Genomic DNA, 57,363 nt, shown 5'->3' with positions numbered 1-57,363 from the left:
ATTTGCCTCTTTTATAGCAGCTCCAATTCCAGCAATTCCACCTATCACAATCCCAGCTAAAGCTACAGGCCATGCATTAATAGCGCCTGACATTCCGCCTGCTAAGCCAATACCAGCATTAGCTACTTTAAAGATTGCCAAAGCAGTTACAATTCCGGTTATACCGCCTTTTACCTCCTCCGAATGGTTCTTGAACCATTTACCTGTATCCAGAACTGATCCAAAAGACTCTCTTAGCCCATTAGCAAACTGTTTTATAATCCTGAGGGCGGTGGGAATGCCTTCTTCAAGGCTTTCTGCAAAACCTGAGATCCATTTTGTAGCTTCCTGTACAATTTCCCTAAGTTCTTCTGAAATGCCACTGTATACTTGAAGTTTAATATTGTCATAAGCCCCTTTAAAAAGAGAGAGATCCCCTGCCAAATTATCCATTCGGATAGCTGATAACCTTTCAGCGGCTCCGGTACTATGGTCTATGGCTTCTTTCAGTCTTAAAAACTCCTCATCTGATCCATTCATGATGGCAAGCAAACCTGCCATACCATCTTTTCCTGCAATCCCTTCTGCATACTCTTCCTTTTGCGCCTCGGATAGTCCCGAAAAGCCGGACCGTAATTTCTCCAATAATTCACCGAGAGGCTTTATTTCACCTGCGCTGTCCTTTAATGATACAGAAAACTTTTGCATATATTGCTCCATGGATTTTGTTGGCTCCGACAGATTGGTTAAAATCGTTTTTATAGATTCGCCGGCCGCCTCCCCCTGAATACCGGCATTGGCCATAAGCCCGGCGGCTATCGCTACATCTTCCATACTGTAGCCAAACGCGGCGGCGGCAGGAGCAGCTCCATGGAACGTTTTTCCCATCATATCCAAACTAGTGTTAGAGCTTATAGAGGCCTGTGCCAGAACATCAACCAAGCGTGCAGACTCTCCTGCCTGAATACCAAAGGAATCCATAGTACTTGTTACAATTACGGAAACACTTTCTAAATCTTCTCCAAAGGCCGCAGCCAGGTTCATAACTCCAGGCAGGCCTTTTAACATGTCCTCTGTTTTCCATCCCATTCCTGTTACCGTAAAGGTTTTTTATCCCTTACTTCTTGCAGTTTCCTGCAAGTTCAGCATATATCTTCACCCTCGTTGTACGTTAGGTTTGATAGCGGTATACTATCTCAGAATGCCCTATAGGCAATCGTGCCGGAGACTCTTGGGAGTATTTTTGCTCTCCTTAGCGCTCAACTCCTATGCGTTACAAAAACTGCCTGATTCGCAGCTCTCTCGGTATTGGCATGACTGTCATTGTTTTCACCTTTAACAGTTTTAGCTTTCACCGATTTTCCCCGGTATGCGCTGTATATTTCTATACAGCCGGCCCGATGTCAAGCCTTTGCCATGCGCTCCAACTCCTGGCCTGCCGCTTCGGCGGAAAAACCCGTGGTTTCTCCCACTTTTCTGGCCAGTGAATAGAGGCGCTCCATTCCATAGGAAGAAGACATTGTTATTGTCTGGATTGAATTCATCTTAGATTCTAATTCCATACCGGCTGAGACTGAGTCTTCTATAAAATCAGTAGTTTTATCAACTGCCAATTTTCCGCCTTTTGCTGCTGTTTTAAAAAACTTATCCGAAGCCTGACTAAGGACTTTAATCCCTTTATCCATGCCATTACTATTTGACATATTTTATCACCTCGTCTTTCTTTCCCTGTTTTCTTCCCTGGCTGTTTCCGCTACATCCCTGATCAGCCTGGCTGCTTGTCCTAAGGGAAGGGAAAAGTAGAATTCCGGGCCGGCTTTGGTATACCGGCCCGCAAATATAAATGCCTTGTTCACCTTCCGGATATCCTCTGCGCAGCCTATCCCTCGAGGAAGAAAAAACGGTATACCCGGTTTTTAAGTTTCACGGAATCTCCTGCCTTCATGGCATAGAACAGTTCCAGAGGAAATCCGGTTACCTTAGAGGCAATCAGCTGGGCAAACAAAAGGGTTGCCTCCTGCATAATAATCCCGCTTCCCCCCATATTGGCATAAAGATCATAAATAGCATTTAGATCCCGACCAGTCAGGGTTTCCATACCGGACATATCAAGACTTTCCACCTGGATTCCCTGATACTCTACCGGAGTTTTCAATTTAATCTTCAGCCATTCCTGTTTAATATCTGTTTCTACTGATTCCATCACTTTTTTCTCTTTTTCCATTTTACCTTCTCCTTAACACATGTCCCTTACTTGACTGAGGACATCATTTCCATTGACCACATAAACGCCGTTTAACTTATCAATTTCAAGCACTGTCTTTCCATCCAGTACAATCTTATAGTAGCTGAGTCCGAGGGTCACACTGGAGCCCATCTTAGCTCCGGATTTCATGGATCCCGGTGCAAACTTTTTGACAACTCCACGTACAGTAATAGAAACCGGCTTGTAGCCCACACTTCCATTCCCCCCATCCATTCCCTGCAGGGCTCCATTTAAGGTAATATCTGCGGTCTGGGTCGGGTCCATGAGAGAAAAAATATCATTGCAAAGTGACATGAACGGAATTTCCATTTCCATATCATCTACCAGCCCGATTACCGGCACTGCCATGGTTCCGCCTACACCGGCGCCTTCCAGGCTGTCTGTTAAATTAGTAATTTCCGGGAGTTTCACTTCTTCGGCAGTACCGATTAATTCCTTCCCACCTCTGTATACAGTATATCTGTTGATTAAATGAAGTTTTAACATATTATTCCTCCTTCGCTGCCATTGCGTATTCAAATGCTGTTACATCAAATTCTTCTATTGCCTGAATATATTCTGCCGGTGTATAAGGTGCAAAATGTATTCTCACCTTCATATGCCCAGCCAGAATATCTGCTATTGTATTCTCATCCTTACGGTATTCAGCGTAAAGTCCTGCACACATACCTGATGCCATCAGGCTGTTTCCCCAAATATTAAAGCTGTTGATGATGTCATCCACCATCCTTTTATTCATACCCTCATCAAGCTTTGCGCGATATACGGTAATAAAATAGTTAGCCACAAAATCAAACATTCTACGGCAGCCTATCCAACGGTCCTTAGGATCCGTGTTGTTCGGATAACAGCCGGTATTATTTCCAAATGATTTCCAACCATTGTCGTGAAAGGCGGTCACAATACCGCTGCCGTTCAATTCTCCTGCCTGGACCTGATCAAGAAGTATTTCTGTACTGTCAGCGAGTACGGCACCATCCACATTTAACAGCTTATTGGATGGATACACATACGGAACATCACCGTTAATGACTGTATAGTAGCTCATCATTGCCCCATAAATGGCTGAATAGCTGTATTGTTTTCCGTCCTTAATAACCTTTGGCCACAGTACAATGGAATGTTCCTCGTCATACCCCATTTCTTTTTTCACCATAAGGCAATCCGTATATTTTTTAGCCCTTTTCGTATCTAAATCAAGCAGACACATGGTTCTGAAAATCCCGCTGATTCCTTCACATTTTGCCTGAAGAGCCGCTCCAATGCTGGGCTTTACCGTCCAGCCCGGAGCTAAAAGAGCCCCTGGAACGAGTCCATATTTCGGATAGATCTGGCGCAATACTTCCATACCGGTTTCTTCTCCAGTTTCGACATTGTAGAAACCGATTAAGTCTTCCTCTTTTACCATATCTGGTGCAATAACTTTGAAAGATGCTTTTACTTCACTGGCCTCATAGGCACTTCCTGTACTCAATAACGTGATAACCAGGTATCCGGTATCATTAAAATCCATAATAAAATCCTTGTTTTCAGAAAGTGTCTTCTCCTCTCCTCCCGGTAAAGCAGAGATTTTAACTGTGTCTTTTAAAATACCTGAGTTCTTAAGAGTTAACTGATGACTGGATACCTGATAACTGGCCTCCTGTACATCCTTACTGTGTTTTTTCGCATCCAGAACATTGATAAAGATAACCGGTGATACCTGAAATACTTTAAAGCTGGCGTACATACTTTCACAAAGTGTAAAATTGTTCCAGTCTTCACTATATCCCAAAAGCTTTGCCGCCTCTTCAAAGCTTGCTGCTTTCACAGGCTTATTAGTCATCCCATAAGGATTTTCAGCCAGGTTTACAGGCGCAGTTCCTAATACAACCTGTACCCCATATCGGGTAGAAAGCGGATTGGGAAACGATGTTTTATTTTCAATTACTTCAATACCATGTTTGTATGTCATATTATTCTTTCCTCCTGATTTTTTCTGCTTTCCGGTACAACATTCTCATGCTACTCTCTGGATTCCGGATCGCTTTTTTTGTTTCAGCCAGCAAATCGACTGGCACCAATAATTCCTCCAGAAATGGTTGCTCCTTCATTAACTCCTTCAGTTTCTGAGGATACCCATTCCGAAATACACTTCCTTCCCGGACAATATGTTCCAGAGAAGGACCCACATATATTACAGAACTTTTATTTTTCATGAAACATCTCCTATTTCAATATCCGGAAGATTCCAGAACATTTCAAGCTCTCCCCTGCAATACGGAAACTCATCCTCCTTATGAAAGATTGCCGCCATCGCGCGCTCACACCAGAAAGGTCCCAATAGCGAATCATTCTGAAAACGCCCTATGACCTTTTCCAGAACAGCCGACAGCGTATAAAAGCCTTTTCTGTCAGAATTAGAGTTGCAGATACTGAATTCAACAAAAATGTGTGCCTGGTTTGCATTCTCTGCTTCTTTTTTTCTGTATTCCACCTTGTCCAGCCTGACCACGAAGTAAGGAAAGTACTTTTCCCCTGGCTGTTCCATTCCTTCATCAGCATCGGCTGCTCCTCTTCCAGATAGAGCTTTTGCATCTGCTGACTGGAGATATCCTTTAAGTTCTGTAAACTCCCCTTGTGAATCAGTTATGTACATATCCTTTGTCAGGTTTTTAATTTCTTTCATCAAATGATCCTGCAGTTCATTGATTGTCATTCCATCCTCCTAACATATTCTTTATTTCTTCTCTCATTAGTGGGACTCCTCACCTTTCCCAAGCCCTTCATTCTCATCAACCTTTCCTTTCCCATCTGCCCAATGTAGTCATTCAGTCTACATTATCAACAAAAAAAATTTCATCCTTCTTCTTCCGTGATGTAATTTTAAGCAGCCTGCACAGCTCCTTGATCTCCCCTGCCTTAAACTGGTTTTCATTGTTTATTTTTCGTCGAAAACCATAGCTTGACAGGCTCAGTTCTGCTGCGATCCACCCTTTTTTCAGTCCGGAGTTTTTAATTTCATCATTTAGCCGAACCGTATCTGTCATACCTCTCCCCCCTTTTTCTTGTAGTCATTTCGTCTACATTTGTTATGATACTCCTATGTATCACATTTGTCAACAGCATTTCGATATTTTGTTGAATATTCTTCTACACCGTGATATAATGCTCCTATGGAGGTGATCCTATGGAAATAGGACAGATCATTAAAAGAAGGCGGGAAGAGCTGGGAATCTCCCAGGAAGAACTGGCTTTGAAGGCAGGCTATAAATCACGTTCTTCTATAAACAAGATCGAGGTAGACGGAAGAGGACTTCCCCAATCAAAGATCATAGCCATCGCCAGCGCATTGAAAACAACCCCGGCTTATCTTATGGGCTGGGAGAGCGATAACGCTTCCGCTTTCAGCTACGTAAGCGGCTGTTTCGGAGAATATGCAGGAGAGATGCTTGAGAACTTTCAACGTTTAAATGAAAAAGGTCAAAAAGAAGCCTTAAAACGGGTAAAGGAGATGGTCCATATCCCCGAATACAGCAAAGACAGCAGCATTGTAAAACTTTCTGATGGAAATAACAGAGCTTACCTAGAGCCGGTTGCTGCCCATGAAAGAACTGACATCAAGGTAACCGAGGAAATGAAACAGCATGATGATGCCTTTTTTGATGAATAAGATAACTCATTGAGGTGATTTATTTGAACTATGAATCTTTATTAGAAGAAGCGGATTCCCAGGGAATTATCATCAAGGAACGGCCGCTGTTAGCCAATGACGGCAGGATCAGAGGGACTCAGATTCTGATCCGCCAGGATATGCCGGACTGCCAGAAGGCCTGTGTCCTGGCGGAGGAGCTGGGGCATTATCATACCACCACCGGGGACATCCTGGACCAGTCTGAAGCATCCAACCAGAAACAGGAACGCACCGCCAGGCTATGGGCCTACCATAAGATGATAACTCTGGAAAGGCTGGTGGCTGCAAAGGAGGCCGGCTGCAGAAACAGGTACGAGGTTGCGGAACACCTGAATGTGACGGAAGAGTTTTTGCAGGAAGCAATTCACTGCTATCAGGCCAAATACGGAAAAGGATTGCAGAAAGACGATTATCTCATACTATTCGAACCCTTTAACATCTATAAACTAGTATGAGTTTTTTCTGTCTTGCCGCCTCTCTGCCACATATACTATCCAGAGGTGATATTTATGCAGTCCTGCGAACTTGTAATGTTTGTATCTTCCCTGGCCTGCTGCATCGCAGAAGGCCGGTCTTCCGATGAAATTGCTCTGTTAAGCACCATATTTTCCCAGCTAGGTGACACGCTGAGTACCATTACAGCCCATCGGGACCTTTGCTGTGATAGCGGGGATGATAAAGATACCAACTGATGGTAATGACTGTTGTAATAAGGGGATTTCATGAAATCCGATCCATAAAGAATGGAGCATTGCTAAACAGATGACAATCATCTTAAAAAGCAGCGCTCCATTCTTACATTTCAAACGGAAAAGCAGGTTACCAGGAATCTGCTTTTCTTAACATTTTATTAGTCATACCGGAAAACCTGATACCAAATAAAAGCTTAATACTTTTGTGTCAGCAGCAATTCCACCGCCATTCTGTCATTGAGTCTTCCAGTCTTCACAGCTTCCTCCGCTTCCACACATAGATTTACATAAGACAGGATCTGTTCCCTGGAAAAGGTTCTTGCCTGGGGCATAATCTTCCCCGCCGCAAAGGGGGGGATTTTAAGCTTTGAGGAAATACCGCCCTTATCCATTCCTTTTCCCATCAGCTCCTTTACCTGTAATAGCTGGTTGAACTGCCTGGCAATAAGAAACAGGATCCTCATGGGTGGTTCCTTTAAGGTGAGCAGGTCTTCATAAAGGTCCATGGCCTTCTTTGTCTGCCGGTTCACGATTGCCGCTACCATGTCAAAAATCTTATTGGTGGTCCGAACCGTACAGATCGTCTCCACATCCTCATCCGTAATGATTTCCCGACCCAAAGTGTAGCTTATGAGCTTTTCCAGCTCCATGCGGATATTCTCCATATCATCTCCGGTCATGTTGAGAAACAGTTCCATGGTATGGCCTGTAATCTTCTTTCCCTCTCTGGAAAGCAAAGTTCCCGCCCATCTGGAAAGCTGGGCCATGTCCTGGCGCTCCATTTCAGCCGCATACCCCAGTTCCTTTACCTTCTTAAACATTTTGCTCCTTTTATCCACCTCTGATTCCACAAAGATCAGGCAGGTCGTGTCAGGGATCTGGGACAGATAAGAGGCCATTTCCTCCGAAGCTGACTTAAAAAAACCGCTGTTTTCCACAAGGATCAGTCGCTTTTCCGCAAAAAAAGGCATAGTATCCCCAAGACTGATAATTTCACGCACATCGATCCCCTTTCCTTCAAACTGGTTGAAGTTCATGGTATCACCTGCAGTGACAGCCGCTTTCATTTGATTTTTATAGCTGTTCTTTAAAAATGCTTCCTCTCCATAAAGAAGATAGACCGGCTTGAAGCTGTGATTTTTCATATCCTGGGTCAGCGTCTGCATGGTGTTCTTCCTCTCATTTCTAGCTTATATATCCAGCTTTCTGAAAAATGTAAGGCTGATAGATAATCTCCTTCAACCTTACTTCTACTTAATTATACCGGGAGAATCCATCTCCGTCAATGAAACTTGTAAACCGGACCATTTCCCCATCCGTCCACATCTTAACGGCCCCGCTCACTCCGGTTTTTAAAACTTCTGTCTTCTGATTCTCCAGACGTTCCAATACCTCTTCGTGAGGATGGCCATAGGAGTTTCCCTCACCGTAGGATATAACGGCCCATCGGGGCTTTATTGCATTCAGAAATGCCTGACTGGAAGAATATCTGGAGCCGTGATGTGCAGTTTTCAACACATTGACCTCCCCTAACAGTCTGGTTTCCATGGGCCGTTGAAGAAGCCTTTCCTCTCCCGCCTCACCCATATCACCGGTAAACAACATATGACAGTTTCCGTAATCCATCTTAAGCACCTCTGATTCCTCATTGGTGTTCTCCGGCACATCCCATATGTTAGGGTAAAGGCAGGCAATCCCAAGCCTTCCAACCTGGATTCTCTCACCCCCGGCCAAGTACCGCACCTTTGTCCCCCGCTTTTTGGCAAGATCAGCCATCCTGATCAGGGACTTATCCTCTCTCCCATGATAAGGAAGCATGAGGTTTTCTATCCTTATGTCGTCACAGGAGTCCAGAAGATATTCTACCCCGCTTAAATGATCCAGATCCCCGTGGCTGATAAATGCGTAATGGATCACGGAAACTCCCAGGCTCTTTAAGCACGGTTCAAGAGTATATTCACCCAAAGACTTTTTTGAAGAACTTCCCCCATCCACCAGTACCGCATACCTCTCCGTCCGCAGCAAAATGCCATCCCCCTGTCCAACATCAAGGAACAGGGCTTCCAGCCCATGGACCGGATCCGGCCGGAAGAAAAGTATGCATAGGCAATACATTGCGAATAGAATAAGCAATTTACCAAGATAAGAACTCCCCCGTAATCCCTGTTTCTGTTTCTGTCTCTGCTTCTTTTCCTTTTCTTTTTTCTTTTCCCTTTTCGTTCCATTCCCCTCTTCTTTTGCTGTTTCCGCACCCTCTTCCCCATCAGCCTCTCCCTGGTTCTTTCCTGTCAATGTCAAAGACACCAGTCCAACCATCAGCAGCAGGCCATATGCCGTCATCCGCGCCGCCCCCGGCCTTCCAGTCGTCAGGCTATCACCGGGAAGTGCGGCCACCTTCCGGCAAAGGAACTCGTACAAAGCCAGAATATAGTGTCCCGTTCCAGCTGCAAATACTCCCATGACTGGGCTTAAACTACCAAGGATAATCGTACCGAACCCGGAACAGAGCACGCCCCCCATCAGGGGAATCACAAGAAGATTCAGAAAAATACTATAAAGTGGGATTTGGTAAAAATGATAGAGCAGAACCGGCATGGTGACCACCTGTATGGCAAAGGAGGCGGAAACAGCAGCGGCGAGAGGCTTTTCTTTCCCGATCCAGTCTGCAATCACAGGACTCACCCATCCTATGGCAAAAACAGCCCCAAAGGATAGCTGGAACCCGCCCTGGGTAATCAGAAGGGGCGATTGAAAGGCCAAAAAAAGTAGTGCCAGAGAGGCAGAGGACAATAAATCATACGTTCTTCCAAGATAGGAGGCCAAAAATCCCGTACTCATCATCATAGCTGCTCTCATGACCGAAGGACCTCCCCCGGTTAAAAGTCCGTAGAGGAAGATCAGAACCATACCGGCCAGACCGGACCCCCCGTAACCAAGCCCGGCTTTTCTAAGGATCCGGTATAGGAATATCCCTACAAAGGACATGTGAAGGCCGCTGATGGCCAGAAGGTGAGCGATCCCGTTTTTCTGATACAGAGTTTTTATTTCCTTGGAAACCCCCCGTTTATCTCCTAGCACCGCCGCCGTAAAAATTCCGGCATCCTCCTCTTCCCCGTACCGGTAAAGGATCTCTTTTCCCCATTCCCTGATGAGGTGGAGTCTCTGGGCAACAGGAGCCTGATGGGGATCAATCATCACAAGTTCCTCTCCTAAAAGTCTGCAATCCAGTCCCTGAGCCTGATAATAGGCTTTGGAATCAAATTCCCCCGGATTTCTGGCCTGGGAAAAAGGCTGAATTTCTCCTCTGATCCTTACTGTCTGTCCCAGACGCAAAGTTACTTTTTTCATCGGTAGAGAAGTCTTCATTGTCACAAGAAGGCCGGGAAGTTGAATCGGAGAGGCCTCCGTCCTTCCTCCGTTCCCGTATTCCCACACCTGATTTCCCTTTAAGGTGATCCTCAGAGCTCCATGTTCCTCTTCCAGAGCAGCCACCTTTCCCTGAACCTCCACATAGTTTCCTAACATGCGTTCTGTCTTTTCTTCCCGTTCCCTCCATCTTCCTTTGTCATATCCTGCCCAGGCTGCACCCAGGTACAAAAAAAGAAGAGGCAAAAGAACCCAAAGCCGGTTTCTGCCTCTCCAATAACCATAAAGAACAATCCCGGCAGCTAGGAAAGCCGGAATCAAAAGCCAGGATGTCATAACCAGCAAAGCGGCAGCCTCTCCAAGTACAAATCCCCCTGCGATCAGACATAATGGTCGTTTTATTGTTCTGTTCCTCCTATTTCATTGGATGCTTCTTCATTCTCCGCATTGTAATCCAGGTTGCGTTCAAAAAGCTGGTTTAAGGAAATAGAATCCCTAAACATGACTTCCTGGGAACCATTTACCGTGATCTGCACCTTATTGATGGAGGAGGCCGCAGCCAGGGAATTTACAATGGAATAAATGGGAATGTATTCCTTTACCTCCAGGGTGTTGTTAAGAAATGCGGAATCAAAATTAATATAACAAATATTTTCATTGACCGACACATTAAGAAGCTTTGTATCCTTGGGAAGGGTGGGATTCATCCCCGGCCTGCCAGGTCCTGCGATCAGCTGCTCTATAACCAGCTTTTCCAGAGATGTGTTTACGTTATGCACCACTTCCCTGGTTTCCTTGACCAGCTTCTCCCCGGTATCATCGGCAAAATACAAAGGAAGCTCCGTCTTCTCATAAGAGTTGACGTTGCTGATGTTGTCAATAAAGTCTGAGTTGGCCATAGGGCCTACCGGACTTCCTGAGCTGTCCATGAGGGGCTGTTCCGCTGTATATACCGCAACATAATCCACTCCTTTCACCTGGGTCAGCGTTCTTACCAGGGAAGCCCTGCATAAGATCTCCCTGGTTCCGTTCATCATGGCGTAATTGTTATCAAAATAAAGATAAAGAACCGTATCCTCCAGCTTATACCGGTCAAAGCCCACCTTATCCGGAACCGCAGCCTGCCGGTCCAGGTCCTTAGGAACGGTCCGAAGCTGTTCCATAAGATTCCGGATCCTCCAGTCTGTCAGCTCTTCCAAGTCCCCCTCCGGCTTCCTGGGCATTTGATACTCCTGTGGTTCCATCTTCGTCATGGCAGAATTTAAATAATAAATCTGATAAACCTCATCAATGGTTTCTGTTCCCTCTCCTTCTTTTTTACCACAGCCGGCCAGGCATAGGGCACACGCTAAGAGCAGAACAGCCTTCAGCCGCTTCATCAGGCGTTTCATCTAATCGCCTCCTGTTTCTAAGAAATATAAGTGAGAGGAATTCGTACGGTAAATGTGGCTCCCTCCCCCTCCTTGCTTTGAAGCTTCAATGCACCCTGGTGCATCAGCACTATCTTTTTAGTAATAGAAAGACCAAGGCCTGTGCCTCCTGTTTCTCTGGATCTGGCTTTATCCACCCGGTAGAACCGTTCAAATACATGCTCCTGAAACTCTTCCGAAATCCCGATTCCAGAATCAGCTACCTTTACGTAAAAAAACTTATGGTCAGCATCAAGAGTTACCCGGACCCAGCCGCCTTCCACATTGTACTTGATGGCATTCTCCACCAGATTGCTTAATGCCAGGGACAGCTTCATCTCATCCACATCGGCAGTGACCTCCCTGATGCTTTCAAACGTCAGCTCCACATTGCGCTTTCCGGCAATTGGGCGCAGCCTCTTTAAGATCAGCTCCATGAGTCCGTTAATATTTACCTGGGCAATATTTAAATTTCCTCCGGAAATCTTGTCCATGCGGACCAGAGACAGCAGGTCATCAATGATCTTGCTTTCCCGCTCGATTTCATCGGATATGTCACTTAAAAACTCCCGGTAAAGCTCTTCCGGAACATCCTCCATTCCCATAAGGGAATCGGCCAGAACCCGGATGGACGTTATAGGGGTTTTCAGTTCATGGGACACATTGGACACAAACTCCTCCCTGGACTGATCCACCGCCTTTAGCTTCTTTAAGGTCATGTTAATAGTTTCCGTAATCTGCATGGTTTCTTTATAAGCATAGGAACTGACTTCCTCATCCATCTCTCCTTCTGCCGCCCGGTTTAACATCCGCTGCAGTTCCCGGAAGGGCTTTATCAAAAGCTTCACAAGGAGAACCACAAATATGGCCAGAACAGAGAAAATCATTAGCTGAAGAAATGCTCCCTTTTCCGATACAATGGAAATCCGGTTCAGCAGGTCCTCCGTAGATGCCGTCACAATCATGACGCCTGCAATCTCCTTTTCCTGGCTGTTGGAATAAATAGGGATGGTCAGAGCCGAATAATGCTTTTCAGAATTATACTTGCTGCTGTTTTCTCCGTCAAAGCACCGGATGACCTCCTCAGATACGTTAAGCTTGCCCACAGAAAGGGAGAAGGTATCGCTGATAATCCTGAAATTCCGGTTCACTACCACGATCCGTCCATTGAACATGTCTGCCTTGACAGACATTTCATTGTCCAAAAGCGGGTCCCTTGGCTCCATGGTCAAATATCCGATCCTCGTCATCTTGTTGCTTAGGATCCAGCACTGGTTTTGAATTTCCTGCATCCTGTTATCAATGAGATTCTGCCGGTAAGCCCCCAGCATAACTGAATTCTGGATCATTACGGGGATGCATCCCACCAACAGAAAGACAATGATCAGGGTTACCCGCAGGCTCATGGCATGTTTCTGATTAAAAATCTTTATCTGGAACATGACCGCCCACCTCCAACTTTATCCCCGTCATACATCCAGCCTTTTGGTGCATGCGATTGCCAGCGCTCCCGGCCCGATGTGGCAGGATACGCTTAAAGAAAGGTTGTCTACGTAGATTTCTCCTGTCTTTGGAAAAATCTCCTCCAGCTCCTTTTTAAATTCCATGGCAGCCGCTTCATTGTTGGTATGGGCGATGGCAATGCCGGTACGGATTCCTTCCGGATCACCGAAGCGCTCCTCCATATCCTTTTTCGCAGCCGTGATCATCATGGCTTTGGCCTGCTTCATGGTTCTTGCCTTGGCAAAAGCATCCAGCTTCTCCCCCTGAATGGTGAGAACCGGCTTGATTCTTAGAAAGGTCCCTAAAAGTGCTGCTGCCGGCGTGATCCTTCCGCCCCTTTTTAAATATTCCAGGGTATCCAGGGTAATGTAAATAGTAGAATCCATCTTCGTCTCTTCCAGCTTCTCCTTAATGGCAGCAGCAGTCATTCCCGTATCCGCCATTTTCCTGGCCTCCAGAACCGACTGTCTTTGAGTCACTGAAATCCTCTGGTTGTTGACCACATATACCTTTCCCTCATAATCATCTGCCAGCATAAGGGCCGTCTGGCAGGCACTGCTTAAACCACTGGACATGGGAATATGCACAATTTCCTCATATTCCTCCAAAAGCCTGTTCCATAGGTCCAGAAGATCGGCAGGAGACGGCTGAGAAGTGGAAATATCCACACCTTCCTCCAGCTTTTCGTAAAAGTCCTTCTGTGTCAGACTGATATCCTCATAAAATGTTTCCCCAGCCATCATAAAGGGCATGGGCACTACAAAAATCCCGGCTTCCTCTCCCTGCCTCTGAGTGATTCCGCTGTTGCTGTCTGTTACTATCGCTACTTTCATTTCCGTTCTCCTTTATTGCTAGGGCTGTCTGACTTCGAAAGCAATGAGCCAACCCAGGAATGTTTCCGCTCCTGCATCCGGCCATGCTGCAAGGGTCAAATCGCTCAAAGCCTGCTTTGGGACAAATTCCCTTCGGCAAGCTGAGAGCAAATGACTACACTGTCAGGGCAGACGGCTCATCCTCACCTGCAGATGTATAAAGCTGATAATACAATCCCCGCTTTAAAAGCAGTTCCTCATGATTTCCTTCTTCCACAATATTGCTGTCAGAAAGCACCAGTATCCGGTCCGCATTCTGGATGGTAGTAAGGCGGTGGGCAATGGTCAGTGTGGTGCGGCCGACTGCCAGCCGGTCCAGTGACTGGGAAACCAGATGCTCGCTCTCGTTGTCAAGAGCAGAGGTGGCTTCGTCAAGGATCAGCACCTGGGGATTTTTAAGGAATACCCTGGCAATGCTGATTCGCTGCTTTTGTCCTCCTGAAAGCTTTACGCCCCGCTCTCCCACATAGGTGTCATAGCCATCCTTCAGCCCTGTAATGAACTCATGAGCTCCGGCCAGCTTTGCTGCCTGAATCACATCATCTCTGGAAGCACCCGGAAGGCCGTATTCAATGTTTTCAAATACCGTTCCTGAAAACAGGTACACATCCTGCTGCACCACGCCTACAGTGCTTCTTAAGCTCTCCAGGGTTACATTTTTAATGTCCTGGCCGTCTATGAGAATCCCCCCTTCCGTGGGATCATAGAAACGGGGGATTAGGTTGCATAAGGTGGTCTTTCCGCCTCCGGAAGGCCCTACAAGAGCCACCCGTTCTCCCGGTCTGATCGTAAGGTCAATGTTGGTCAGCACAGGATTATGGTCATCCGGGTATTCAAAGGATACCTTTTGAAACCGAATCTCACCTTTAACATCATGAAGCGGCTTTGCCCCTTCTTCGTCAAAGATATCCACGCTGGCATCCATTAACTCCATAAAACGTTCGATTCCGGTCATTCCTCTCTGGAACTGCTCCGCAAATTCGATGATCCTGCGGATAGTAGCAAGCAACGTAGTCACATACAGGGTATACGCCACCAGATCTCCCGGCTCAATCAGTCCCTTTATCATGAATATTCCGCCTGCAACGATGACAACCACATACATCAGGCCGTCAAACATACGAATGGTGTTCTGGAAAGCGGCCATGTATTTATATGTTTTTCTTTTGATCTCCAAAAATTCCAGATTATCCTTGTTGAACTTTTCGATCTCAATCTTTTCATTGGCAAAGGCCCGGACAACCCGGTTTCCTAAAAGACTGTCCTCGATCCTGGCATTCAGCTCCCCGATGTGGTTTCTCTGGTGCTTAAACGCTCTTCTCACCTGCAGGTTAAAGTAGGTACAGGACACTGCCATAACCGGAATCAGCAGGAAGATGATCAGCGTCAGAGGAAGATTGATCCCTGCCAGTATAAGAAATGACACCACTGTCTTTAAGAAGGCAATAAAAAATTCCTCCGGGCAGTGGTGGGCAAATTCCGTCACGTCAAATAAGTCACTGGTGATCCGGGACATGATCTGTCCAACCTTTGTATTGTTAAAATAGTTATCCGACAGCTTCTGCAAATGGGCAAATGCATCCTGCCTCATATCGGTCTCAATGGCGGCGCCCATAACATGGCCTGTGTAAGCCATGTAAAAGCTGGCCATTCCGTCAATGATCCTGAGACCAAAATAAAGTGCGCCGATCGCCATGATCATCTGTACCGTAAGGGACGTCAAATCCTTAAGTCCCTGATTGGTGATATAGCGCAGAATCAAAGGCAATACCATTTCACATATGGTGGTAAGCGACGCACAGAATAAATCCATGGCCATAACTTTGGTATATTTTTTATAGTAGGGCACAAAGCGTCTTAACAATGTGCCCGTTCTCATCTCTTTCTGTTTCATACTATCCTCTACTCTGTAATCTTAATATTTTTAATCAGCCCTAAGGCCCAATCTTTTTCCCCCTGCTTTCTGCTGATTATATTGATGTTCATGCGCTGTTCCTTATAAAGAACCTGTGCCGACATCCCATAAAGAATTTCCCCATCCCGTTCCTCCGGCTCATAGAATGCCGCACGGGCCACGGCCTTTCCTATGTCAAAATCCATAATTTCCGGCCCTTTTCCCTGCTCAAACCACTGGTTTTTAAATTCTGCCTTACGCCCTTCAAATACTGCCGCATAAACGTAATAATCATGGCCCCCATAATCCTCCCCGTCATAGTAGTGATCCATGCTGCCGTTATATGATTCGTCGTAAAGGAAATTTCCCGGTAACCCAAAGCTCATGTTGCCGATCTTCCGGTAAACCAGATGCTTTCTGCAGCCGATCATAACATCCTCCGGCAGGAAAGTCACTCCTTCTAAATCCACAGGAATATGCCCGTCAAGGCTGCACACCTCCAGATACTCTTTCTTGGGAAAGGGCAGCTTCCGGTCCATGGAAAGCGCCCGTTCCAGAAGCTCAATGATCTCCCGGTTTATCTTTTCATCCTGCCCGCTGCGTCCTGACGGCATGTAATAGCAGAACTGGTGTAGCAGGACCATGGCGCTGTTCCTGTAAAACAAAAAAATCCCTGGCAAATGCAACGCCTATACCAGAATGTATCATCCCTTTGATCTCGTTAAAAGAAAATGACCGAATATGGGTGATCAGTTTTCCCACCTGACGATCCGGTACATAATAAACCGAAGGCCAGCAAAACATGTATTCCCCATCTTCGCCCCAACCGGACACCAGCTTCATAAGATCAGAAAACCACAGGTAAAAGTACTTCTGTCTCATGGCAAGAAAATCCCTTTTTATATAATACCCGGTCCTGTCCTCGACCTTGAGCCTTAGCCTTTCTTCTTTAGCCAGCCGCTCCAGAAAACTGATGGCCGCCGCATGGAAGCCGGGACCGGCAATGTTGGTCTGGCTCTCCCCCTGAAGCTTTTTCCTGCTCCATTTAAGCCAAATATAGCCTTCCTGGCATAGCTGAACAAGCAAAAAACCTTCTACCCGGAAACAATGGTATCCCATTTCCTTTGCCAGCTTTTTTGCCATGCTCTCCGCTGACTGGCAATTCCAGCTAATCCCTGAAAAAATTTTTTTCTTTGGCTCCAAAGAAAACCTGATTCGAATGCTCATCTGAAACCCTTCCTAAGATATCTTTCTCTATTCTATCGTATTTTCATAAGAAATGGAAGCATAAAACGAATAAGGATGCATTTAATTTTCTAGTTTACATAAAATTATCATGTCTTTTGTGCAAAGACAACAAAAATAAGAACCTTCCAGTGCTGTCACCGGAAAGCTCTTATTGCTTTGGCATTATTTATTTCACAAGTAACGATCTTCCTGTCATCTCTTCCGGCTGTTTTAATCCCATAAGTTGGATGAGGGTGGGAGCGATATCAGCCAGGCATCCGCCTTCTCTCAGCTGATAGGCTGGATCTGCATTTACCAGGATAAACGGAACCGGGTTGGTGGTATGGGCAGTAAAGGGTTCTCCTGTCTCATAATCCAGTAGCTGCTCCGCATTACCATGATCCGCACAGATAAACAGCATTCCATCGGCTTCCCTGATGGCTTCTACGGTTCTTCCAACACATGCATCCACCGTCTCAATGGCCTTGATGGCTGCAGCCTCAATACCCGTATGGCCAACCATATCCGGATTTGCAAAGTTCACGATGATTACATCATATTTACCGGATTGAATGGCCTCCACCAGCTTATCGCATACCATGGGGGCGCTCATCTCAGGCTGGAGGTCATAAGTGGCTACCTTTGGAGACGGAACCAGGATCCTGTCCTCCCCCTTATTAGGCTCTTCCACGCCGCCGTTAAAGAAAAAGGTTACATGGGCATATTTTTCCGTTTCCGCAATCCTGGCCTGGGTCAGGTCATTCTGAGCCAAAAATTCGCCGAAGGTGTTTGCAATGCTTTCTTTCTTAAAGGCGACCAGTTTGTTATGAATGGTTTCATCGTAATCCGTAAAGCATACATAGGTCAGCTCCAGGCGTTTTTCTCTTCCGAATCCCTTAAACTCATCATCGCAGAAGGCTCGTGTAATCTCTCTTGCCCGGTCAGGACGGAAGTTAAAGAAGATCACGGAGTCGCCGTCCTTTACGGTAGCAACCGGTTTTCCATCCTCCGTCACAACAAAAGGCTCCACAAATTCATCATAAATCTCTTTGTCATAGGAAGCCTGGATTCCGGCTGTAGCCGAATCCCCATGGTTTCCTTCGCCCTTTGTCAGAGCATTATATGCCCGTTCCACACGGTCCCAGCGGTTATCCCGGTCCATGGCATAGTAGCGGCCCATGACAGACGCCACTTTCCCTGTGCCAAGCTCTTTCATCTTTTCTTCCAGCGCTTCCACGAAGTTCTTTCCAGAAGCGGGAGGCGTATCACGTCCGTCCAGGAAGCAATGAACATAAACCTTATCAAGGCCTTTTCTCTTTGCCAGCTCTAAAAGGCCGTAAATATGGGTATTGTGGCTGTGCACCCCGCCGTCTGATACAAGGCCCCACATATGAAGAGCTGACCCGGTTTTCTTGCAGTTTTCCACTGCCTGTAAAAATCCTGCCACCTCAAAAAAATCGCCGTCTTCAATGGACTTTGTAATTCTGGTAAGTTCCTGATATACGATGCGTCCTGCTCCCATATTCAGATGTCCTACCTCTGAGTTGCCCATCTGTCCGTCAGGAAGACCTACTGCCAGTCCGCTGGCGTTTCCCTTGACAAAAGGACACTGGCTCATAAGCTGGTCCATGATAGGGGTCTTGCCTTCACAAACAGCGTTATGGTCGCAGTTATCATTTAATCCATAACCATCAAGTATCATTAATACAACCGGTTTTCTGCTCATAACTAGTTCTCCTTTATCTCTTTTACATTCTATTGTAATGGTAGCATCCTGGAAATTTATCATCATGCCCCAAAGTGTGGGAAATCTTATGGAAATCATTGTCTCACAAATCATATTTTACATGATTTGCACATTTCTTGCAACCGGTGAATGATGAAATAAAAACAGGACTTTTCCCTCGTTTTCTTCCTGTCGGAAAAAGCTGCCGCCCCCTACCGGATAAGAAAAGGAGGCAGCAGCTTTTATCTGCTTATTTGTTGTAGTTTACAATTTTACCAAACTCAGGCTTTAAGGATGCCCCGCCAACCAGGCCGCCGTCAATATCAGGCTGTGCAAACAGCTCCGGAGCGCTTGCAGCAGATACGGAACCGCCGTACTGAATGCGGATGGCTTCGGCGGTAGCTTCGTCATAGATTTCTAAGATGCATGAGCGGATTGCACTGCAAACCTCCTGGGCCTGCTCCGTAGTCGCCACTTTTCCGGTGCCAATGGCCCAGATCGGTTCATAAGCGATAACTGCTTTTGCCGCATTCTCTGCCGGAATACCTAAGAAAGCGATCTTAATCTGCTGGCGGATCCAGTCAAGGGTGATTCCCTGTTCTCTCTGAGTCAGGGATTCTCCGCAGCAAACAATGGGAGTAATGCCGTATTCAAATGCCTTGAGAACTTTTTTGTTCACCGTTTCATCTGTTTCAGCAAAATATTCCCTTCTCTCGGAATGGCCGATCACCACATAGTTTACACCTGCATCCTTTAACATGGCAGGAGAAATCTCTCCGGTATAAGCCCCCTTATCCTCGTAATACATGTTTTCAGCACCGATATGGATATTGGTTCCTTTCGCAGCTTCCATAGCTGGTATGATGTCAATAGCCGGGACACAGAAAACAACGTCTACATCATCATTTGCCACCAAAGGCTTTAAGGTGTTCACCAGCTCCACAGCCTCAGAGGGAGTCATATTCATTTTCCAGTTACCTGCTATAATTTTCTTTCTGGACATAGTATCAACCTTCCTTTATGTTCGTCATTCAAAAGACCGGAATCTCCTGTCTTTCAAGGCCCGGACAGTCTTTCTTTGTCCGGGCCGATATCCTCTCTAACGGATTTACATTATGAAGACTTCCTTTTATTTATTGTCTGCAGCAGCCACACCTGGCAGCTCCTTGCCTTCCAGGAATTCAAGAGAAGCGCCTCCGCCTGTGGAGATATGAGTCATCTTGTCAGCAAAACCAAGTCTCTTTACCGCATTGACAGAGTCGCCGCCTCCGATTACCGTTGTGGCATCAGAAAGCTCTGCAACTGCACGGCAAACTTCCAAAGTACCCTCAGCAAAATTGGAAAATTCAAATACGCCCATCGGTCCGTTCCAAACAACGGTCTTGGCATCCTTTAACGCGGCCTTGAAAAGCTCAATGGTTTTCGGTCCGATATCAAATCCTGACCAGCCTGCGTCTATGACCTCAACGACTTTTCTTTCCGTATCATTGGAAAACTCCAGGCCTTCCACGTTATCTACCGGAAGCAAAAGGTTTACTCCCTTGTCTTTCGCCTTCTTGATCATCTCCAACGCATAATCAAGCTTATCCTCTTCACATAAGGAATTTCCGATTTCCTTGCCCTGAGCCTTTTCAAAGGTATAAGCCATACCGCCGCCGATGATTAAGGTATCAACCTTATCAAGGAGGTTATTGATCACGTTGATCTTATCGGAAACCTTTGCCCCACCCAGGATTGCCACGAAAGGACGTACCGGATTCTCCACTGCCTGACCCAGGAATTTGATTTCTTTTTCCATCAGGTAGCCTACCACATTGGTGGTGGTATATTTGGTAACACCTACATTCGAGCAATGAGCTCTGTGAGCGGTGCCAAAAGCATCGTTTACGAAAATACCGTCACAAAGGGATGCCAGCTCTTTCGCATACTCTTCTGCATTCTCATCCTTGCCGTACTTTGTCTCTTCGGCTCTGTAGCGGGTGTTTTGAAGCAGCAGAACTTCCCCATCCTTTAATTCCCCGGCAACCTTTCTGGTCTCAGAACCTGTTACCTTCGGATCGTTTACAAATTTCACTTCCACCCCAAGTCTTTCGCTTAAAGCGGGAGCTACCGGCTCCAGTGACATCTCGGGAAGAGGTTCGCCCTTTGGTTTTCCAAGGTGGGAGCAGAGGATCACTTTTGCACCCTGATCCAGTAATTTCTTGATCGTAGGAACGGCTCCGTCGATACGGTTAAAGTTCTGAATCACACCTTCTTTTAACGGCACGTTGAAATCACATCTTACTAAAACTTTCTTTCCCTGTAACCCGGATAAATCATCAACTGTTTTCTTATTAAGCATATTTCAATGCTCCTTTCAGGTTTACTGTTCTTTCATACATTTATAGAGATAAAGGGTCCGGTCCATAACGACCGGACCCTTTGTGGATCATTAGCCTAATTCAGCAAAGTACTTAATGGTACGAACCATCTGGCTTGTATAGGAATTCTCATTATCATACCATGAAACAACCTGAACCTGATATAAATCATCGCCGATCTTGGAAACCATGGTCTGAGTAGCATCAAATAAGGAACCGAATCTCATGCCAACAACATCAGAGGAAACGATCTCATCTGTATTGTATCCGAAGGAATCGCTTGATGCTGCCTTCATAGCTGCGTTGATGCCTTCCTTGGTGACGTCTGCACCCTTAACAACTGCGGTTAAGATGGTGGTAGAGCCTGTGGGAACCGGAACACGCTGTGCGGAACCGATTAACTTGCCGTTTAATTCCGGAATAACCAGACCGATTGCCTTTGCCGCACCGGTAGAGTTGGGAACGATGTTGGCTGCGCCTGCTCTTGCTCTTCTTAAGTCGCCTTTTCTGTGAGGTCCGTCAAGAATCATCTGATCTCCTGTGTAAGCATGGATGGTGCTCATGATACCGGACTGGATCGGTGCATAATCGTTAAGAGCTTTTGCCATAGGAGCCAGGCAGTTTGTTGTACAGGAAGCAGCAGAGATGATCTTGTCATCAGCGGTTAAGATATTCTCGTTTACACTGTAAACAACGGTTGGAAGATCATTACCAGCCGGAGCGGAAATAACCACCTTCTTAGCACCTGCATCAATGTGAGCCTGGGCCTTATCCTTGGAGCAATAGAATCCTGTACACTCAAGAACTACATCAACACCGATCTCTCCCCATGGAAGCTCAGCAGCCTTTGCCTGGGCATAAATTCTAATTGTCTTTCCATCTACAGTAATGGAGTCCTCGGAAGCCTCTACGGTGTGAATCCCCTCACCATAGTATCCAGCGTATCCGCCCTGTGCAGTGTCGTATTTTAATAAATGCGCTAACATCTTTGGATCTGTTAAATCGTTAATAGCTACTACTTCATAGCCTTCTGCGCCAAACATCTGTCTGAATGCAAGACGGCCAATACGGCCGAAACCATTAATCGCCACTTTTACTGCCATAATTCAATTCCTCCTAAGAATAAAATTAATTTGATTGTTAAATAATAATCAACTACCCTTTATTTTACCTAATATTCCAGTAAATAGCAAGTCCTTTTTTATTTTATATTATGCCCTTACCCTAAATCTCATTCTTCACATAGCTGGCCAGATTATAGGAATGGTCGGAAATTCGTTCCAGATTACTGATAAGCTCCAGGAACACAACCCCTGACGATGTATTGCATTCCCCTGTGGAAAGCCGTTCAATATGCTTTTCTCTCAGCTCCTCTTCCAAAAGATCCACCTCATCCTCACACTGGTTCACCTTCCGGACCTCCTCCATGTCCCCTTTTCTTCTGGCTTCTATGGAATGGAAAAAGGATTGGTAAGCCGCCTCACAGATGATCTTTAAATCAGAAGCACCTGTATCGGAAAAGCTGATTTCATGCCGGATCATGTATTCCGCCTGCTCCGCAAGGTTTTCCGCATGATCTCCCACCCGTTCGATATCATTGACGCTGTAAAATAAGTTGTTGACTACCAGTTTTTGCTCCTCCGTCAGGGATAAATTGTTGATTTTGACCAGATATTCGATCAGCATCTTTTCCATATTATTGATCGTCTTCTCTGTTTTATACACTTCTCTCGTCTCTTCCTCATTTTTCGTGAGAACCGCATCCATGGCCCGCTTTACATTATCCAGGGTGATCTGTCCCATATGTACGACTTCCATTGCGGCTGTTTCCACCGCAAATGCCGGGGACTCAAAAATTCTCTCATCCAGGTGCTTCATGGTCACAGCTTCTTCCCCTGCCGTTTCTAAATCGCCGGTTTTACTCTCCGGAATCACAAATCCGGAAAAATGAACCAGCTGCTTTGCAAATGGGAACAGCAGACAGGTATTGGTCAGGTTAAAGAATGTATGGAATATGGAAATCTGGACCGCTGTAATGTTATGGGCAGCCAATGCCGGAGCAGCCATAAAAAGGACAATAGAGCCAATGCCGAAAATAAGGGCCCCCATCACATTAAAGGACAAGTGGATCACTGCCGCCCGCTTTGCGGTTCTGGAACCGCCGATGCTGGAAATAAGTGCGGTGACGCAGGAACCGATGTTCTGTCCCAAGGTGATAAAAATAGCGGCATTGGTAGTCACCACTCCGTTCATGGCAAGGGTCTGAAGAATGCCCACCGATGCAGAAGAGCTTTGGAGCAGAGCCGTTACCAGGGCTCCGATGAGCATGCCCAGTAAGGGATTCCTTCCCAAAAGCCGGAATGCCTCGGAAAAAACAGGGGCATCCGTATAGGGGGAGATGGCTCCCGACATAAAATCAAGGCCAACAAACAGCATCCCAAGCCCCACCAGGATCTCCCCTATGGTTTTCGCCCTCTGCTTATTTCCAAATAACAGAAGAACTGCACCGATTCCAATGAAAAGAGGGGCGGAAAAGGAAGGCTGCAATATGGAAAATGCATCACCCAGTTGATTCATGGATACGATCCAGGCTGTAATGGTGGTACCGATGTTGGCTCCCATAATAACGCCCACCGCCTGGGTCAGATTAAGCACTCCCGCACTTACAAAGCCTACCACCATAACCGTGGTCGCTCCGCTGCTCTGGATGATGGCCGTTATAAGTGCCCCCAGGATCACTGCCAGGAAACGGTTGTTTGTGAGCATCCCCAGAAAACGGCTCATCCGGCTTCCTGCGCTCTTTTGCATACCGTCTGCCATGGTATTCATGCCATACAGGAACATTCCCAGTCCACCCATAAAGCCAAACAAACTCGATATGTCATTTATAGACATGTATAACCTCCTTATAACCACTGAACATGGTTTTATTCCGGTACGCCGGACGTTCTGCACAGGCGCACCGTTTAAAATATAGCATAGGCAGAATCTCTTTTTCAACGCTTTTTATAAATTATGTAAAATTTTGGTGAAATTTAGGTAAAACCGCCCCTTCACTGCGTTGCTTTTCTCCCCTCGATTGATTATAATGGATTTAATTTTTGAAAGGAGAACCTCATGCTGCCAGATTATCATTTTCACACAGATTTTTCAGGTGATTCCAACACCCCCATGCGGGCTCAGCTGGAACAGGCCATTAACCTTTCAATGACTTCCCTTTGTGTTACGGACCATCATGATTATGATGTGGACTCTGTCATTGATTTTACCCTTCCGACGGACAAATACTTTAATACGATGTCCGCCCTGAGAGAAGAATACAAGGACCGGATCGACCTCCGGATCGGGATCGAACTGGGACTTCAGCCCCATTTAAAAAAGTATTACCATGAGCTGCTTTCAAGCCATCCCTTTGATTTTGTTATCGGCTCCACCCATTTTATCAATCGAAAAGATCCTGCTTATCCGGAATTTTTTGAGGGCAGAGGGGAACAGGAAGCATATCTTCAGTATTTCCAGGCCACACTGGATAATGTAAAAAATTTAAATACCTACGACGTGGCAGGCCACATCGACTACATTGTCCGTTATGGTCCCAACAAAGCCGCATATTACAGCTATGAAGCGTACCGGGACATACTTGACCAAATTTTAAGAGCGGTCATTGAACGGGGAAAAGGAATTGAATGCAACACAGCCGGTCTTCGAAAAGGGATCGGCCAGCCCAACCCATGTGACAGGATCTTGATGCGCTATAGGGAATTAGGAGGTGAGATCATAACCATCGGTTCTGATGCCCACATACCGGAGGATATAGGCGCAGATTTTCAAGCAGCAAGAGAGCTTTTAAAGCAATGCGGTTTTTCCTATTATACGGAATTTTATAGAAGGAAGCCGGAATTTAAGCCTCTGTAAACGAAGGATCGAACAATACCCGGAATTGGAGAATTGATATGAATGTATTTGATATTATCGGCCCAGTTATGATCGGGCCTTCCAGCTCCCATACGGCAGGAGCCGCCCGTATCGGCAAAACGGCCGCCCTGCTTTTAGGCGCTCCGGTGGCAAAGGCAGAGATCTTATTTCACGGTTCTTTTGCTAAAACCTTTAAGGGGCATGGGACCGACAAGGCCATTGTAGGGGGGATCTTAAAACTGGATCCCTGGGATCCGGGAATCCGCACAAGCCTTGAGACGGCGGAAGAACAAGGGGTATCCGTCTCAATCCGTACCGGTACCATTGAAAATGCCCATCCAAACACAGCCCTGGTCACCCTTACTTCGGCGGATGGAAGCAGCATTACCGTTCAGGGAGCATCTGTGGGAGGCGGCAACATTGTTATAACAAAGGTAAATGATATGGAGGTTTATTTTACGGGCCAGAACACCACCCTGATCGTCATGCATCAGGATCTTCCCGGCATCATCGCCCATGTTACCAACCTGGTTGCTGTCGGCAAGGCCAACATCTGTAATTTCCGCTTAAACCGGCAGGAAAAAGGCGGGCTTGCCATCATGACCATTGAAATGGATTCTGATTTTGACCAGTCCTTAGTCCGTGAGATCAAGGCCATCCCTCATGTATACAATACTATTCTGTTAAAACTGAACTGAACCAGGAGGAACCAATGCAATTAAAATATAAATCCGTGGAAGAACTTGTTTCAGCCGCTTCCTCTTCCAATAAGAAACTATCGGAAATCGTCTTAACGCAGCAGGCCTGGGATATGGAGACCACCGAGGAAGCCCTTTACGCCAATATGAAAAACAGCTTTACGGTTATGAGGGAGTCTGTCTTAAACGGAATGGATGAAAGCCTCCGCTCTTCCAGCGGGCTTTCCGGCGGCGCTGCTGCCAAATTAAAAAAAGCCGTGGAGGAAGGCAAGAACCATTACGGTCATCTCCTTGGAAATGCCATAAGCATGGCACTTGCCGTGACGGAATACAATTCCTGTATGGGACAGATCGTGGCGGCTCCCACGGCAGGCTCATGCGGAGTCATTCCTGCTGCCCTGATTTCCGTAATGGAGGAATTTGACCTTCCGGAACATGACATCATCATGTCCATGTTTACCGCATCGGCCATTGGAATGGTCATTGCCAAGTGCGCCAGCATCGCCGGTGCAGAGGGCGGTTGCCAGGCGGAGGTAGGTTCTGCCTCCGCCATGGCGGCGGCTGCCCTGACGGAAATCTTCGGAGGTACGCCACAGATGGTCTCCGACAGCTGTGCCATTGCCCTCAAAAATACCATGGGCCTGGTATGTGACCCTGTGGCAGGCCTGGTGGAAGTCCCCTGCATCAAGCGGAATGCCATGGGAGTTGCCAATGCATTTACCGCTTCAGAGCTGGCCTGTGCCGGAATTACCAGTGTTATTCCTGCAGACGAAGTGATCCTGGCAATGAAGCAGGTAGGCGACCTTATGTCTTCCTCTTTAAAAGAAACATCCGAGGGAGGCCTTGCCGCAACTCCCACCGGCTGCCGCCTGCGCAGGCAGATCTTTGGTTCTGATCCGGCCTGATCATGGGTCTATTTCTTACCGGCTGCCTTGATTTTTGAGGCAACGTAGTTATAAAACTCATTTTTTTCTTCCTTTAAAACACGGTCTGCCAGTACAAAGCCATGAGTGGAATCGGAAAAAATCAGGATCATATTAGGCTTTCTGGCAATTCTCCTGATTTTTTCCCATCTGATGTCCCAATGATTCTCTCCCTGCTTCACATGGATTCCCCAGTCATCAAAGCCCATATGGGTATCCAGGCTGATGGATTCTGCCTGTTTTCTGGCTTTTTTGTATGCGAATACAGGCTGGATCAATGGAAACAGACAGCAGCCAAGTATAACAAAGGTCTTAAAAAAAGGACCGGATGAATTCCATCTGGAAACCCCAAGGGCAAAAACTGCGATTGTAAAAATCACATTGCACACTCCAACCAGGGAACCATAAATATAATACATGGATAACTGCCAGATATCCGCCGCCGTATTCCGGTATCTGTATTCATATTTCATTGCATTCCTTCCTTTCATCATTCAATTTCTCCAAAGCGCGCTTTATTATGAAAAAAGAATCAGGCATTCATAGAAAAAATGCCTGATTCCATAACCTGTCTTTTGGCAATCCTGCTGCTGTTGGCGGTTGTGCCGGTACAGGATCACTATTTAACCAACAGGGAAGGCAGTCCCATACTGATAGCCGGAACAAAGGTGATCAGCAAGAGGGTGATAATCATACAAATGTAAAAGGGGAGTGTTGCCTTTACTACCTTTTCCATAGGAAGCTTTGCCACAGCAGAGCCAATAAATAACACGGCGCCAACCGGAGGGGTCAAAAGACCGATGCCGCAGTTTAACACGACGATAATACCGAACTGGACCGGATCAATGCCGATGGAGGTTGCAATCGGAAGTAAAATCGGCGTTGCAATCAGGATAATGGGTGACATATCCATAATACAGCCTAATACCAAAAGAATCAGATTCAGAAGCAGTGCCAGGAGGATCGGATTGTCGGTGATACCGGTTATGGCGCTTGCGGCCAGATCCGGAACATGGAGAGTTGTCAGGCAATACCCAAATACATTGGAGGTTGCAATCAGGATCAGAACGATGGCAAGAGTATTGACACAATCATCCATAACCCTCCAGACACCTTTCCAGTCCAGTCCTTTATAAATGAATACGCTGACAATGAGGCTATAGAGAACTGCAATGGCAGCAGATTCCGTTGCCGTGAAAACGCCTCCTACTACACCAAACACAACAATCAGTACTGCTGCAAGTGCCCAGAATGAGATTCCAAGCTGTTTTATAAGATTTTTAATGCTGAATTTATCTCCCTTAGGATAGTTTCTCTTTACTGAGATAATATAAGAACCCACCATAAGAGACAGGGCAAGAAGGGCTCCGGGAATATATCCTGCAAGGAACAGGCTTCCTACAGAGATTCCGCCTGCCGTAGTGGCATAAATAACCATATTGTGGCTGGGAGGGACCAAAAGCCCCTCACAGGAGGAGGTTATGGTTACAGCTGTTGAAAAGTCATCATCATAGCCCTGATCCACCATCATAGGGATCAAAATGGAACCTAAAGAAGCCGTATCAGCAGCGGCGGAACCGGAAATTCCTCCAAAGAAATAAGAAGCAACGATATTAACCATTGCCATTCCGCCCCGCATCCATCCTACGCATGCATTGGCCAAAGCAATGAGTTTCTCCGAAATACCGCCGGACCCCATTAAAACACCCATGGTAATAAAGAACGGTACCGCCATAAGACTGAAGGAGCTGATTCCTTTCACCATCTGCTGACAGATGATTGTGAAGGATTTGCCTTGGGCAAGCAGACAGAACACTGCGGAAAGAGCAACTGCATAAGCAATGGGAAAACGCAGGAGAACCATCAGAAAGAAGCTGCCCAGTAAAATAAGGATTATGATATTTCCGCTCATTACAGATTTTCCTCCTTTGCAAAAAGACTTTTTATATGATTATACAAAGCCTCTGATTCAAAAATGATCATAGCAGCACCTGCCAGCGGAATCGGGAAATACATCCAGAACCTGGAAAGCCACGGCATACTGGTATAAAATCCCTTGGCCCCAATACCGGAAGCATATTTCCAGCCAACGGTAAGCATGATGACCGCCAGCGCAAAAATAGCTATATCCGCCAGGATATCCAGGGCTTTTTTCAGACTTTTCGGCAGATAAGAATCCAAAGCGGTCATACGGATATGGGAGCCATTCCGGATCGCAAGGGCCGCGGAAAGAACTGCCATATAGGCCATGCAGGTCAGAACGACCTCTTCACTCCAGGCGGGATCTGGAATAAAGGAAATGTACCGGCCCGCAACTGACATACTGGTGATCAGAACGTCACCGATCAACAGCAGCTTGCAAATGAGCAGAACAGCTTTATAAGTTATGTCATAAGCAGGCTTTATTTTGTCAATCTTATTAAATATTTCTGGCATAAAGATCCCCTTTCTAATGATTAGGGCACAGAAGGCTTAGGCTTCTGTGCCCTTCTTTCAAAACGAATTATTTCATATCAAGGATCTGCTGATATAAATCTGCGTTTTCCTTCGTATTTTCAGCAATCACATCCTTGCAGGCCTCCTGCCATGGTGTGATGTCGGTAACCTCTACCACATTAACACCGGCGGCCTTCAGCTCATCCAATACCTCATTTTCCGCATCCTGGGAAAGCTTTTTATTAAAGTCAGATGCGTATTCGGCTGCCTCAGCCATAATCTTTTGCTGATTCTCGGTCAGTTTGTCCCAGGCTTCATCCGTAATAATAACCTGAATGGCACCAAGAGTATGTCCGTCCAGTATCAGATTAGGAGCAACCTCCTGGAAAGCATTGCCCTTATAGTTTGCGATGGGCTGCTCAGCGGCATCTACAACGCCGGTCTGAAGAGCAGAATAAAGTTCGTTCATGCTGACTACGGTAGGGTTCGCACCCAAAGCGCTTACCATGCCTGTCATAACAGGATCACTGGAAACACGGATCTTCATTCCCTTTAAGTCTTCCATACTGTTTACCGGATTCTTTGAGAAGAAATGGCGGAAGCCTTCTTCCCCATAAAACAGGCCTCTTACTCCCAATCCAAGATCATTTGGTTCCATTAAGAATTGAGGTGCCAGATCACTGCTTACAAATTTCCAGTAATGATCCCTACCTGCAAAAGTATAAGGAATCGATAACAGCTTGGATTTGGTAGCACCGTAGCTGGTCAGTGCGAAGGCAGAGATTCGGGACATATCAATGGTTCCGCCGCCGCCAAGCATGGTATCAAGAACGTCATTTTCCGCTCCCAGAACACCGCTGGCCTGCAAGTCAATCTTAATGGATCCGCCGGATAATTCCTCTACTTTATCCTTAAATGCCTGATCAGTCTTTCCAACTATGGTATCCAGAGGATTTACTTCTGCATACACCAGTGTGACCTGAGGATCTTCCGATGCAGCCTCCTTGGATTCCTCTCCTTTTGTGGTTTCCCCGGCAGCTGCCGTAGTAGCCGCCTCGGTCGTTGATTCATTTTTATTGGAACCACCGCAGGCAGACAAAGATGCGGCTGCCAGTGCAGCCAACAGTAAAACACTGATTGCTCTTTTTTTCATGTTAATACCCTCCTTTTTTTTCATCCTATCATGGAACAGCATGTGAAACTATCGTAAATTTTTAAGAATCCTAGTATTTTTTTAACATCTTCTTAACTAAAAACCAATATATCTTTACAAAAAATTAGTATATCCCTGTATTAGCCGGATATCCTCCCCTTTTCCAGTAATTAGAAAAATCTGCAAAAAGAGAAACACCGTCCGGTGACTCTCCTGCTGTCATGGACGGTGCTTCTCTTTTTTGTTTATTCGTATGTTATTCAACAAGCTTACGCTTATAAATCTCTATGACCCTTCTCATTGCTTCCTGACCCGGCGCTCCGATTGTCATCCTCTTTTCCACACAGGTCTTTAAGCTGATGGCCTCATAGATATCCTCTTTAAATACCGGGCTGATGGCCTGAAATTCTTCCAGACTCATATCATCTAAGGCAATCCCCTTTCCAATGCAGAACAGAACAAGCTGGCCGACGATCCCATGGGCGTCCCGGAAGGCCACTCCATGATTGACCAGATAATCAGCCGCATCCGTTGCATTGGTAAAGCCGTTCTTAGCACTGGCTTCCATCACATCTTTTCGGAAGGTCATCGTGGAGATCATCCCTGTAAACAAGGCCAGGCATCCCTTTACCGTATCAATGGCGTCAAAGGTCAGCTCCTTATCCTCCTGCATATCCTTATTATAGGCGAGGGGGATCCCCTTCATGGTGGTCAGCAGGGAAACCAGTGCTCCATAGACTCTTCCGGTCTTTCCCCTGATTAATTCCGCAATGTCCGGGTTCTTTTTCTGAGGCATGATGCTGCTTCCGGTGCTGTAGGAATCATCGATCTCCACAAACCGGTATTCGTTGGTATTCCAGATAATGATCTCTTCACAAAATCTGCTTAAATGCATGGCTATGGTGGACAGAGCGCTTAAAAGCTCAATCAAGTAATCCCTGTCAGCCACAGAGTCCATGCTGTTTAACGTTGGTCCGTCAAATCCCAGAAGCCCTGCACTATATTCCCGGTCCAGAGGATAGGTTGTCCCGGCCAGAGCACCGGAGCCAAGAGGGCAGTAGTTCATCCTTTTTTTGATATCAAAAAGGCGGGAGCAATCCCTGTCAAACATTTCATAATAAGCGCCTACGTGATGAGCCAGGGTAATGGGCTGGGCTTTTTGCAAATGGGTGAATCCAGGCATATAGGTATCCAGATTTTCCTCCATAAGCTTTAAAAGTTCCTTAAGAAGCCCTTTTACCAGGGAAGACAGTTCGTCTATTTCATCTCTGGTATACAGCTTCATATCAAGAGCCACCTGGTCATTTCGGCTGCGTCCCGTGTGAAGGCGCTTACCGGCCTCCCCGATCCGTTCCGTAAGAACCGCCTCCACAAAGGAATGAATGTCCTCATGCTCGGCCGTTATTACCAAGTCTCCCCGTTCCAGATCCTGCCGGATCTCCATAAGGCCTTTTACGATTTTATCCTTGTCAGCTTCCTTAAGAATTCCTTGTTTTGCCAGCATCTTCACATGAGCGATGCTGCCCTCAATATCCTGATGATAGAATTTCTGATCAAACGATATGGATGCATTAAAATTGTGTACCAGCTGATTGGTTTCCTTTGTGAAGCGTCCGCCCCATAGTTTCATAATTGAAATCTCCTCTTTCCTAAATTTCTGCAGGCACTGTCCATACCCGTAATGCTGCCATGGGATATTTAACTTATATCATGAACCCGCATGGGCCTGCGCTTTTTCTTTTTTGCAGCGGATAAACCTGTAAGAGCCAGCAAAACAGCCAGACTTCCTGCCGTAATCACACCGCCTGTTTTCAATCCCTGGGGCATATATTCCAGAGAAATATCATGGGTTCCGGCAGTCATATGCACACTTAAAAACGTATCAAATACTTTATAAGGCTCCACCGCTTTCCCGTCAACCTTGATGGTCCAGCCTTTGTCATATGGAATGCTTAAAAACAGCAGACCAGCCTTTTCGGCCGTTACCGTTCCCTGGATCTGGGTATCCGTCCATTTCGTCAGCTTCATGGAATTTTTGTTTAAAATGTTATATACCGACTCCAGTCCTTCCGGCAGAAAGCGGTAGGCAACCGCTACCAGATCCTGATCATTGTCGTCATTTCGCAGGGTATTGGTTTCTCCTGCCTTTAAATAACCCAGTTCCAGCAAATATCCCCGGCTTACATTGTCAAAGTTTTGGGACCGTTCTCCTAATTGGGCGTTTACCTTTTCTACCTTCTTGTTACTGACATAGACATAATAGTCCCCGTCTTTTTCCGGAGTGAAGGTAAAACTGGTACCGTTTATTTCGCTTGGAACCTCTGAAAGCACCGGACTGGCTCCCAATACCACGGAAAGATCATTCTGAACCTCCGCCGGATTTGTTAAGTCCAGCTGCCAGTTGTTTTCAAGATCATAAGGCACCAGAAAACCAAGAGACAGGGCATAGGTATTTTCCTTAAGATACATCTCATCCTTTGAGGAAACCGGCACAGATACGCCGTCATCCGCTGTTTCTTCGGAGTACAGGGCATATTTAACTGCAAAAAGGGAATCCACAAGAGGCGTGCTTCCTGTAATGCTGTAAGCGTTGGTAGAGCTTTCGCAGCCCAGCTTTTTAAAGAAGGCCGTAAGATCCGCATTGGCCGTGGAAGAAAACAGGGATACTGTCGGAAAATTCATCCAGGCTCCGTCATTCTTGGTTTTACGGCTGACCTTTTCGATCCGGTAAAAGGAGGTATTCGGAATCAGGCTGGACGCCAGCTCCGATGAGGCCTGATTGTCCTTTATATAGCCGGTGCGGCTGGTTGTTGTCACGCTGGTGACCGTGGTATTCACTGCAGCCTCCAGGGAAACTACGCCAAGAGCCAATAACACCAGAACATTTCGGCTGATTCCTTTCTGGTAAAGGCCCACAAGGCCCGCATAAATGGAAAGGAATAATATAGCCACATAAAATACAGAAAAATGGTAGGCTTCGTCAGTAATGAGTTTCTGAGCCAGGAGAACAAAGATCACCGAAGCAAAAAAGGCGATCACAACATGCTTCCAGGGAATCTCGTGTATATGGATATAGGCTTCATAGGACGCCAGCAGAATAAGAAAGATATAAATAAAGGATTGTCTGCATGGCAGGCTGTTCGGATAATGAAACCCATGCCAGATAAAGTTCAGTACATTAAAGGAAAAGCTTGCAAAGAAAAACAGCAGCATGGAGCACATAACGATCTTTTCCCTTTGTCTGATCTTCCGGCAGCCCAGATATAGAAGGAAAAACATAAGAACTGCCACACCGCAGTAAATATTCGGCCAGTGATCCAGCCCGATTTCCGGCTCCACCGCAGGAAGATGCCTGGCAATCATGTCAAATATGGAAAAGTAGGAGCTGATGGTCTGGGGAAAATTAAAGTCTCCCGAAGCAGTGGACTGCAGAGCATATATTTCCGGGAGCAATACAACAGCGGAAAGACCTCCGGCCAGCAGAGAAAACAAGGCAAACAGCCCCGAATGGATCAGCACATCCTTCCAGGATTTCCAGCCCTCTAATATAAGAAGAGCAATGAAGTATAACACCATAAAAATACATATCATAATCGATATGTAATAATTTGATAAAATAGATAATCCCAGTGTTACGCAGTAAAGGAGGCACTTTTTTTCCTTAACCAGCCTCTCAAGTCCCAGCATAATAAGAGGAAAGAGAAGGATGCAGTCCAGCCACATGATATTCCAGCTATAAGCCGCCATATATCCGGACAGGGCATAGAAGATGCCAAAAAAGGCAACTCCAAAGTCCCTGGTACGGCAATGCTTCCGCAAATACCAGGAAAAAGAAAGACCGCTCAGTCCGATCTTTAATACGATCATATAGGTCATAAACTCTATGACCAGGTTTTTAGGGCAAAGAACCAGCAGCCAGTTTAAGGGACTTGCCAGGTAGTAAGCATAAAGGGCTGCAAAATTCACTCCCATACCCACATCCCAGCTATACAGCAGGCTGCCTCCGTGGGTCAGCTTATAACGGAATTCCGAAAAAAACGGGGCATACTGATGATACATATCGGTACGCAGAAAGCTTTCCTCGCCAAAAGGAAAGATCCCCCTCTGGGCAAATATGATGATCATGATCACCATTGGCACAAAAAACGCGGCCAACAGGCCGTCGGAAGGCTTTACAAGGCTGGCAGCTTTCCCTTCCTTCTTTTCTGGAGGCCTTTTATTAAATTCCTTGATTTGCTCTACTTCCCATGCTTCCTCATTTACATCTTCCTCCGGTTCCTCCTGAAATCCCATGGAATCGGGATCAGGAGCATCCTCCGTCACGAACTCCGGATCTCCTCCATATTCCATGCTCTCATCAAACAGTTCCTCCATTCCGTCAACCGGAAGATCCAGTCGAATCCGGGGTGCGTCAGCCGGATCAAATTCCTGCTTTGTCTGTTCCTCCCGGGGACCGTAAGCCTCCCTGTTTCCTGGTTTTAAGGCCTTTTCCCCTGTAGTATCTTCTTTTTCACCTGATGTCATCTTCAGCATATCCTCTAGTTCTTTCGATATCTTTTCAATCTCGTCATCGTGTTCCATTTCATTTACCTCTCTTTACAGGGGTTTTTCCTCACTCTTTTGGAATATAAAAACCTTACTGAACACATAATTGGCAACCACTACCACTACGGATACCAGTATTTTGCTTACGTATTCATCCATTTTGAGCCAGGAAACCATTATCACCATTAGAACCATTTCCATGACGCCTGACGCTGCTCTGCATGCGGTAAACGAAACTATCTCCTTCCTGACAATTCTCAGATGCAGGTCATAGCTTTGAAATACAAAGATTTTATTTACGATAAAGGCAAACAGGACGGAAACCACCCATGCCGCCGCAGTTGCGGCCCGGTAGTCTATGGCTTCCCTCACCATGATCCAATAGACAACCCAGTTTACCAGAGTCGTCAGTACTCCAAATATCAGATAGGAAATGACTTCCCGGTTCATGACCTTGTCCCAAATTTTTCTAATCATCTGCTATCCTCTTTCTTCGCCATGCTTTGGGCCAAGGAATACCCCAAGGGTGTTTCCTGCCATAGCCAAGCTTAGGTTGTATCTTCCTGCAAAATTGCATTTCTTCTATTGTATTATAGGGAGAGGAAATTGTAAAGGGATTCTAAGGCTCTGATGCCAGAAACTCCCTGGCTCCCTGGGAATAAAGAACTTCCCCAGCCTCTGTTATGAACACGCCGTATACCCCGTCAATGGATTCTAAAAGCTTCATCCCCTTTTCCAGCCCAAGGGAAAAGCAGGTGGTGGATAGCGCATCTCCGTCTGCAGACAGCTTTGACAGGATGGTAACAGACACAAGCCCGTTTTCATAGGGATAACCGTCCCTGGGATTCAATATATGGTGATAGTTTACGCCATCCTTTACAAAATGACGCTCATATACTCCGGAGGATACCACAGACATGTCCTTGATATCCAGGGTTTCTATGGTTTCATTCCGGTCTGCATAAGGCTTTTGAAGACCGATTTTAAATGGCTTGCCCTCTGGCTTCTGTCCCACACAGAGGACATTTCCCCCCAGATTGATTATTGCGCTTTTTACTCCCTTTTCCAACAGAAAATCCTTCATCCGGTCTGCAATATATCCCTTGGCAATCGCACCGAAATCAAGGGAAGTATCCGGGGATAAAAAGGTGACCGTATTGCCCTCAAGCTTTAAATTCCGGTAATCCACTTTTTTTCTGGCCTCTTCTATCTTCTCTGCAGGGGGGACTGCAGGATGTTCTGATGTGAAATTCCACAGGGAGGACAGAGGCTCAACCGTGATATCAAAAGCTCCTTCTGAGATCTGGGAATAATAAAGACCCCTGGAAAGGAGATCTGCCACATCCGGGGACAAGGTTACGGCTGTTTCACCGGCCATCCTGTGATTCAGCTTATAAACCTCACTTCCCTCAATGGTTTTACTGAACATATTTTCGTAGGACCTGCATAAATCAAGACATTCCGATAAAATCCCAGGATCGTTTTTATCATAAATGGTCACAGTCACAAAGGTGTTCAGCATAAAACCGGATTGAGTTACCGGCTCCACCCCTCTTCCGCAGCCCGCAAGCAAAAGCGCTGCCATACCTGCCATCAATACAACGCCCCATCCTTTTTTCATCCCATTGCCTCCAGCCTCTTTCTGGCTTCTCCTGCATGATCCAGAAACAGCCGGCGGACTCCCTCCAATTCTCCCATACCCTTTAACCGGCAGACCACCTGATAGCCTTCAGACTCCAACTGGCTCTTCCAGGTATCCTTATCCTCTCCTGCCATGTCATTATGAGCATGGTCGCCGCACACGATCATAAGGGGCTGCAGTACGATACGGCTGGAATCGGTTTTTTTCACTTCTTCCTTTACGGTTTTCAAGCCTGGCTCTGCTTCTACAGTACCCACATGATACCTGCCATATCCGTTCTCCCGGAAGATCTCCTTCAGGCGGGAATAACAAACATTGGCTTCATGCTCCGTTCCATGTCCCATGAATAGGATTTCCGTTCCTTCCCTGTCATATTCCTTTGTATCCTCTGCCATCACACGGATAAGCCTTTTAAAGTCCTCCTCCTCAGAAAGCAGCGGCTTTCCGCATACGATCCGGCGGAACCGGTTCTCATACTGTTTTACAGCGGCCAGAATGGTGTCGTATTCTTCCCCGCCCATGACCAGGGTGGGCTGAACGATCACACGCTCAAAGCCTTCCGCTGCTAATTTCTCCAAAGCCTCATCCACGCTGTCTATGTAGATGTTATCCCGCTTTTTTAAGATTCCTATGATGATCCGGCTGGTAAATGCCCGGCGCACCTCATATTTCGTAAATGTTTCTTTGATGTCCTGTTCAATGGCTTCTATAGTCTTTTCTCTGCTATCATGATAACTGGTGCCAAAGCTCACCACTAAAATCGCCTGCTTCATCCTGATATCCCTTGCTTTCTCTTCATTTTCCCGATTACCATATCACAGATGAACTTTGCTGTCAAATTCCTTTTCACGCACAGCAGGCGCAAAACCATAAGGTTCTGCGCCTGCTGCACACATTGCATTCATTTACTGGAGATTATTAAAAATCTACCTCTTTATCATAGTAACAACAGGTCAGCAGTTTCTCCATCTCAGCCGGAGTGATAGGCCTTGGATTGGAGCCGGTGCATGCATCACCTACTGCCAGCTCAGCTACTGACACTAATTTCTCATTGAACTCTGCTTCGTCAATGATTCCGCCTTCATATTCCTTGATACAGGTTGGAATATCCAGCTTTTTATTCATGTAACGGATCTCTGTAATCAATGCATCCACCAGTTCATTCTCATCTCCTCCCTGCAGACCGATAAAGCGGGCAATCTCTGCGTAGCGCTTAGCGGCCTCCGGAGCCTTGGAATTAAACTTGATTACCTTTGGCAGGTACATGGCGTTTGCACAGCCATGGACAATATGTCCGCCGGAATAAGCGGCCCCTGTCTTATGAGCCATGGAGTGAACAATGCCTAATAAAGCATTGGAAAATGCCATACCAGCCAGACACTGGGCATTATGCATACGGGCACGGGCTTCCTTGTCCCCGTTAAAGGAGTCGATCAGATCATTATGTATCATCTTGATTGCATGAAGTGCCAGAGGATCCGTGTAATCACAGTGAAGCGTGGATACGTAAGCTTCCACCGCATGAGTCATGGCATCCATACCGGTATGAGCAGTCAGCTTCTGAGGCATGGTCTCCGCCAGATCCGGATCAACGATGGCAATATCCGGTGTGATATTGAAATCTGCCAGGGGATACTTGATTCCTTTTTTATAATCTGTTATTACGCTGAATGCCGTTACCTCGGTAGCCGTACCGGAAGTAGACGGAATCGCGCAGAATCTTGCTTTTGTCCTTAATGTCGGGAAGTTAAAGGGAATACATAAGTCTTCAAATGAGGTTTCCGGATACTCATAAAATGCCCACATAGCCTTTGCCGCATCAATAGGAGAACCTCCGCCGATGGCAACGATCCAATCCGGTTCAAACTCCCTCATTATTTCGGCGCCCTTCATCACCGTATCCACACTGGGATCCGGTTCTACGCCTTCAAACAGCTTTACTTCCATTCCGGCTTCCTTCAGGCAGGCTTCTACCCTGTCAAGAAATCCAAAACGTTTCATGGAACCGCCGCCGACCACCACGATCGCCTTTTTGCCTTTTATATTCTTAAGCTCTTCTAGGGCTCCCTTTCCGTGATATAAGTCTCTCGGTAATGTAAATCTAGCCATCGTAAATTCCTCCTTATGAATTTCCAGTTCAGTATGATCTATAAAGTATTGTATCTCAACCAAAAGGGAAATACAAAGGTAAAAAAACATATATCAGTATATAAATACTGATATATATTTAACATTCTATTATAAAAAAATATTCTTCACTGATTCCAGCTCTTTTAAAAACTCCTTATCCCAGGCCGTAAAGGAATATCCCTTCCTGCAGATCAGAGCATCCCGAAACATCCCGGTCCTCTTTCTGCACTGACGTTCCACCAGGTGCCACCTTGAAAGGATCTCCTCCGGCATAGGAGAAACCCACATATAGGTACGGGGATCCTCCATTAAAAGGTTGAACTGGCTTCCCCGCTCAAATACATAAACACGCCTGGCAGACTCCAGCAGTCTTCCTTTCCTTTCCAAGCCCTCCCGGCGGCCCGTGGTTCCATCCCCATGGGCAATTTCTATATAGGGCATCAGATCTTCCGCTGTAATTTCCTCTTTTTCTGCCAGGGGATGATCTGCGGACATAAGAAGCCTTAAAGAAAATTGGAAAACCGGCTCCAGCAAAAGACCCTTAGCAGCGGCTGTCTGGGTATAATGCCCCTCCAAAGCGGACGAAAAGCGGATGATTCCAAGATTGTATTCTCCGTTTTCCACATCCTTTAAGGTATCTGCGGAATTTGTCTCCCGCAGCCACACGTTCATCCCTTCCTCCTGGTTCAGATTTTTTATGAACCGGGAAAATGCCAGGCTTAAATAGCTTGCTCTTGGCATGGAAAGAGAAAATTCCACTCCCTTCACCTGATCCGGTTTGTATAGATGTTCCATTTTCTCAATCTGTACCAGTACATTTCTTGCATGTTCCAGAAATATACTTCCTCTTGCCGTAGGAACCACTCCCTTGGATGTCCGTTTAAAAATTGGTGCCCCAAGGCTTTCTTCCAGTGTTTTAATGGCCTTGCTTAAATTAGGCTGGTCCATATATAGGTTGGCAGCCGCCTGGGTTATGGAACCTGTTTTTTCCACCTCAAGGGCGTATTGCAACAACACGGTATTCAATCATCTTCCTCCTTTGCCTACTGCCTTCCTTCCTTGTCTGCCTCATAAAGATATTTGGACAGGGCGGCCAGTGACACGGCCATGTTCTCATTTTGTACCAGCACATGATCCGGCACCGATAAGTGGGTGGGAGCGAAATTCCATATGGCCTTCACACCGCCGTCCACCAGCCGGTTGCATGCCTCCTGGGCATATTCTGCAGGGACTGTGATAATACCGATGTGAATATTCATTCTCTGGCAGAGGTTTTCCAGCTTTTCCACAGGAAAAACCGGCTTTCCCCCTATTTTTGTATTCACTTTTCTGCCATCGGAATCAAAAGCCAGGACAATCTCCACTCCGTACTGTTCAAATCCCTTATAGGACAGAAGGGCCTTCCCCAGAGACCCTACCCCTACCAGAGCCGCCTGGTTGGTATTATGAAACCCTAAAAACTCCTCCATGTCTCTGATTAAGTCATTGACCAGATAACCCATTTTAGGTTTTCCGGCTGTTTTTGCCACCATTGCCAGATCCTTGCGCACCTGGACCTCATTAAGCCGAAGATCCAGTGCAATGACCGGCGCTGATATGGTTTCTGTTCCTTCCCGGCATTTCTGTTCCAGATAATGATGATACATCGGAAGACGTTCCAGAGTCTTTCTGGAAATTCCTCCCACCATGTTTTTTTTCTCTTCCATATGCATATACCCCTACCTCTTTTTTAACAACAGATTTCCCCGTTTTTTATCTTAAGATGTTATCCTGATTCCATTTTCAGGATGTTTGTCCATCCTGCAGGTCTGTAAGAAACATAGCATCACCAAAACTAAAGAAACGGTAACGCTCCTTAATGGCCTCCTCGTAGGCATGGAGCACATGATCACGACCAGCCAGGGCGGATACAAGCATCACCAGTGTGGATTCCGGCAAGTGGAAATTTGTGATCAGGCAATCCAACAGCTTAAAACGGTAGCCAGGGTAAATGAATATCTCCGTCCACCCGCTTCCGGCACGTAACATCCCATCTGACCCGGATGCCGATTCCACCGTGCGGCAGCTTGTAGTTCCCACACAGACAATCCGTCCGCCGTTTTTCTTCGCATCGTTGACCTTTCTGGCCTCTTCCTCTTCCACCATATAAAATTCAGAGTGCATGTGATGGGCCTCGATCTCATCCACCTTTACCGGGCGAAAGGTTCCAAGTCCCACATGAAGAGTCACATGTGCAATCGACACTCCCATATCCTCGATTTCCTTCAGCAGCTCCTTTGTAAAGTGCAGTCCGGCTGTGGGTGCTGCTGCCGATCCCTCATGCTTTGCATAAACCGTCTGGTATCGGTTCTTATCCTTTAGCTGGTGGGTGATATAAGGCGGAAGAGGCATCTGACCCAAACGGTCCAGTATTTCTTCAAAGATCCCCTCATAGGAAAACTGAATGAGCCGGTTTCCTTCTTCCACAACATCGATCACGGTTCCTTTTAACAGGCCTTCCCCAAAGGAGATCACTGTCCCCATCTTTGCTTTTTTTCCGGGTTTTACAAGGGTTTCCCAAATATCATTTTCCCTTCTCTTTAATAGAAGGATCTCTATTTTTGCTTCTGTTCCTTCTTTTACACCAAACAGTCTGGCAGGAATGACCTTGGTATCATTAATGACCAGACAATCCCCCTTCCGTAAATAAGAAAGGATGTCCCGAAAATGCCTGTGCTGGATCTCTCCTGTATGTTTATCCAATACCAGAAGCCTGGAGGCAGAACGGTCTTCCAGGGGATCCTGGGCAATCAACTCCTGAGGCAAATTAAAATTAAAGTCCCTAACGTTCATAAAATAGCTCTCCTTTGCCAAAAATGCTCCTCTGCAGGGTGCCACGCAGAGAAGCATCTGTTTTACGTATTATTTGACGGGCTGCCTGAATCCGTTGCCGCCTCCGGCTCTTCCTTCTCATCCATGAGAATATGATAAACAGCCAAAAGATTTTCATCCGATTTTAAAGCGTTTTCAAGACCATTGTTTACCTCTTTCGCCTGCTTTTGCACAGCCTCAGACTGGTTCGCCTTCTCCATAAATTCAGACTGTTCCGCACTGATATCCGCAACCAGATAGCTGCTTCCGTCTGCTGCAGTTTTTGCATAGCACACCACCAGACTGGGAGCCAGGGTCTCCGCCTGCCGAAACTTTATGTCAAATCTGGCATATACCACATATTCTCCGTCTTCCAACCCCGGAGCCGTATAACATACCAGGTTCTCAAAACTCTGGTAAAATTTCACTTCTTCCTCCATTGTGGCACCCTGTTCTCTCAGTGTCTCTTCAGAACAAGTACCGCCATATACCTTAGAAAGCGCCTCCAAATCGCAGGTCCTTCTGGCTTTAAAATAAGCTTCCATCAGATCATGGATGGGGGGTATGGCCTCTTCCTGCAAAGTGACCTCTACATTTTCAGGGTCCGGCGCTGTGCTTTCAGCCTCTCCTGTTTCTTCTAAAACAAGAGCCGGATCATTTCCTGCCTGCTCAGGCTTATCTAATACAACAACGGCAGCAATCAATAGTATCGCCGCCAAGGGAATGACCAGGAATTTCAGAAGTCGTCTGGTATCTTCCTTCAAAGCCTTCTTCCATTTTTCTATTAAGTCCTTCATATGGGCTTGACCTCCTGGAGAATCAATCTCCTTTTCATTCTAACAAAAAAACAGACAAAAATCAACAAATACTATTGCACTTTAAAAGAATCTATAGTAGAATATAAAAGATGCATCTGTAGCTCAGTGGATAGAGCAGTGGCCTCCGGAGCCGCGTGCGTAGGTTCGATTCCTATCAGATGCACTATTTTTTTATCCATTTTTATTGAACGGGGGGCATGGATCAAAGGCTGTCTTTTTGTGAGTTATAGGCATATTGGAAAACCCCTTTTACAAATTCATAATGCTTCTATACCGTAGAATATGCCTTTGTGGCCGATAAATCATTTATCATGGTCTGTATGTCCTCTGTGGTCACGCTTCCAAGTTGAATACAGTCATATGATACTGTCTTTAATATAGGATATTTTACTGTCTTCATCCAAAATTCTGCATAGTTGCGAAAGGATGTGGATTCTGCTTTTACAGTATATTTTGTCCTGTCCTCATTATATTCCTTAATTTTACGTTTAAGTTCTCTTTCGGTTTTAGCGGTAAATGACTTGTATAACGCCTTTCCGTCTGGTCTTTTCCTGTTCCATGGCAGTATTCATATCGTCCATCCTTCCTTAATCTTGTTGAACCTTCACCTTTCTCATTCTTTTTGTTTGCATATCGCTCATTATATCGAATCCTTTCCAAAATAATAGAGCATAGGCAATCAATTTGACCATGCTCATATTTTATCAAAATAAGTCAGATTTTAATAGCTTTTCCAGAATTTTTCTTCTTAGACCCTTCCGAGCCAATCCTTCAACCATTCTATAAAATCAAACGTACATATAAGAATTTCCCAATAACCTCTATTCGTCCGGCCAACTTGTGGTAACCTACAATTCCATTGCAGATTTAAAGATACATCATTGATTATATAAATGCTAATAATTATATAGAAACATCACCTTCAACATAATTAATAAAAGAGTAATTTCTATCCTCTTTATCAAAACTGTTAATAAATTCCAACACTTGCGGGCTATTCCATGAATCAAAAATTTTCTTTGTCCAAATCTCAGCAAAATCATCAGTTAAAATATTTCCAACAACAAACGGTGCCATACCATCAATTCTAACATCTCCGTTTGGTCTAATAATTGCTCCAGAATTCGGAGACTTATAATGTCTTTCCAACCCCTCTTTTACACTATGTGAACATTTAACGCCCATTTTTCCCTTGTACCTGGAAATATTCTCTCGCACTTTCTGAAAAAGCAATTCTCTCTGCTCATTAGAGAGTAACAAATCTTTATTAATCGCTGCCCTTCCGCTAAGACATAGTTCCCCAACCATAATACTAGAAGCTCCAAGCGAATACGCAAGTGCGCACATATCATCAATATCATGTATATTATATGGGGTAACACAATGCGCTATTTTAAGTGGAATCCCATTATTAGCAATAGCAAATGCCCCATCTACTGCCTTTTTCCAGCTTCCATTTCTTTGACGAAACGAATCGTGATATTCTGAAGTAACCCCATCAATAGAAACTTGAATCTTATGATAACGATATTTTCTCAATTGATCTGCTATTTCTTTCGTTAATAGATAACCATTGGTAATTAAAAAAAACAAAGTACCGTCTTCGTGTAGAATATCCATTATTTTAAACAAATCATTGCCAAATAGCAATGGTTCCCCACCAGATATAATACACTCAAAAATTCCTCCATGCTCCACTAGATACTGGGAAAAGGAAATCCAATTTTGAGAAGTCATTGCGTCTGATATGTTATTAATCCCAGAATTATTATAACAATGTTTACAGGCAAGGTTACAATGCGATGTTAACTCAAATTGTAATGAGGCAATTGGAAATCCTTGATTTTTTGAATAAAACCCTTCTTTTTCTAGTGCCTGATTTACCCCTTTTTCATTTTGTGAATCTATATTGCCTAGTATTTTTAGATACTTTGATTGCTCTTTCATCAGTCACCTCAAATAATATAAACATATTTTAGTCAAATAACGTACCCTTCTATATTCCGAAGGGGTAAATCATGTCTATATTTATTGAAAATCAGTTTCCCCATCGTTGATTGAGTTTTACTATGAATTCATCAACATCTTCCCATTCACCCATTAATGGATTATATGTACAATACCACGGCTTTTCTATAATATCGCCTGATAATGAATTAGGTCTACAATCATGGCAAGCATATCTATATTCACAATCGCAGCACTCTTTTATCCGATCCTTATTTAGATTTCGAATAGATTCATCTAAAGTGATTTCTTTTCCATTGCCTATATCACAATGCATTAATCTTCGCTCCATTACACAAGGGAACACTTTCATGTCAGCTGATATGTATATTTTATTCCTAAAACAATTATGACCTGATACTAAGGAACTACAAAATCCCCTTTTGATTGGTTCTTGAAATTTTTGTTTTGTAATAAGCTTTTTTCTAATTAATTCATCTGACAACAAGGAAAAGTTTGCACGGCCAGACATTCTTACAATATCTTTTTCATTACTTAATTTGTAAAGATCTGTATGCCTTTCTCCTAATGACACATTTTTCATCAATACATTACATACTCGATAGGCAATATCTCGTTTTTTTAATTCCTCTATCGTTTTGTTTGTTCTTTCCCATGACCCTTTCATACCTGTAACTTTATCGTGCTCATCTTCACTATATGAATAAACAGATAGCGCTACATGAATATTATTCTCGGAAAAATAATTGAACCATTCTTCAGATAATAATGTTCCATTTGTAAATATTTCAATAAATGAAAATTTACTGATCGTATACTCAAGCATATCCTTAAGAAATTGCTTCTCAAATAATGGCTCTCCTCCAATAAGTTGAACCTTTTTTACACCCATATTTATGAGATTATCAATTACTTTCTTATAATTGTCCAATGACATAATAACGTCACAATGAGCATCTGATACATTGTAACAATGCAAGCATCTCAAATTACATCTGCTTGTTATTTCGATCCAAGCAAAAACACATCCATAATCAGGACTTTTTATTTCGTCAATTCCGTGTGGCAATGCTGTTTCTGATAATACCAAAACACCTATTCTGGCTAACTCATCGAATATTGATTTTAAGTCTCCATCTACAGCATTAATCTCAATTCCTCTTATATTTGCCAACTCTATTTTCTTTGCCAACGCATCGTTTACACTATATAATTTAAAACTATTTAAATCATAGATACAACTACGTGCTTTTCCTTTAACCAAATAAACATTACTATTCAATGTATAAAACATAATCTTCACTTTTCTTTCTTAAATTATGATATATAAAAATTAGCGCATTGTCTTTTCACAAACTCTTGACAATGCGCTGTTTCTAATTTACTAATAAACACTCCTTAATTAGGATTGCAATCAGGACCACAACAACCTTCTGCTTCTGGATAACATCCTCCTAAAAATGGTGAACAATCCTCCGCATTAACAGATACTACCTCACTCGTAGTTAAACATTCAAATTCATACATAGCATAAACCTCCTTCACAAAATAAATATTAGCACAATAGCTATCTTCAAAAAGGAATATATTACCACTGTATTATATAATTCAATAACCCATATGTCAATATTTATTCCCTGGCTTCCCTGATTCTTTTTACTCCTGTTTCACCCTCCAGATACTCTTCCAGACGGTCCGCCAGTCCTTTGAATTCCTTCTTTGTTTTGCTTCTGATTACTTTCCTGGGTTCATCTGCCGCATCATCACGGCTGTCCTTCCTAGTTTTGCCGGAGTTTGAGGCACTAAAATAAGCCCACATACTCATATTTTTCATACAAGCATATGGACTGATTTAGGTATCCAACCATATAAGTGGTCAAATTGTTATTAAAAACGCTTAGAACAATGGTTTTACGTTACGTGGATATATGTACTGATTTCCTGTCCTGATTATATTCCTTAATTTTACGCTTTCGTTTTTTACACTGGTAAAAGACTTGTAAAGATATGATAACGTTCTTTAATCCACATCTGTCTTTCTATTTATTTCCATCATATTATTATAAATAATGCTCATAATACTATTGTGGTTAATAATAACACATTATAAAAAACGGAGGTGTCAGGCTATGGATGGCAATGCGGAAATAACAGTTAGCTGTTAGCGAAGTATTGTTAACAGCTGAAACCTTAGTTCGAAAAATACCCCCAAGTTCATTTTGGGGGTATTTTTCTTTCAAATCCGCTTAGCTTTAGTGTAGTGATGTTATCAACGAAACCTTTGTTTGAAAAATAATTCCAATCGTCTATCTTTGCAGTTATAAAAACTGACGAATATCTTCAGCAAGTCTTTCTTCCAGATGAATTAACCGTTTTACAATGTCTTTGGATTTTTCGTCAGCTGTTTTATATTGATTTAAATATTTGTTAAGAGATTTCACTCCCATATTACACCCTTCTGTTATCAAATCCGCAACGGTATGATCTGATTCGTTCATGACCATCTTCGCATTTATTTTCAACCAAGACATCCCCTTTGCCATTGGATTAGGTTCTTTGCCATCATCATGAGATTCATCCAGCAATGATTGTATTTCTACCATTAATTTTACATGTTCCTTTTTACATTCATTCAAATAATGCTTAAAGGTATTATTACAAACATAATCCAAAACATCATCGATTGATGCAATCCCCATTTTTACACCAGCATCACACTCACGCAGGAGTTTTATAGTATCCTGTTCTATCATAGATTGAATTACTCCTTCTTTTAAAGATCAAATAAGTATAGCAATATTTTTAACAATTATTCTGCTGCTTATCCCAAACCATTTAGCGGATAGCTGTATTTTTCCCACTTTCATAAATTTTTATATACAAAAGAGCCGGCATTCATCGGCTCTATGTAATGTTTAATCAAAGATAAACTTCTGGATGTAATATTGATTATTAATAATAAACCACATTTGTGCAACGAATCTCATAACGGTCCAAAAAGATAAGCCCTGAAGATTATATTCTTCTACCAGTCTTGCCCTTGCGTCGAAGCTTCTTGCATCCTTCGTCCATACGACATGCATAATTCCATCATTATCTGTATAATAGAAAAAAGGCGACTGTGCTGCTTCATTATATTGTATTGGTATGCCATTTTCCGCTGCAATTTGTACCGCACCATTGTATGATATTACAGTAGCTTCTGTGGCACCGGGAACATAGGGAAGTGTCCAATCATAACCCAGAGCAGTGACTCCCAAAAAAATTTTTTCAGACGGAATAATACTTACCATGTAATCCAACAAATCTCTTAAGATATTAACCGGAAAAATGGCGCTTGGATAACTGTAAGACCTAGCCCAATCGTAAGAAGAAAATATGATCCCATCTACAAAATCAGACAATTTAGAATAGTCAATTTTTTCAAAACCAACGTTTGGGGTATCAATATTCGTAGCCGGTGTTATGGTAATTACTACCCTGAAACCTTGTGAATGAAAGATTGCTGCGGCCCTTTCCAAATAAACTGCAAAGCTGTCTATATTTTCATAGGTAATGGATTCAGTATATATGTTTATACCATAAAAGCCTTTTGTTTTCAGGATTTGAAGAGCATTTTCAATCAGGCTCTCCTGCACAGCAGGATTATTTAAAATATTAAAGGTCACCTCACGGCTGACGATTCCCTCTTCCATCATTGTGGAGACAAACATCATGGGTGCAGTACCATATGTTTTAGCAAGTTGGATAAGTTCCGTGTCATCATCACTGGAGACAATTTCTCCATCCATCGTAGCCCTATAATTAAATATGGTAAGATAGGATAAAAAAGGAAGTGTTTTTATTAAAACAGAATGATCAATAAAAGGAAAGATATATCCACTGGTGGCAGTTGTTCTTGTTTTAGTCGTTTGATAGGTTATAACTATGGTTTCACCGACGTATAAAATTTTCCTATCGGAAAGATAGGGATTATTTCTTAACAATTCCATTGGTGAAACACCGTACTGCTCCGCAATACTCTCCAAAGTATCGCCGGCCTGGACCGTGTAGAGTGTTTCCGGTTGAACAATCACGATGGTTTGGCCAACTGCTAAATTGTTAGGGTTTTCAATTCCGTTTTCCAATATTAACCTGTTAACAGGAATTTTATAATACTCTGATATTGAAAATATGGTTTCACCGGGTTGAACAACGTGTATGATCATGGCTTCTCTCAAATGGTCTTATTCATTCTATTATATGCGGTTCCTTCCTGTTCATAACATGATGTCTGAAATAACCATTTGTATATTGATATTCTTTGAAATTCAGTTTATCAGCATCGAACATCCAAAAATAATATTGTTTTTTACCGCCATCTCCTTTATAATGAAAGAGCCTAAAATCTGGCATGTCTTATTTCTCAGCACTGGTCCATCAATTTCATCCCCCATTCTATCTTGTTGTAACTCTGCCGCAAGCAGTTTACATAAACAAATCTAAGGAGGTATACATATGGTATACGAAACATTTCTGGAAACAGTCAAACATTCCCTAAGCGAAAGGCTGGGGCCGGAGTACACCCTGGTGCTTCAGCCCATTACCAAGAACAACGGTCTAATTCTCCATGGTCTTTGCATTGGAAAATCGGATGAACGTGCTGCACCCACTATCTATTTAAACCATTTCTATGAATCATATCAAAATGGCAGACCTTTTCATGCCATCCTGGATGACATTATGGCCCTTTATCAAAACAGCCCTCTGCCTGTCCAGCTTCCTATTGAGGAATTCTTATCCCAGGACCAGATCATGAAAAAAATCATCTTCCGCCTTATTAACGAACCAGCCAACCGGGAGCTGCTAAAGGAAGTCCCGCACATTTCTTATCCGGAGTTGGAACTTTCCATTATATTCTGCCTGTCATTCCAAAACGATGAAGACAGTCTTCTTACCGCTCTCATCCACAACCGTCATAAAAAAGCCTGGAAATTATCCACAGAAGAAATATACCAGGCAGCTAAGTCTAATACTCCACGCCTTTTCCCTGCCCGGATCCGTTCTCTGCCAGATGCCATAAAAGAGATTGCAAAAAAATCCTCAGACAATGGAATAAACGAAGATACCTTGAAAGAATTCTTTGATACTGCCCCTCTGTCACCTCCCATGTATGTGCTGTCCAACTCCTCCGGAATCAATGGAGCCGGGTGCCTGCTTTATGAGGGCATATTAAAAGACTTCGCCTCCTGCTGCAGCAGCGATTTAATCATACTGCCCTCCAGCATTCACGAAGTCCTCATCATTCCATACAATCAAGAGATTTCCCTTGATGAATTGGCAGAAACTGTATTCTCCATTAATCAGGAGGAAGTCCCGGAAGAAGACCGCCTGTCCAATCACATCTATTTCTTTTCCAAAGACAGCAATAAGCTGTCCATCTCATTTACTTCTTCTGCCCCAATCGGAACAAAGAATCCATGATAAAAATAGCCATTGCTATGGCGCCGGACACCTGGAGCGTCTCCACCAGATAATGGCTGGAAAGCTGTGGGTTATTGCTGATCACATAAGACACGCTGCGGTATATGGAGGTTCCCGGTACCGATGGCAGGATACCGGCCACCAGAAACACCGTAACCGGCGTTTTAAAAATCCGCGCAAAAATATGGCTGGCTAAGGCCACCAGCAAACTGGATAAAAAGGCCGCGGCTATGACAGACCCAGCCGCGGCATCTACCAAAAGGTAAACAAGCCAGCCGGCTGCGCCGATTCCTCCCGCCAAAGCCACGTGCTTCCTTGGGAGTTCCAGGATCAGGGAAAAACTGATCACTGCCAGAAAAGCCCCCATCGTCTGTACTACCATGTCAGCCCGCCTCCTGTTATCCACTGAAATAAGCCCATACCAGCTCCCACACCTGCGGCAACCGCAAGAGCGATCACAACTGCCTCCATGATCCTTGCCGTTCCTGAGGCATAATCTCCGTTTAACGTGTCCCGGATCGCCGTAGTAAATATGACACCTGGAAGCAGAGGCATAATTGCACCGATCATAATGATATCACTTTTGATTCCCGGCATAAACCACCGTTCCATGAAAAGAGTGGAGACGGCTATTAAAAATGCACAGACTCCGTTGGCACAGAAATCATTCAGCCTGATTCTTATGGAAACCTCCATTGCCGCTGCTAAGGAAATTCCGGTGACCGCAGCCGCCAGGCAATCCCTCCATTTTCCGCCCAGAAGCAGAGTGAAGAATACTGCAACACCTATGATACCAATATCCTTTCGTCTTTTTCCGTACTGAACAGCATTCCGGATCTCCTTCAGCCTTCCATAAGCCTCCTCAACCGTTATGCGGTCCTCACACAGGCTTCTGGAAACATCATTGACCAGATAGACCCTGTTTAAGTTGGTGGATCTTCCTGTGACTCTTCTGGCGACTGTTATGGCCTCAATGGAGGGATCGTTAAGGGACGCAAAGATCCCTGTGGAAAAAACAATGGCTTCTGCAGTATCCCTTCCCGCCTTTCGCAATATGTGGTCAATGGTATTTTCCACCCGGTAAATTTCCGCACCGCTCACCAGCATGATCTCACCTGCCAGAACCGCAGTCTCCACAAGCAGCTTATCATTCATAGGCTTCTTCCTCTGAAATATGAAATTTAAAAGATCAGGCTTCCAATCTGATATACCAGTACAGAAGCAACCCATGCCACTGTCAGTTGGAAGAAAACCATGCCAATGGTCCATCTTAGGGAGCCCGTTTCCTTTTTAATCGTTGCTACAGCTGCAATGCATGGGGAATACAGGAGACAGAAAATCATCAGGGCATAAGCATTCACACCGCCGAAGCCAAAGCTTCCAAGAATCTTGGACAGTTCTCCCATTCCTGCCGCTGAATTTATATTGTTGATTCCAAACAGGACCGAAAAGCTGGAAACCACCACTTCCTTTGCGGAAAGCCCGGAAATCAAGGCCACTGCGATCCTCCAGTCCCCAAGGCCCGCCGGGCGGAGCACAGGAATCAGAACCCTTCCGACGGCAGCTGCAAAGCTTTGTGAGACATCCGTGACAAATCCCGAAGTCCCGCTGTTTAAAACAAACCAAAGGACAATGGTGGCAAGAAAAATAGTAGTTCCTGCCTTACCCAGATAATCCTTTACTTTGTCCCATACATATATGGCTACTGTTCTCCCATTTGGCGTCTTATATTCAGGAAGCTCAATAAGAAGGGTATCCTCTTCCTCCGCCTTTGCCAGCCGGTGTGTTACATATGCAATGGCAATAGCCATCAATAATCCGACGAGATACAGGGAATAGGCCACAATCAGGGCATGGTCCGGGAAAAACATCTGGGAAAACAGCACGTAAATAGGAAGTCTGGCGGAACAGGACATAAAAGGCGTTATTAAGATTGTCCTTTTCCTGTCCTTTTCACTTGGCAGAGCTCTGGCAGCCATAACCGCAGGGACGGTGCAGCCAAACCCAAGAAGCATGGGAAGGAAGGCCTTACCGGAAAGCCCCACCCGCCCCATGATTTCATTCATGACATAGGCGACTCTGGCCATATATCCGCTGTCTTCCAGAAACGCCAGGGCAAGGAACAGGATAAATATATTGGGAAGGAACGTGAGAATTCCCCCTACTCCGGCTACAATTCCATCCACCACCAGGGAAGTAATCCAGGCAGCTGCATGGATATTTTCCATGACCTGCTGCATGGATACGGAAAGCATGCCCAGCGCAGCCTCAAAATACCCCTTTAAAAAATCGCCGACCGTAAAGGTCAAAAAGAACACCAGAGCCATGATACCTAAGAAAAAAGGCACTCCCAATAAGGGATGAGTCAGATACTCGTCGATTTTATCCGTAAATGCTGCTTTCTCTTCCTTATTCACCAGGCATTCCCGGATAATTCCTTCTATATAGTCATATTTCTGATTGATAATTTCCTTCTCATAATTATGGTCAATGATATTGCTTAAATCTAAGGGATGGTCATTCCAGACCTCCTCGTCATATTCCAGAAACTTAATGGCGTGCCATCTTAAATTATCCAAATCTCCGTAATGAGCCTTTAAAATGGTCTCTATCTTGGAAATTTTATTCTCAATTTTAGGCGTATAGGTTACAACCACGCCTTGAGGGCCTTCTTCATAATGGTGTACCACCGCATGAAGCAGCACATCAAGCCCTGTCCGCTTTCTTGCGGAAACCGGAACCACCGGAATGGATCCCAGCATCTCAGGAAGACGGTGCAGATCAATTTCCATTCCCCTGTCCTCAACGATATCCATCATGTTCAGTGCCAGGATCACCGGTTTTTTGAGTTCCAGAAGCTGAAGGGTTAAATACAGATTCCGTTCCAGCGAAGAAGCGTCCACTACGTTGATGATCACATCCACTTCATCATTTTCCAGGCATTTCCTTGTTACGATTTCTTCCAGGGTATAGCAGGTCAGACTGTAAATTCCAGGCGTGTCCACGACTCGGATGGGACGTCCCTTATAACTTGTTTCACCTTCTACTCTCTCCACAGTAACGCCTGGCCAGTTGGCCACCTTTAGCTTTGCACCTGTAAATGCATTAAATAAGGTGGTTTTACCGCAGTTAGGGTTTCCCACAAACCCGACATGGATCATTCTATTTTCTTCACTCATGTTTCACTGCCTCCCTGATTTCAATTCCTTCCGATATCCTTTTTCCAAGGGCAAGGCGGGTACCTCTGACTTTGATGATCACAGTACCGCTGCCTTTCTTATTCATCAGGGTAACAGGAGTCTGTTCATTGACTCCAAGGGCTTCTAATCGCCTGGTAATGGCATCCTTCACCATCACGCTGTAAACAATGTAGGTTGTTCCGATTTCTCCTTCATAAAGCTTCATAATAATCTCCTCTGAATGCAGCCGCTTCCTCCGGCGGCGTTCCAAGGCTTCTGCCTCAGATGCATCCATTGAGATTTTACTCTTATTGAGAATCATTGTCAATACCAATCCGCCCATACGGAACAATTTATTTATCCAGACAGGGTTCCTTCATGAGTGAACCGTATGACTCTTATTATTTTTTAATCTTCCATATCCTGAAGCATTTTCTTAATCTGTACCATCCGGTCACGCAGCCTGGCAGCTTCCTCGAAATTCAGCTCTGCTGCCGCCTGGTGCATCTTCTTTGTAAGCTCCTTTGCAAGCTTCTCCAATTCTTTTGCATCCATGGATTCCGGATCCTTTTTAAAGTCCTTCTCTTCCTCAATGGCTGCTTTTGAGATGGCAATAAGGTCACGGACCGACTTCTTGATGGTGGTGGGTGTGATTCCATGCTCTTCATTATAGAGCTGCTGTATGGCTCTCCTTCGGTTGGTCTCCTCAATCGCCACGCGCATGGAATCCGTCACCTTATCTGCGTACATAATCACATGGCCTTCGGAATTTCTGGCCGCCCTTCCTATGGTTTGGATCAGAGAGGTCTCAGACCGGAGAAATCCCTCTTTGTCCGCATCCAGGATCGCCACCAAAGTGATTTCCGGAATATCAAGGCCCTCCCGCAGAAGGTTGATCCCTACAAGCACATCAAACACATCCAGACGCATATCCCGGATGATTTCAGAGCGCTCCAGGGTATCAATATCGGAATGGAGGTATTTGACCCGGATTCCTACTTCTCTCATGTAATCGGTTAAATCCTCTGCCATCCGCTTGGTCAGGGTAGTGATCAGTACCTTGTTTTTCTTTGAAATTTCCTTATTTACCTCGGAAACCAGGTCATCGATCTGTCCTTCCACCGGCCTTACATCGATTTCAGGATCCAGAAGCCCGGTAGGCCGGATGATCTGCTCCACCCTTAAAAGCTCATGCTCCGCCTCATATACGGAAGGTGTGGCAGAAACGAACATCATCTGATTGATCTTTGACTCAAATTCCTCAAAATTCAAAGGCCGGTTATCAAGGGCAGAGGGAAGGCGGAAACCAAAATTCACAAGAGTGGTCTTCCTGGATCGGTCTCCAGCAAACATGCCCCGCACCTGAGGCAGGGTGATGTGGGATTCATCCACTATGATCAGAAAGTCATCGGGGAAATAATCGATCAGGGTATAGGGGGGGTCTCCTGGACGGCCGCCGGTTAAATGCCTGGAATAGTTCTCGATCCCGGAGCAAAAGCCGGTTTCCTTCATCATTTCCACATCGAAATTTGTCCGCTCTGATATCCTCTGGGCCTCTAACAGCTTGTCCTCGCTTTTAAAATATGCCACCTGCTCCTTTAATTCCTCCAGGATTGTCTGTGCTGCCAGCTCCATCTTCTCCCTTGATACCACGTAATGGGAGGCCGGGAATATGGCCACATGCCCCAACTCCGCCCGAATCTCTCCGGTCAGGGTATCGATCTCCGTAATGCGTTCCACTTCATCTCCAAAAAATTCCACCCGGTAGGCCTCGCTTCCGGAATAGGCAGGGAATATCTCCACCACATCTCCTCTTACCCGGAAGGTCCCGCGCCTGAAATCCATATCATTCCGGTCATACTGGATGTCAATCAGCTTATGGACCACTTCATCCCTGTCCTTGATCATGCCGGGTCTTAAGGAAATAACCATTTCCTGATAATCGATAGGGCTTCCCAGGCCGTAAATACAGGAAACCGATGCTACGATGATTACATCCTTCCGTTCCGATAGGGCCGCTGTAGCCGAGTGCCGGAGCTTGTCTATCTCATCATTAATAGCAGAATCCTTTTCTATATAGGTGTCTGTGGAAGGCACATATGCCTCAGGCTGGTAATAATCATAATAGGAAACAAAATACTCCACCGCATTTTCCGGGAAGAACTCCTTGAACTCGCTGTAAAGCTGGGCGGCAAGCGTCTTATTATGAGCGATGATTAGAGTAGGCCTCTGCAGCTTCTGGATCACATTAGCCATGGTAAAGGTCTTACCAGAGCCTGTGACCCCAAGCAGGGTCTGGAATTGATTGCCCTCCTGGAATCCCTTCACAAGCTGGTCAATGGCCTGAGGCTGGTCACCGGTAGGGTCATATTCTGAATGCAATATAAAGTCCATGATTATTTACCTCCAAATGCTTTTCCGCAGGCAGCTTCCATAAGGACATGCAAGCATATCCCCCCAGGTTCCTTGCCTTTTTCGGAAATTAAAATATTCATCTCCGCCAATTATAGCATATGGCAGTAAAAAAGTATAGCAAAACAGGGAACATCAGTTCTTTTGGTATTGATATTCTCCTGCTTTTAGTATATGATACATCCTATATTATCAAAAGTCAGGAACACTTTCGATAATCATATGGAAGGGGCAAAAAAACCTTATATCCTCACTTGCATTGCAAGTTCAGATCAATTATATTATGAAACAGCAGGAGGACTTTTTATGTACAGTTTTAATAATGACTATAGCGAAGGGGCGCATCCAAAGATTTTAGAAGCCATGATCCATGCCAATCTGGTCCAGAACCCAGGCTATGGAATGGATGACCATTGCGCCAATGCCCGTGCCCTCATCAAAAAGGAAATCGGCAGGGAGGATGCAGACGTCCATTTCATCGTGGGCGGTACCCAGACCAATCTGATTACTATCGGCACCGCCCTGCGTCCATGGCAGGCGGTCATCTCCACGGACAAGGGTCATATTAACGTTCATGAGACAGGAGCCATTGAGGCTACAGGACATAAGGTTCTGGCAATGCCATGCGGGAATGGAAAGCTGACTCCTGCCCACATCCAGAAAGCGCTGGACCTTCATACCGATGAGCACATGGTACAGCCGAAAATGGTCTATATCTCCAACGCCACAGAGACAGGCACCCAATATACCAAAAAGGAACTGGAAGCACTGCACCACATCTGCCGCCAGAAGGACCTGTACCTGTTTTTAGATGGAGCCCGCCTGGGGTCTGCCCTTACAAGTTCTGTTAATGATGTAACACTGGAAGACATTGCAAGACTCACCGATGTATTTTATTTAGGAGGTACCAAGGGAGGTGCCCTGTTTGGAGAAGCTCTTGTGATCTGCCACCAGGATTTAAAGCCGGACTTCCGGTTCATGGTGAAACAGCGGGGAGCTATGCTGGCAAAAGGCTGGCTGCTGGGAATCCAGTTTGAAGAGCTGTTTTCCAACAATCTCTTTTATGATCTGGCCTCCCATGCAAACGAAATGTCTGCGATTTTAAGAAAAGGAATCGAAGCTTGCGGATATTCCTTTTTCTCCGATTCCAAGACAAATCAGCTTTTCCCCATATTTCCGGACCAGGTGATTGCAAAGCTGGAAAAAGACTTCCTTTTTTCCGTTCAGGAACGGATCGATGACAGTCATACCGCCATCCGGCTGGTCACTTCCTGGGCGACCAGCGAAGAAGCATGCCGCCGGTTTATCAGCCTTCTGGAAACATGCCGATAGGAATGGCTTTCTAAAGGAAGAAGCCCTCCATAGCCGGCGGTTAAATTCACCGGCTATAGAAGGCTTCTTCCTTTAACAATCGGATTCCCTCTAACGGTTTTCGTTTAAAACTTTTATCGCTTCTCCAAGCTGGTTGTCTTCCCCATGCTCTATTTTGATCTTGGTTTTTAGATTCTCATTTAATTCAACTGCAACATCCGGTTCCAGACCTTTCCCATGGAGATCAAAACCGCTGGGCGTATAGTAATGGGCAACCGTCATCTTAATGGCCGTACCATGATCAAGAGGAAACAGAGTCTGAACAATTCCCTTTCCAAAGGTTTTTGTTCCCACCAGTTTTGCCTTGTCATAAGCCTTCAGAGCTCCTGAAAATACCTCGGAAGCGCTGGCAGACTGGCCGTTGACCAAAACAGCAATCGGTACATCTATTTTATGGCCGTCAGAAGCGTAATACTGCTCCCCTTCTCCATATTTATCCGCCATATAAACAAGAAGTGTTTTATTCTTTTTGGTTCTTACCAGATCAGGATCTCCTTCAATTACCAAATCATCAGGAAGAATGTAATCCAGCATGGAAACCACCGCATCTACTACTCCGCCCGGATTATTTCTTAAATCCACGATCATTTTTTCCATGCCCTGTTTTTCCAGATCATCAATGGCGCTCTTAAACTGGCCTGCCGTAACCGTATCAAACTGGCTGACCGATATATAGCCGATATTATCTGCCAGCATTTCATGCTCCACAGTAGGAACCGTAATCTGGCGCCGCTCCATGGTCATATCAATGTACGCCCCTGTGTCAGTACGAAGGACTGTAACCGTTACCGGTGTTCCTTCCGCCCCCTTGATGTGGTCCTTTACCACCAGCTCTAAATCCATACCGGTGACTTCCTCATCGCCTACCTTATAGATTAAGTCTCCGGGCAGCA

At 45.1% G+C, this 57,363-nt stretch carries 57 protein-coding genes and 1 tRNA gene (2 of these 58 only partly in view); 9 read left to right on the top strand and 49 right to left on the bottom strand.

The genetic code is table 11. From position 1 onward, the window contains the following. From CLOSA_RS21655 to CLOSA_RS04365, 9 genes are all read right to left on the bottom strand, one after another. Positions 1 to 1,068: the 5' portion of a phage tail tape measure protein gene (locus CLOSA_RS21655; protein WP_081443001.1), read on the bottom strand. Its footprint begins 1,752 nt before the window's first position; the window shows 1,068 of its 2,820 coding nt (coding positions 1-1,068); the start codon lies at positions 1,066 to 1,068; its stop codon lies off the left edge, out of view. A 314-nt stretch (positions 1,069 to 1,382) separates the two neighbouring features. Further along, positions 1,383 to 1,682: a phage tail tape measure protein gene (locus CLOSA_RS04395; RefSeq protein WP_041708463.1), complete on the bottom strand. Its 300-nt coding sequence runs from the start codon at positions 1,680 to 1,682 to the stop codon at positions 1,383 to 1,385. A gap of 6 nt (positions 1,683 to 1,688) precedes the next feature. Then, positions 1,689 to 1,835, bottom strand: coding sequence for a hypothetical protein (locus CLOSA_RS22565; protein WP_157668989.1), 147 nt, complete (start codon positions 1,833 to 1,835; stop codon positions 1,689 to 1,691). A gap of 23 nt (positions 1,836 to 1,858) precedes the next feature. Beyond that, positions 1,859 to 2,203: a phage tail assembly protein gene (locus tag CLOSA_RS04390; RefSeq protein WP_013271564.1), complete on the bottom strand. Its 345-nt coding sequence runs from the start codon at positions 2,201 to 2,203 to the stop codon at positions 1,859 to 1,861. A 12-nt stretch (positions 2,204 to 2,215) separates the two neighbouring features. Next, positions 2,216 to 2,731 (bottom strand): phage major tail tube protein, encoded by a 516-nt coding sequence (locus CLOSA_RS04385; protein ID WP_013271563.1) that lies wholly within the window; start codon positions 2,729 to 2,731, stop codon positions 2,216 to 2,218. Between the two features lies 1 nt (position 2,732). Then, the gene (locus tag CLOSA_RS04380; protein WP_013271562.1) at positions 2,733 to 4,199 is read right to left on the bottom strand and encodes a phage tail sheath family protein; all 1,467 of its coding nucleotides are present in this window, start codon (positions 4,197 to 4,199) and stop codon (positions 2,733 to 2,735) included. A gap of 1 nt (position 4,200) precedes the next feature. Beyond that, the gene (locus CLOSA_RS04375) at positions 4,201 to 4,443 is read right to left on the bottom strand and encodes a hypothetical protein (protein ID WP_013271561.1); all 243 of its coding nucleotides are present in this window, start codon (positions 4,441 to 4,443) and stop codon (positions 4,201 to 4,203) included. Continuing rightward, entirely contained in the window at positions 4,440 to 4,943 is a 504-nt protein-coding gene (locus CLOSA_RS04370) for a hypothetical protein (RefSeq protein WP_013271560.1), read from the bottom strand. Before CLOSA_RS04370 ends, CLOSA_RS04375 begins: the two co-directional genes overlap by 4 nt. A gap of 112 nt (positions 4,944 to 5,055) precedes the next feature. Further along, a complete protein-coding gene (locus tag CLOSA_RS04365) occupies positions 5,056 to 5,274 on the bottom strand; it encodes a hypothetical protein (RefSeq protein ID WP_013271559.1) in 219 nt (72 codons plus the stop codon). A 140-nt stretch (positions 5,275 to 5,414) separates the two neighbouring features. On the opposite strand from CLOSA_RS04365, the gene CLOSA_RS21650 reads away from it, so the two are divergent. Genes CLOSA_RS21650 through CLOSA_RS04350 form a run of 3 tightly spaced genes read left to right on the top strand, consistent with a single transcriptional unit; the run spans position 5,415 to position 6,610 of the window. Beyond that, positions 5,415 to 5,897, top strand: coding sequence for a helix-turn-helix domain-containing protein (locus tag CLOSA_RS21650; RefSeq protein WP_013271558.1), 483 nt, complete (start codon positions 5,415 to 5,417; stop codon positions 5,895 to 5,897). Between the two features lie 14 nt (positions 5,898 to 5,911). After that, positions 5,912 to 6,373 carry an ImmA/IrrE family metallo-endopeptidase gene (locus CLOSA_RS04355; protein ID WP_334290387.1) on the top strand — a complete coding sequence of 154 codons (462 nt, stop codon included), beginning with the start codon at positions 5,912 to 5,914 and terminating at the stop codon, positions 6,371 to 6,373. 54 nt (positions 6,374 to 6,427) lie between these two features. Further along, a complete protein-coding gene (locus CLOSA_RS04350; protein ID WP_013271556.1) occupies positions 6,428 to 6,610 on the top strand; it encodes a DUF6774 domain-containing protein in 183 nt (60 codons plus the stop codon). Positions 6,611 to 6,804: 194 nt separating this feature from the next. Here the strand turns inward: CLOSA_RS04350 and holA are convergent, their stop codons facing one another. The 13 genes from holA to CLOSA_RS04290 all read right to left on the bottom strand — a co-directional run bounded on the left by holA (position 6,805) and on the right by CLOSA_RS04290 (position 23,862). Further along, entirely contained in the window at positions 6,805 to 7,776 is a 972-nt protein-coding gene (gene holA / locus CLOSA_RS04345; RefSeq protein ID WP_013271555.1) for a DNA polymerase III subunit delta, read from the bottom strand. 88 nt (positions 7,777 to 7,864) lie between these two features. Next, positions 7,865 to 10,312: a ComEC/Rec2 family competence protein gene (locus CLOSA_RS04340; protein ID WP_157669060.1), complete on the bottom strand. Its 2,448-nt coding sequence runs from the start codon at positions 10,310 to 10,312 to the stop codon at positions 7,865 to 7,867. Positions 10,313 to 10,374: 62 nt separating this feature from the next. Next, positions 10,375 to 11,367 (bottom strand): GerMN domain-containing protein, encoded by a 993-nt coding sequence (locus CLOSA_RS04335; RefSeq protein ID WP_013271553.1) that lies wholly within the window; start codon positions 11,365 to 11,367, stop codon positions 10,375 to 10,377. A 17-nt stretch (positions 11,368 to 11,384) separates the two neighbouring features. Continuing rightward, on the bottom strand, positions 11,385 to 12,827 hold the full coding sequence (locus CLOSA_RS04330) for a sensor histidine kinase (RefSeq protein ID WP_013271552.1): 1,443 nt from the start codon (positions 12,825 to 12,827) through the stop codon (positions 11,385 to 11,387). 27 nt (positions 12,828 to 12,854) lie between these two features. Further along, on the bottom strand, positions 12,855 to 13,721 hold the full coding sequence (locus CLOSA_RS04325) for a DegV family protein (RefSeq protein WP_013271551.1): 867 nt from the start codon (positions 13,719 to 13,721) through the stop codon (positions 12,855 to 12,857). A gap of 154 nt (positions 13,722 to 13,875) precedes the next feature. Next, positions 13,876 to 15,654, bottom strand: a complete 1,779-nt coding sequence (locus CLOSA_RS04320) for an ABC transporter ATP-binding protein (protein ID WP_013271550.1) — start codon at positions 15,652 to 15,654, stop codon at positions 13,876 to 13,878. 8 nt (positions 15,655 to 15,662) lie between these two features. Next, complete coding sequence (locus tag CLOSA_RS23115; RefSeq protein WP_242647783.1) at positions 15,663 to 16,319, bottom strand: hypothetical protein; 657 nt, start codon at positions 16,317 to 16,319, stop codon at positions 15,663 to 15,665. Then, positions 16,240 to 16,881: a hypothetical protein gene (locus CLOSA_RS23110; protein ID WP_242647782.1), complete on the bottom strand. Its 642-nt coding sequence runs from the start codon at positions 16,879 to 16,881 to the stop codon at positions 16,240 to 16,242. The genes CLOSA_RS23115 and CLOSA_RS23110 overlap by 80 nt, the downstream gene beginning before the upstream one ends. A gap of 187 nt (positions 16,882 to 17,068) precedes the next feature. After that, positions 17,069 to 18,607, bottom strand: a complete 1,539-nt coding sequence (gene gpmI, locus CLOSA_RS04310; RefSeq protein WP_013271549.1) for a 2,3-bisphosphoglycerate-independent phosphoglycerate mutase — start codon at positions 18,605 to 18,607, stop codon at positions 17,069 to 17,071. A gap of 250 nt (positions 18,608 to 18,857) precedes the next feature. Continuing rightward, complete coding sequence (gene tpiA, locus CLOSA_RS04305; protein WP_013271548.1) at positions 18,858 to 19,610, bottom strand: triose-phosphate isomerase; 753 nt, start codon at positions 19,608 to 19,610, stop codon at positions 18,858 to 18,860. Positions 19,611 to 19,736: 126 nt separating this feature from the next. Next, positions 19,737 to 20,948, bottom strand: coding sequence for a phosphoglycerate kinase (locus CLOSA_RS04300; protein WP_013271547.1), 1,212 nt, complete (start codon positions 20,946 to 20,948; stop codon positions 19,737 to 19,739). Between the two features lie 90 nt (positions 20,949 to 21,038). Then, a complete protein-coding gene (gene gap, locus CLOSA_RS04295; RefSeq protein WP_013271546.1) occupies positions 21,039 to 22,070 on the bottom strand; it encodes a type I glyceraldehyde-3-phosphate dehydrogenase in 1,032 nt (343 codons plus the stop codon). 121 nt (positions 22,071 to 22,191) lie between these two features. Then, on the bottom strand, positions 22,192 to 23,862 hold the full coding sequence (locus CLOSA_RS04290) for a Na/Pi cotransporter family protein (RefSeq protein ID WP_013271545.1): 1,671 nt from the start codon (positions 23,860 to 23,862) through the stop codon (positions 22,192 to 22,194). A 222-nt stretch (positions 23,863 to 24,084) separates the two neighbouring features. On the opposite strand from CLOSA_RS04290, the gene CLOSA_RS04285 reads away from it, so the two are divergent. Genes CLOSA_RS04285 through sdaAA form a run of 3 tightly spaced genes read left to right on the top strand, consistent with a single transcriptional unit; the run spans position 24,085 to position 26,485 of the window. Beyond that, positions 24,085 to 24,882, top strand: a complete 798-nt coding sequence (locus CLOSA_RS04285; RefSeq protein WP_013271544.1) for a histidinol-phosphatase HisJ family protein — start codon at positions 24,085 to 24,087, stop codon at positions 24,880 to 24,882. 38 nt (positions 24,883 to 24,920) lie between these two features. Beyond that, positions 24,921 to 25,580 (top strand): L-serine ammonia-lyase, iron-sulfur-dependent subunit beta, encoded by a 660-nt coding sequence (gene sdaAB, locus CLOSA_RS04280; protein ID WP_013271543.1) that lies wholly within the window; start codon positions 24,921 to 24,923, stop codon positions 25,578 to 25,580. A 14-nt stretch (positions 25,581 to 25,594) separates the two neighbouring features. After that, positions 25,595 to 26,485 carry an L-serine ammonia-lyase, iron-sulfur-dependent, subunit alpha gene (gene sdaAA, locus CLOSA_RS04275; protein WP_013271542.1) on the top strand — a complete coding sequence of 297 codons (891 nt, stop codon included), beginning with the start codon at positions 25,595 to 25,597 and terminating at the stop codon, positions 26,483 to 26,485. 8 nt (positions 26,486 to 26,493) lie between these two features. Here sdaAA and CLOSA_RS04270 read toward each other — a convergent pair whose 3' ends face one another. From CLOSA_RS04270 to CLOSA_RS04205, 14 genes are all read right to left on the bottom strand, one after another. Beyond that, positions 26,494 to 26,976, bottom strand: coding sequence for a YcxB family protein (locus CLOSA_RS04270; protein WP_013271541.1), 483 nt, complete (start codon positions 26,974 to 26,976; stop codon positions 26,494 to 26,496). 146 nt (positions 26,977 to 27,122) lie between these two features. Next, the gene (locus CLOSA_RS04265) at positions 27,123 to 28,415 is read right to left on the bottom strand and encodes a TRAP transporter large permease (protein WP_013271540.1); all 1,293 of its coding nucleotides are present in this window, start codon (positions 28,413 to 28,415) and stop codon (positions 27,123 to 27,125) included. Then, positions 28,415 to 28,939 carry a TRAP transporter small permease gene (locus CLOSA_RS04260; RefSeq protein WP_013271539.1) on the bottom strand — a complete coding sequence of 175 codons (525 nt, stop codon included), beginning with the start codon at positions 28,937 to 28,939 and terminating at the stop codon, positions 28,415 to 28,417. Before CLOSA_RS04260 ends, CLOSA_RS04265 begins: the two co-directional genes overlap by 1 nt. 67 nt (positions 28,940 to 29,006) lie before the next feature. Further along, positions 29,007 to 30,092, bottom strand: coding sequence for a TRAP transporter substrate-binding protein (locus tag CLOSA_RS04255; RefSeq protein ID WP_013271538.1), 1,086 nt, complete (start codon positions 30,090 to 30,092; stop codon positions 29,007 to 29,009). 256 nt (positions 30,093 to 30,348) lie between these two features. Further along, positions 30,349 to 31,722 carry an argininosuccinate lyase gene (gene argH / locus CLOSA_RS04250; RefSeq protein ID WP_013271537.1) on the bottom strand — a complete coding sequence of 458 codons (1,374 nt, stop codon included), beginning with the start codon at positions 31,720 to 31,722 and terminating at the stop codon, positions 30,349 to 30,351. A gap of 68 nt (positions 31,723 to 31,790) precedes the next feature. Beyond that, positions 31,791 to 34,673, bottom strand: coding sequence for a YfhO family protein (locus tag CLOSA_RS04245; protein WP_013271536.1), 2,883 nt, complete (start codon positions 34,671 to 34,673; stop codon positions 31,791 to 31,793). A 15-nt stretch (positions 34,674 to 34,688) separates the two neighbouring features. Further along, positions 34,689 to 35,114 (bottom strand): GtrA family protein, encoded by a 426-nt coding sequence (locus CLOSA_RS04240; protein WP_013271535.1) that lies wholly within the window; start codon positions 35,112 to 35,114, stop codon positions 34,689 to 34,691. A 142-nt stretch (positions 35,115 to 35,256) separates the two neighbouring features. Further along, positions 35,257 to 36,222, bottom strand: a complete 966-nt coding sequence (locus tag CLOSA_RS04235) for an FAD:protein FMN transferase (protein WP_408643006.1) — start codon at positions 36,220 to 36,222, stop codon at positions 35,257 to 35,259. Between the two features lie 32 nt (positions 36,223 to 36,254). Continuing rightward, a complete protein-coding gene (locus CLOSA_RS04230; RefSeq protein ID WP_013271533.1) occupies positions 36,255 to 37,052 on the bottom strand; it encodes a sirohydrochlorin cobaltochelatase in 798 nt (265 codons plus the stop codon). A 145-nt stretch (positions 37,053 to 37,197) separates the two neighbouring features. Beyond that, positions 37,198 to 38,388, bottom strand: a complete 1,191-nt coding sequence (locus CLOSA_RS04225; RefSeq protein ID WP_013271532.1) for an iron-containing alcohol dehydrogenase — start codon at positions 38,386 to 38,388, stop codon at positions 37,198 to 37,200. A gap of 129 nt (positions 38,389 to 38,517) precedes the next feature. Then, positions 38,518 to 39,426 (bottom strand): LysR family transcriptional regulator, encoded by a 909-nt coding sequence (locus CLOSA_RS04220; RefSeq protein ID WP_242647801.1) that lies wholly within the window; start codon positions 39,424 to 39,426, stop codon positions 38,518 to 38,520. Positions 39,427 to 39,452: 26 nt separating this feature from the next. Beyond that, positions 39,453 to 40,115 (bottom strand): redox-sensing transcriptional repressor Rex, encoded by a 663-nt coding sequence (locus CLOSA_RS04215; protein WP_041708882.1) that lies wholly within the window; start codon positions 40,113 to 40,115, stop codon positions 39,453 to 39,455. 76 nt (positions 40,116 to 40,191) lie between these two features. Next, positions 40,192 to 41,241 carry a tRNA preQ1(34) S-adenosylmethionine ribosyltransferase-isomerase QueA gene (queA, locus tag CLOSA_RS04210; protein WP_013271529.1) on the bottom strand — a complete coding sequence of 350 codons (1,050 nt, stop codon included), beginning with the start codon at positions 41,239 to 41,241 and terminating at the stop codon, positions 40,192 to 40,194. 62 nt (positions 41,242 to 41,303) lie between these two features. After that, on the bottom strand, positions 41,304 to 42,056 hold the full coding sequence (locus CLOSA_RS04205; RefSeq protein WP_013271528.1) for a hypothetical protein: 753 nt from the start codon (positions 42,054 to 42,056) through the stop codon (positions 41,304 to 41,306). 112 nt (positions 42,057 to 42,168) lie between these two features. On the opposite strand from CLOSA_RS04205, the gene CLOSA_RS04200 reads away from it, so the two are divergent. After that, positions 42,169 to 42,240 (top strand) — tRNA-Arg (locus tag CLOSA_RS04200). 105 nt (positions 42,241 to 42,345) lie between these two features. Here the strand turns inward: CLOSA_RS04200 and CLOSA_RS23395 are convergent. From CLOSA_RS23395 to CLOSA_RS04175, 7 genes are all read right to left on the bottom strand, one after another. Beyond that, complete coding sequence (locus CLOSA_RS23395) at positions 42,346 to 42,477, bottom strand: hypothetical protein (protein ID WP_278145632.1); 132 nt, start codon at positions 42,475 to 42,477, stop codon at positions 42,346 to 42,348. A gap of 503 nt (positions 42,478 to 42,980) precedes the next feature. Beyond that, positions 42,981 to 44,024, bottom strand: coding sequence for a radical SAM/SPASM domain-containing protein (locus CLOSA_RS04195; RefSeq protein ID WP_013271527.1), 1,044 nt, complete (start codon positions 44,022 to 44,024; stop codon positions 42,981 to 42,983). A gap of 91 nt (positions 44,025 to 44,115) precedes the next feature. Next, entirely contained in the window at positions 44,116 to 45,339 is a 1,224-nt protein-coding gene (locus tag CLOSA_RS04190; RefSeq protein WP_013271526.1) for a radical SAM protein, read from the bottom strand. A gap of 104 nt (positions 45,340 to 45,443) precedes the next feature. Continuing rightward, positions 45,444 to 45,572: a hypothetical protein gene (locus CLOSA_RS23390; protein ID WP_278145629.1), complete on the bottom strand. Its 129-nt coding sequence runs from the start codon at positions 45,570 to 45,572 to the stop codon at positions 45,444 to 45,446. A 103-nt stretch (positions 45,573 to 45,675) separates the two neighbouring features. Next, a complete protein-coding gene (locus tag CLOSA_RS04185) occupies positions 45,676 to 45,864 on the bottom strand; it encodes a hypothetical protein (RefSeq protein ID WP_041708459.1) in 189 nt (62 codons plus the stop codon). Between the two features lie 499 nt (positions 45,865 to 46,363). Then, positions 46,364 to 46,798: a hypothetical protein gene (locus CLOSA_RS04180; RefSeq protein ID WP_013271525.1), complete on the bottom strand. Its 435-nt coding sequence runs from the start codon at positions 46,796 to 46,798 to the stop codon at positions 46,364 to 46,366. A 162-nt stretch (positions 46,799 to 46,960) separates the two neighbouring features. Then, complete coding sequence (locus CLOSA_RS04175; RefSeq protein ID WP_049791637.1) at positions 46,961 to 48,265, bottom strand: LysM peptidoglycan-binding domain-containing protein; 1,305 nt, start codon at positions 48,263 to 48,265, stop codon at positions 46,961 to 46,963. 277 nt (positions 48,266 to 48,542) lie between these two features. Between CLOSA_RS04175 and CLOSA_RS04170 the strand changes: the two genes are divergently transcribed. After that, a complete protein-coding gene (locus CLOSA_RS04170) occupies positions 48,543 to 49,508 on the top strand; it encodes a DUF5688 family protein (RefSeq protein ID WP_013271523.1) in 966 nt (321 codons plus the stop codon). On the opposite strand, the gene CLOSA_RS04165 is transcribed toward CLOSA_RS04170, so the two are convergent. From CLOSA_RS04165 to uvrB, 5 genes are all read right to left on the bottom strand, one after another. Further along, a complete protein-coding gene (locus CLOSA_RS04165) occupies positions 49,471 to 49,890 on the bottom strand; it encodes a threonine/serine exporter family protein (RefSeq protein ID WP_013271522.1) in 420 nt (139 codons plus the stop codon). The two genes, CLOSA_RS04170 and CLOSA_RS04165, sit on opposite strands and share 38 nt — an antisense overlap. Further along, positions 49,884 to 50,663: a threonine/serine exporter family protein gene (locus tag CLOSA_RS04160; RefSeq protein ID WP_013271521.1), complete on the bottom strand. Its 780-nt coding sequence runs from the start codon at positions 50,661 to 50,663 to the stop codon at positions 49,884 to 49,886. The genes CLOSA_RS04165 and CLOSA_RS04160 overlap by 7 nt, the downstream gene beginning before the upstream one ends. A 26-nt stretch (positions 50,664 to 50,689) precedes the next feature. Then, positions 50,690 to 52,687: a ferrous iron transport protein B gene (gene feoB, locus CLOSA_RS04155; protein ID WP_013271520.1), complete on the bottom strand. Its 1,998-nt coding sequence runs from the start codon at positions 52,685 to 52,687 to the stop codon at positions 50,690 to 50,692. Next, the gene (locus tag CLOSA_RS04150) at positions 52,680 to 52,919 is read right to left on the bottom strand and encodes a FeoA family protein (protein ID WP_242647800.1); all 240 of its coding nucleotides are present in this window, start codon (positions 52,917 to 52,919) and stop codon (positions 52,680 to 52,682) included. Before CLOSA_RS04150 ends, feoB begins: the two co-directional genes overlap by 8 nt. A gap of 176 nt (positions 52,920 to 53,095) precedes the next feature. Then, the gene (gene uvrB / locus CLOSA_RS04145) at positions 53,096 to 55,081 is read right to left on the bottom strand and encodes an excinuclease ABC subunit UvrB (RefSeq protein WP_013271518.1); all 1,986 of its coding nucleotides are present in this window, start codon (positions 55,079 to 55,081) and stop codon (positions 53,096 to 53,098) included. A gap of 324 nt (positions 55,082 to 55,405) precedes the next feature. On the opposite strand from uvrB, the gene CLOSA_RS04140 reads away from it, so the two are divergent. Further along, positions 55,406 to 56,431: a threonine aldolase family protein gene (locus CLOSA_RS04140; RefSeq protein WP_013271517.1), complete on the top strand. Its 1,026-nt coding sequence runs from the start codon at positions 55,406 to 55,408 to the stop codon at positions 56,429 to 56,431. A 90-nt stretch (positions 56,432 to 56,521) separates the two neighbouring features. Here the strand turns inward: CLOSA_RS04140 and CLOSA_RS04135 are convergent, their stop codons facing one another. Next, positions 56,522 to 57,363 carry the 3' portion of a S41 family peptidase gene (locus CLOSA_RS04135; RefSeq protein WP_013271516.1) on the bottom strand. The gene runs 466 nt beyond the window's last position, so 842 of the gene's 1,308 nt are visible here — the last part of the coding sequence; its start codon lies beyond the right edge, outside the window; it ends in the stop codon at positions 56,522 to 56,524.

Origin of the sequence: [Clostridium] saccharolyticum WM1 (genome assembly GCF_000144625.1) — a bacterium.
Classification (GTDB): Bacteria; Bacillota; Clostridia; order Lachnospirales; family Lachnospiraceae; genus Lacrimispora; species Lacrimispora saccharolytica.
The sequence above is the reverse complement of the archived record's forward strand: the minus strand, read 5'-3'. Positions and strand labels throughout refer to the sequence as shown.

What these genes read in the sequence shown, in the direction of transcription:
- CLOSA_RS04395 (WP_041708463.1), bottom strand. Translation starts at nt 1,682, where the DNA reads ATGTCAAATAGTAATGGCATGGATAAAGGGATTAAAGTCCTTAGTCAG.
- CLOSA_RS04390 (WP_013271564.1), bottom strand. Translation starts at nt 2,203, where the DNA reads ATGGAAAAAGAGAAAAAAGTGATGGAATCAGTAGAAACAGATATTAAA.
- CLOSA_RS04385 (WP_013271563.1), bottom strand. Translation starts at nt 2,731, where the DNA reads ATGTTAAAACTTCATTTAATCAACAGATATACTGTATACAGAGGTGGG.
- CLOSA_RS04380 (WP_013271562.1), bottom strand. Translation starts at nt 4,199, where the DNA reads ATGACATACAAACATGGTATTGAAGTAATTGAAAATAAAACATCGTTT.
- CLOSA_RS04375 (WP_013271561.1), bottom strand. Translation starts at nt 4,443, where the DNA reads ATGAAAAATAAAAGTTCTGTAATATATGTGGGTCCTTCTCTGGAACAT.
- CLOSA_RS04370 (WP_013271560.1), bottom strand. Translation starts at nt 4,943, where the DNA reads ATGACAATCAATGAACTGCAGGATCATTTGATGAAAGAAATTAAAAAC.
- CLOSA_RS04365 (WP_013271559.1), bottom strand. Translation starts at nt 5,274, where the DNA reads ATGACAGATACGGTTCGGCTAAATGATGAAATTAAAAACTCCGGACTG.
- CLOSA_RS21650 (WP_013271558.1), top strand. Translation starts at nt 5,415, where the DNA reads ATGGAAATAGGACAGATCATTAAAAGAAGGCGGGAAGAGCTGGGAATC.
- CLOSA_RS04350 (WP_013271556.1), top strand. Translation starts at nt 6,428, where the DNA reads ATGCAGTCCTGCGAACTTGTAATGTTTGTATCTTCCCTGGCCTGCTGC.
- holA (WP_013271555.1), bottom strand. Translation starts at nt 7,776, where the DNA reads ATGCAGACGCTGACCCAGGATATGAAAAATCACAGCTTCAAGCCGGTC.
- CLOSA_RS04340 (WP_157669060.1), bottom strand. Translation starts at nt 10,312, where the DNA reads ATGACATCCTGGCTTTTGATTCCGGCTTTCCTAGCTGCCGGGATTGTT.
- CLOSA_RS04335 (WP_013271553.1), bottom strand. Translation starts at nt 11,367, where the DNA reads ATGAAACGCCTGATGAAGCGGCTGAAGGCTGTTCTGCTCTTAGCGTGT.
- CLOSA_RS04330 (WP_013271552.1), bottom strand. Translation starts at nt 12,827, where the DNA reads ATGTTCCAGATAAAGATTTTTAATCAGAAACATGCCATGAGCCTGCGG.
- CLOSA_RS04325 (WP_013271551.1), bottom strand. Translation starts at nt 13,721, where the DNA reads ATGAAAGTAGCGATAGTAACAGACAGCAACAGCGGAATCACTCAGAGG.
- CLOSA_RS04320 (WP_013271550.1), bottom strand. Translation starts at nt 15,654, where the DNA reads ATGAAACAGAAAGAGATGAGAACGGGCACATTGTTAAGACGCTTTGTG.
- CLOSA_RS23110 (WP_242647782.1), bottom strand. Translation starts at nt 16,881, where the DNA reads ATGAGCATTCGAATCAGGTTTTCTTTGGAGCCAAAGAAAAAAATTTTT.
- gpmI (WP_013271549.1), bottom strand. Translation starts at nt 18,607, where the DNA reads ATGAGCAGAAAACCGGTTGTATTAATGATACTTGATGGTTATGGATTA.
- tpiA (WP_013271548.1), bottom strand. Translation starts at nt 19,610, where the DNA reads ATGTCCAGAAAGAAAATTATAGCAGGTAACTGGAAAATGAATATGACT.
- CLOSA_RS04300 (WP_013271547.1), bottom strand. Translation starts at nt 20,948, where the DNA reads ATGCTTAATAAGAAAACAGTTGATGATTTATCCGGGTTACAGGGAAAG.
- gap (WP_013271546.1), bottom strand. Translation starts at nt 22,070, where the DNA reads ATGGCAGTAAAAGTGGCGATTAATGGTTTCGGCCGTATTGGCCGTCTT.
- CLOSA_RS04290 (WP_013271545.1), bottom strand. Translation starts at nt 23,862, where the DNA reads ATGTCTATAAATGACATATCGAGTTTGTTTGGCTTTATGGGTGGACTG.
- CLOSA_RS04285 (WP_013271544.1), top strand. Translation starts at nt 24,085, where the DNA reads ATGCTGCCAGATTATCATTTTCACACAGATTTTTCAGGTGATTCCAAC.
- sdaAB (WP_013271543.1), top strand. Translation starts at nt 24,921, where the DNA reads ATGAATGTATTTGATATTATCGGCCCAGTTATGATCGGGCCTTCCAGC.
- sdaAA (WP_013271542.1), top strand. Translation starts at nt 25,595, where the DNA reads ATGCAATTAAAATATAAATCCGTGGAAGAACTTGTTTCAGCCGCTTCC.
- CLOSA_RS04270 (WP_013271541.1), bottom strand. Translation starts at nt 26,976, where the DNA reads ATGAAATATGAATACAGATACCGGAATACGGCGGCGGATATCTGGCAG.
- CLOSA_RS04265 (WP_013271540.1), bottom strand. Translation starts at nt 28,415, where the DNA reads ATGAGCGGAAATATCATAATCCTTATTTTACTGGGCAGCTTCTTTCTG.
- CLOSA_RS04260 (WP_013271539.1), bottom strand. Translation starts at nt 28,939, where the DNA reads ATGCCAGAAATATTTAATAAGATTGACAAAATAAAGCCTGCTTATGAC.
- CLOSA_RS04255 (WP_013271538.1), bottom strand. Translation starts at nt 30,092, where the DNA reads ATGAAAAAAAGAGCAATCAGTGTTTTACTGTTGGCTGCACTGGCAGCC.
- argH (WP_013271537.1), bottom strand. Translation starts at nt 31,722, where the DNA reads ATGAAACTATGGGGCGGACGCTTCACAAAGGAAACCAATCAGCTGGTA.
- CLOSA_RS04245 (WP_013271536.1), bottom strand. Translation starts at nt 34,673, where the DNA reads ATGGAACACGATGACGAGATTGAAAAGATATCGAAAGAACTAGAGGAT.
- CLOSA_RS04240 (WP_013271535.1), bottom strand. Translation starts at nt 35,114, where the DNA reads ATGATTAGAAAAATTTGGGACAAGGTCATGAACCGGGAAGTCATTTCC.
- CLOSA_RS04235 (WP_408643006.1), bottom strand. Translation starts at nt 36,222, where the DNA reads ATGGCAGCGCTTTTGCTTGCGGGCTGCGGAAGAGGGGTGGAGCCGGTA.
- CLOSA_RS04230 (WP_013271533.1), bottom strand. Translation starts at nt 37,052, where the DNA reads ATGAAGCAGGCGATTTTAGTGGTGAGCTTTGGCACCAGTTATCATGAT.
- CLOSA_RS04225 (WP_013271532.1), bottom strand. Translation starts at nt 38,388, where the DNA reads ATGGCTAGATTTACATTACCGAGAGACTTATATCACGGAAAGGGAGCC.
- CLOSA_RS04215 (WP_041708882.1), bottom strand. Translation starts at nt 40,115, where the DNA reads ATGGAAGAGAAAAAAAACATGGTGGGAGGAATTTCCAGAAAGACTCTG.
- queA (WP_013271529.1), bottom strand. Translation starts at nt 41,241, where the DNA reads ATGAACGTTAGGGACTTTAATTTTAATTTGCCTCAGGAGTTGATTGCC.
- CLOSA_RS04205 (WP_013271528.1), bottom strand. Translation starts at nt 42,056, where the DNA reads ATGAAGGACTTAATAGAAAAATGGAAGAAGGCTTTGAAGGAAGATACC.
- CLOSA_RS23395 (WP_278145632.1), bottom strand. Translation starts at nt 42,477, where the DNA reads ATGAAGACAGTAAAATATCCTATATTAAAGACAGTATCATATGACTGT.
- CLOSA_RS04195 (WP_013271527.1), bottom strand. Translation starts at nt 44,024, where the DNA reads ATGAAAGAGCAATCAAAGTATCTAAAAATACTAGGCAATATAGATTCA.
- CLOSA_RS04190 (WP_013271526.1), bottom strand. Translation starts at nt 45,339, where the DNA reads ATGTTTTATACATTGAATAGTAATGTTTATTTGGTTAAAGGAAAAGCA.
- CLOSA_RS23390 (WP_278145629.1), bottom strand. Translation starts at nt 45,572, where the DNA reads ATGTATGAATTTGAATGTTTAACTACGAGTGAGGTAGTATCTGTTAAT.
- CLOSA_RS04185 (WP_041708459.1), bottom strand. Translation starts at nt 45,864, where the DNA reads ATGTGGGCTTATTTTAGTGCCTCAAACTCCGGCAAAACTAGGAAGGAC.
- CLOSA_RS04180 (WP_013271525.1), bottom strand. Translation starts at nt 46,798, where the DNA reads ATGATAGAACAGGATACTATAAAACTCCTGCGTGAGTGTGATGCTGGT.
- CLOSA_RS04170 (WP_013271523.1), top strand. Translation starts at nt 48,543, where the DNA reads ATGGTATACGAAACATTTCTGGAAACAGTCAAACATTCCCTAAGCGAA.
- CLOSA_RS04165 (WP_013271522.1), bottom strand. Translation starts at nt 49,890, where the DNA reads ATGGTAGTACAGACGATGGGGGCTTTTCTGGCAGTGATCAGTTTTTCC.
- CLOSA_RS04160 (WP_013271521.1), bottom strand. Translation starts at nt 50,663, where the DNA reads ATGAATGATAAGCTGCTTGTGGAGACTGCGGTTCTGGCAGGTGAGATC.
- feoB (WP_013271520.1), bottom strand. Translation starts at nt 52,687, where the DNA reads ATGAGTGAAGAAAATAGAATGATCCATGTCGGGTTTGTGGGAAACCCT.
- uvrB (WP_013271518.1), bottom strand. Translation starts at nt 55,081, where the DNA reads ATGGACTTTATATTGCATTCAGAATATGACCCTACCGGTGACCAGCCT.
- CLOSA_RS04140 (WP_013271517.1), top strand. Translation starts at nt 55,406, where the DNA reads ATGTACAGTTTTAATAATGACTATAGCGAAGGGGCGCATCCAAAGATT.